The sequence below is a fragment of the Foetidibacter luteolus genome, assembly GCF_009650435.1.
Lineage (GTDB): Bacteria > Bacteroidota > Bacteroidia > Chitinophagales > Chitinophagaceae > Foetidibacter > Foetidibacter luteolus.
Window position 1 is genome coordinate 1 of sequence record NZ_VVIP01000054.1, and the last position, 50907, is coordinate 50907.

General features: G+C 46.7%; 34 protein-coding genes. 28 read left to right on the forward strand and 6 right to left on the reverse strand.

The window, feature by feature from the left end; genetic code table 11:
• Positions 1-235 (forward strand): hypothetical protein (locus tag F0364_RS16925; protein WP_207632731.1); only part of this gene is annotated, 235 nt, incomplete at its 5' end.
• 163 nt (positions 236-398) lie between these two features.
• Here F0364_RS16925 and F0364_RS16930 read toward each other — a convergent pair.
• Positions 399-656 carry a hypothetical protein gene (locus tag F0364_RS16930; protein WP_153798990.1) on the reverse strand — a complete coding sequence of 86 codons (258 nt, stop codon included), beginning with the start codon at positions 654-656 and terminating at the stop codon, positions 399-401.
• 192 nt (positions 657-848) lie between these two features.
• Between F0364_RS16930 and F0364_RS16935 the strand changes: the two genes are divergently transcribed.
• The 8 genes from F0364_RS16935 to F0364_RS16970 all read left to right on the forward strand — a co-directional run bounded on the left by F0364_RS16935 (position 849) and on the right by F0364_RS16970 (position 15520).
• Positions 849-1397, forward strand: a complete 549-nt coding sequence (locus tag F0364_RS16935) for an RNA polymerase sigma factor (protein ID WP_153798991.1) — start codon at positions 849-851, stop codon at positions 1395-1397.
• A 132-nt stretch (positions 1398-1529) separates the two neighbouring features.
• Complete coding sequence (locus F0364_RS16940) at positions 1530-2522, forward strand: FecR family protein (RefSeq protein ID WP_153798992.1); 993 nt, start codon at positions 1530-1532, stop codon at positions 2520-2522.
• A gap of 322 nt (positions 2523-2844) precedes the next feature.
• Positions 2845-6411, forward strand: a complete 3567-nt coding sequence (locus F0364_RS16945; RefSeq protein WP_153798993.1) for a SusC/RagA family TonB-linked outer membrane protein — start codon at positions 2845-2847, stop codon at positions 6409-6411.
• 27 nt (positions 6412-6438) lie between these two features.
• Positions 6439-7938: a RagB/SusD family nutrient uptake outer membrane protein gene (locus F0364_RS16950; protein WP_153798994.1), complete on the forward strand. Its 1500-nt coding sequence runs from the start codon at positions 6439-6441 to the stop codon at positions 7936-7938.
• Positions 7939-8207: 269 nt separating this feature from the next.
• Positions 8208-10463: a DUF7133 domain-containing protein gene (locus tag F0364_RS16955; RefSeq protein ID WP_153798995.1), complete on the forward strand. Its 2256-nt coding sequence runs from the start codon at positions 8208-8210 to the stop codon at positions 10461-10463.
• A gap of 24 nt (positions 10464-10487) precedes the next feature.
• Complete coding sequence (locus F0364_RS16960) at positions 10488-12878, forward strand: hypothetical protein (protein ID WP_153798996.1); 2391 nt, start codon at positions 10488-10490, stop codon at positions 12876-12878.
• 241 nt (positions 12879-13119) lie between these two features.
• The gene (locus tag F0364_RS16965; protein ID WP_153798997.1) at positions 13120-15063 is read left to right on the forward strand and encodes a primary-amine oxidase; all 1944 of its coding nucleotides are present in this window, start codon (positions 13120-13122) and stop codon (positions 15061-15063) included.
• 64 nt (positions 15064-15127) lie between these two features.
• Positions 15128-15520 carry a hypothetical protein gene (locus tag F0364_RS16970; protein ID WP_153798998.1) on the forward strand — a complete coding sequence of 131 codons (393 nt, stop codon included), beginning with the start codon at positions 15128-15130 and terminating at the stop codon, positions 15518-15520.
• A 2-nt stretch (positions 15521-15522) separates the two neighbouring features.
• On the opposite strand, the gene F0364_RS16975 is transcribed toward F0364_RS16970, so the two are convergent.
• Positions 15523-16431: an AraC family transcriptional regulator gene (locus F0364_RS16975; RefSeq protein ID WP_153798999.1), complete on the reverse strand. Its 909-nt coding sequence runs from the start codon at positions 16429-16431 to the stop codon at positions 15523-15525.
• A 167-nt stretch (positions 16432-16598) separates the two neighbouring features.
• Between F0364_RS16975 and F0364_RS16980 the strand changes: the two genes are divergently transcribed.
• The 6 genes from F0364_RS16980 (at position 16599) to F0364_RS17005 (ending at position 27501) form a co-directional block, all read left to right on the forward strand.
• Positions 16599-17897: a hypothetical protein gene (locus F0364_RS16980; RefSeq protein WP_153799000.1), complete on the forward strand. Its 1299-nt coding sequence runs from the start codon at positions 16599-16601 to the stop codon at positions 17895-17897.
• Positions 17898-18358: 461 nt separating this feature from the next.
• Positions 18359-21511: a SusC/RagA family TonB-linked outer membrane protein gene (locus F0364_RS16985; protein WP_153799001.1), complete on the forward strand. Its 3153-nt coding sequence runs from the start codon at positions 18359-18361 to the stop codon at positions 21509-21511.
• Between the two features lie 29 nt (positions 21512-21540).
• Entirely contained in the window at positions 21541-23379 is a 1839-nt protein-coding gene (locus F0364_RS16990; RefSeq protein ID WP_153799002.1) for a RagB/SusD family nutrient uptake outer membrane protein, read from the forward strand.
• Positions 23380-23513: 134 nt separating this feature from the next.
• Entirely contained in the window at positions 23514-25469 is a 1956-nt protein-coding gene (locus F0364_RS16995) for a glycoside hydrolase family 97 protein (RefSeq protein ID WP_153799003.1), read from the forward strand.
• Between the two features lie 38 nt (positions 25470-25507).
• Entirely contained in the window at positions 25508-26269 is a 762-nt protein-coding gene (locus F0364_RS17000) for an SDR family NAD(P)-dependent oxidoreductase (protein ID WP_207632732.1), read from the forward strand.
• Positions 26270-26286: 17 nt separating this feature from the next.
• On the forward strand, positions 26287-27501 hold the full coding sequence (locus tag F0364_RS17005) for an MFS transporter (RefSeq protein WP_153799004.1): 1215 nt from the start codon (positions 26287-26289) through the stop codon (positions 27499-27501).
• A gap of 385 nt (positions 27502-27886) precedes the next feature.
• Here F0364_RS17005 and F0364_RS17010 read toward each other — a convergent pair whose 3' ends face one another.
• The 4 genes from F0364_RS17010 to F0364_RS17025 form a co-directional block, all read right to left on the reverse strand.
• Positions 27887-29062: a mandelate racemase/muconate lactonizing enzyme family protein gene (locus tag F0364_RS17010; protein ID WP_153799005.1), complete on the reverse strand. Its 1176-nt coding sequence runs from the start codon at positions 29060-29062 to the stop codon at positions 27887-27889.
• A 12-nt stretch (positions 29063-29074) separates the two neighbouring features.
• Positions 29075-29827 (reverse strand): SDR family NAD(P)-dependent oxidoreductase, encoded by a 753-nt coding sequence (locus F0364_RS17015; protein ID WP_153799006.1) that lies wholly within the window; start codon positions 29825-29827, stop codon positions 29075-29077.
• Positions 29824-30738, reverse strand: coding sequence for a hypothetical protein (locus tag F0364_RS17020; RefSeq protein ID WP_153799007.1), 915 nt, complete (start codon positions 30736-30738; stop codon positions 29824-29826). Before F0364_RS17020 ends, F0364_RS17015 begins: the two co-directional genes overlap by 4 nt.
• Before the next feature lie 258 nt (positions 30739-30996).
• A complete protein-coding gene (locus tag F0364_RS17025) occupies positions 30997-31875 on the reverse strand; it encodes an AraC family transcriptional regulator (protein ID WP_153799008.1) in 879 nt (292 codons plus the stop codon).
• Positions 31876-32076: 201 nt separating this feature from the next.
• On the opposite strand from F0364_RS17025, the gene F0364_RS17030 reads away from it, so the two are divergent.
• From F0364_RS17030 to F0364_RS17090, 13 genes are all read left to right on the forward strand, one after another.
• Positions 32077-35166 (forward strand): SusC/RagA family TonB-linked outer membrane protein, encoded by a 3090-nt coding sequence (locus F0364_RS17030; protein ID WP_153799009.1) that lies wholly within the window; start codon positions 32077-32079, stop codon positions 35164-35166.
• A gap of 18 nt (positions 35167-35184) precedes the next feature.
• Complete coding sequence (locus F0364_RS17035; RefSeq protein WP_153799010.1) at positions 35185-36828, forward strand: RagB/SusD family nutrient uptake outer membrane protein; 1644 nt, start codon at positions 35185-35187, stop codon at positions 36826-36828.
• A gap of 67 nt (positions 36829-36895) precedes the next feature.
• Positions 36896-39616, forward strand: coding sequence for a hypothetical protein (locus F0364_RS17040; protein ID WP_153799011.1), 2721 nt, complete (start codon positions 36896-36898; stop codon positions 39614-39616).
• Between the two features lie 10 nt (positions 39617-39626).
• Positions 39627-41012 carry a GH39 family glycosyl hydrolase gene (locus tag F0364_RS17045; RefSeq protein ID WP_153799012.1) on the forward strand — a complete coding sequence of 462 codons (1386 nt, stop codon included), beginning with the start codon at positions 39627-39629 and terminating at the stop codon, positions 41010-41012.
• Positions 41013-41023: 11 nt separating this feature from the next.
• Positions 41024-41887, forward strand: coding sequence for an amidohydrolase family protein (locus F0364_RS17050; RefSeq protein WP_153799013.1), 864 nt, complete (start codon positions 41024-41026; stop codon positions 41885-41887).
• Positions 41884-42876, forward strand: a complete 993-nt coding sequence (locus F0364_RS17055; RefSeq protein WP_153799014.1) for a zinc-dependent alcohol dehydrogenase — start codon at positions 41884-41886, stop codon at positions 42874-42876. Before F0364_RS17050 ends, F0364_RS17055 begins: the two co-directional genes overlap by 4 nt.
• Before the next feature lie 22 nt (positions 42877-42898).
• Complete coding sequence (locus F0364_RS17060) at positions 42899-44050, forward strand: mandelate racemase/muconate lactonizing enzyme family protein (RefSeq protein ID WP_207632733.1); 1152 nt, start codon at positions 42899-42901, stop codon at positions 44048-44050.
• 2 nt (positions 44051-44052) lie between these two features.
• Positions 44053-44811: an MBL fold metallo-hydrolase gene (locus F0364_RS17065; RefSeq protein WP_153799016.1), complete on the forward strand. Its 759-nt coding sequence runs from the start codon at positions 44053-44055 to the stop codon at positions 44809-44811.
• Positions 44812-44837: 26 nt separating this feature from the next.
• Positions 44838-45539 (forward strand): RraA family protein, encoded by a 702-nt coding sequence (locus F0364_RS17070; protein ID WP_207632734.1) that lies wholly within the window; start codon positions 44838-44840, stop codon positions 45537-45539.
• Between the two features lie 460 nt (positions 45540-45999).
• Positions 46000-46707, forward strand: a complete 708-nt coding sequence (locus tag F0364_RS17075; protein WP_153799017.1) for a PIG-L deacetylase family protein — start codon at positions 46000-46002, stop codon at positions 46705-46707.
• Positions 46704-47456 (forward strand): hypothetical protein, encoded by a 753-nt coding sequence (locus F0364_RS17080; protein ID WP_153799018.1) that lies wholly within the window; start codon positions 46704-46706, stop codon positions 47454-47456. Before F0364_RS17075 ends, F0364_RS17080 begins: the two co-directional genes overlap by 4 nt.
• Positions 47457-47485: 29 nt before the next feature.
• A complete protein-coding gene (locus F0364_RS17085; RefSeq protein ID WP_207632735.1) occupies positions 47486-49090 on the forward strand; it encodes an SLC5 family protein in 1605 nt (534 codons plus the stop codon).
• Positions 49091-49372: 282 nt separating this feature from the next.
• Positions 49373-50907: DUF8202 domain-containing protein (locus tag F0364_RS17090; RefSeq protein ID WP_153799020.1), on the forward strand; the 1535-nt coding region annotated here is incomplete at its 3' end.

Genomic DNA, 50907 nt, shown 5'->3' on the forward strand with positions numbered 1-50907 from the left:
CTTCCCGCAGCAGGGGTTCTTTAAAAAGCTATGGATGTACCGGTTTTTGTGCATCGTCTTGATTGTAGCAGTGCTTGGTGTTTATTCCTTAAGCAAGGAGTGGATCAACCGGCACTATGACGAGGGCAGCTACAAAAAGGCATGGGATTACATGTATGACCATGCAGACAAAGTCAATATGAAAAAACTCAACAGGATGTACAGGGAGGCCAACGGGCCAGGCAATAAACAGTAAGAGCACCCGGGAGTTCGGTTGACGGGTAATGAATAAGGCAGGGTTAGACATCCGGACAGGGCATCAGCGGGTGCATGGATGGCTCCTTGATCCCTAACTTATTTCTTTCTTACTTGCTCATTCAAAAATTTTCATGTCTTTATTGAGTAACTCTTGAAGGATGTTAGCTATTGTTATTGATGGCGGCATTATAGAGTTTAAATGGATCATTGAAAGAAACATTATCTAAATGATTAATTTGGTAAGGAGTGGGTACTACATTACGGGTGGCCGTAAAGATGTAGCTGGTAACGGGGTGCCCTGAAGCGCTGCCGGATTGAAACGGAAACCCCGCTGAAGACTTTGTGCAATGGCCCCTGTGGCGGAGTTGCAGTAAAAAGCCGGAACTGCCGTTACGTTGAAAAACTATAACTGAAAGCACCACATATTTTTTCCGGATAATTTTACGGGATACCTGGTATGTAGTAATTACGCCGGGCCCATTAAAATAAAGCATGGAGAACGGCGCGTGAAACAGCTTTGCGGTTGCTGTACTAAATGGGGATGTGAAGAAAGCCCTGAACCATATTTCGATTGTTTCTTAATTTTAAAGCAAATACTTTACCTGGCAACCATGCTGAACGCTACCGATAATGAACTTTTTAATCATGTGAGCAATGATGACCAAGCTGCGTTTCGCATTTTATATGATAGGTACTGGCGTAAGCTACTGGTTCATGCGGTGGTAAAATTAGAATCGGAGGTGGAAGCGGAAGAGCTTGTACAGGAAATTTTCCTGCAGCTTTGGAAGAGGAGGAAGCAAATACAGCTAAAAAACAGTTTCCATACGTATATCGCATCCATGCTTAAGTATGAAATACTGGCAAGATTTAAAAAAAGGAGGCAGCAACAACTGCTGCAACAGGGAATGGTTAATGATGCCGGTAATACTGATACAAACGATGCTGCTTACGAACTGCTCCGCCGGGAAATAGAGATAACGATACAATCCCTGCCAGAAAAATGCCGGCTCGTGTTTCGCCTTAGCCGCGATGAGGGCCTCAGTGAAAAACAGATTGCAGAACAATTAAATATTGCACCCAAAACCGTTGAAGCCCATATCAGCAAGGCGCTCAAAAAGCTGAGGGCATCGCTCCAAACCCTCTTATGCCTTTATTTTTAAGACCATCAAAATTTATATCCGCCTGATGCCTGGCCCATATTTCACACCTGGATAATGGACTGCAAAATTTTTTTTAGGGTACACTAAGGGTAGTGGAACTTTTGGTACGCTATAATAGAAACAGGTTGTTTAATGCCAGCACTTACCCCGGAACAGATACAGGAGATTGCCAGCAAATACTTTGACGGCAGCATAACACCTGCAGAGAAAAAACTGCTGGATGAATGGTATAATACGCAGCCCACAGATACGGTGGAATGGAAGCGGGATGAAGCTGAGGCTGCACTGGAGCAGCGGCTGTTTACAAACATCCAGGAGCAGATAAGCAGTGTGCAGGAGCTCCCTGTTGTACTCATGCGCACAAAACGCCGTATACTCTGGCGTGTAGCTGCCGCGGTACTGGCAGGGATAACAGTAACTTATTTTTATTTACGTACCGCTACCGTGGAAAATGATACAGTTGCTGTGAAAAATACGCATGATACGGCTGTCACCTATACCCGTTACCTAACCCTGGAGGATGGCAGCACCGTTATCCTTCACGCCGACAGTAAACTAACCCGGTCCCCGGGTTTTAACAATGGCGCCCGTGTGGTTACGCTTACCGGCGAAGCTTACTTTGATATCACCCGCGACACCCTGAAGCCTTTTATTATACATACCGGCAAGGTAAAAACAACCGTGCTGGGCACTGCTTTCAACATTTCAGCATACCCGGGTAAAAACACAATTACCGTAGCTGTTACAAGGGGTAAGGTAAGGGTGGAAGACAGTGAAAAAATACTTGCGGAGCTTACCCCAGACCAGCAGGTGGTGTACAATATTCCTACGGCTAATGCCGAGCGTGAGAAAGTTAACGCCGTTGCATCCAGCGCAGGTTGGGTTAGGCAGGATATGAACTTCGATGGCGCTTCACTGGCGTCAGTAGTGCAGGTGCTCAATAAGCGCTACAACGTAAATATCAGCTTTAAAAACCACGCACTGGAAAACTGCAAGGTAAAAGTATCATTCAATGGTACAGAGCCTCTTGTTAAGGTGCTGGATTTGCTGTGCACCATCAGCAATGCGTCTTACACCAAACCCGATGATGCCAATATTGTGATTGACGGGGAAGGCTGCATGTAGTACTGCTTATCATTTTATCAACCAAAACAAAATTGATTGCCATGCCAAAATCTAAATCTCCTTAAGCATCCTTTATTTCGGCCGGTACAGCCAGCAATAACTGTTTTACATGGTATGTGTTTACCTGTGCTTAACCAGGTTGTTTTGCTTGTTGCAAAAACAGCATACACATAATCTTAAAATACAACAGGATTGCCAGTCTTTATCGCCGGCATCTTTTAATTAAAAAACCCCTTGCGCCGTGGAAAGCATGAAGGGGTTTCGCCTAAAAACTGTTTCGCCTGCTTGCAGGCATTGAATCACTTTTAAACTATTGCAAGTTATGCAAAAAACGATTGCCCGGGGCAATGCGGTTTGTCATGCGCTGTTGCCCGAGCTTCCCCGTCATATAAACCCCTCATTCATTATGAAGCTGAGCATTTGTGTAATGACGCTGGTGGTATTGTCAACGGAACTGCTGGTGGCCTCTCCCGGCCATGGCCAAAAGATGGAAGAAAAAGTTATCCGGCTTGAACTTAATAACGAAACCCTGCGTGGCGCCCTGTTCAGGATTGAACAATTGTCTGGCTTTAAGATAGCTTACCTGCTGGAACATGTGTCAAAATACAAGGGCATTTCCATAACAGGGGAAGAACGTACAGTAGAAGCAACGTTGCGGCTGGTGTTAAGGGATACAAAACTTGCCTTTCGCCAGGAAGATAATACCATACTTGTATTTCCAGGCGCAAGGATAAAAACTGAAGAAGAACCGCCACCGGTTTATGTGCCGGCAGATATAACTGTATCTGGCAAGGTTACCAACAGTGCAGGTGAACCCCTGCAGGGTGTAGCCATTACGGTTAAGGATGACAGGAACAGGGGCGCTGTAAGCGATGCAGCCGGCATTTATAAAATTACATTGGACAACAACAACGCTATACTGGTATTTTCTTACATAGGTATGGAAACACAGGAAGTGCCTCTAGCCGGAAAATCTGTAGTAAATGTATCGCTCCAGGAAACAGCGGCGCAACAAAAAGAAGTGATTGTAGTAGGTTACGGCACGCAGAAAAGGCGTGAATTAACAAGCTCTATTTCCACCATCAACAGTAAAGAGATTAATGAACTGCCTGTTACCGAACTGGGCCAGGCGTTGCAGGGCAGGGTGGCCGGCGTTACGGTAACCAATGTAAGTTCCCCTGGTACGGCGCCGGATATAAGGATACGTGGTGTAAGCTCGGTTAGTTTTGCTACAGACCCGTTGTATGTAATTGATGGTTTTCCCACCACCAATTTGTCCAGCTTTGATAACAAAGATGTGGAAAGCGTGGAAGTGCTGAAAGACGCCAGCGCTGCCGCCATTTACGGTTCCCGGGCAACCAACGGTGTTATACTTATCACCACAAAAAAGGGGGGCAGGAATGCAAGGTTGCGGGTAAACCTTGATTCTTATGTGGGTATAGAATCTGCCTGGCGCCTGTTACGGCCCATGACAACCAGTGAACGCAGCCGCTTTATGGATGGTATGTACGCCGGTGATAATATTGATGATGCGTCAAAACGGCCAAGCCGTTACACCACGGAAGAAATGAACAAATTTCCTTACCCCGGCGCCACTCAAACCTACGCACAAACAAATACAGACTGGCAGGGCCTTCATTTTAAAACCGGGTTGCTTACCAACCACAACCTGTCATTGAGTGGTGGTGGTGAATCCTCCCGTTTTTATAGTTCTGCCGGTTACATGAAGCAGGATGGTATACTCATCGGCGTTGGTTTTGAACGGTATAATTTCCGTATTAATTCAACACACGATATTGGCAGCCGTTTCACCTTCGGGCAAAACTTGCTGTTGTCTTACACAAAACAGCGCTACAGCAGTTCAGATGGGGAAACCGGCGACCAGGGTACTCCTTTGTCACTGCTCCAGTTTGCTTTACCGCACCTGCCTTTGCGTGATCCTAATACGGGTTACTGGATAAAGGCGGGCGGTGATGGCGTTGATGGTCACCCCTTCCCCAACCTGGTCGCGGATATTGAAAACTCCAGCAATTTCAAGAAAACAGTAAAGATCCTGGGTAGCGCTTACCTGGATGTTAAGCTTACCCCTTCCTTAAAATTCAGAACCACTTTTGGGATAGACTACGCTGATGGGCTAAACAATGCGATAAGGCAGAGCTATACCGTAAACGACGGCTTCAGCATCCTCAAAACAGATGATGGACTTACTTCCATATCCAATAACCGCCGCGTATTTACCTCGTTGCTTTTTAGTGAGCAGTTGACATTTGATAAAACATTTAACCACCATCATATAAACGCGGTACTGGTTTATGAAGGGCAGACAGCCGACATAAAATCAGAAATCATGTCCGGCAGGCAATCTTCTCCCGGTCTTACAACTTTAAACGGCGCTTCTGCAATAAGTGCGGTAAGCAACAGGGAAGAGAACCTGCTGCTTTCTTATGTTGCACGTATAGCTTATGGCTATAAAGGGAAATACATGTTAAATGCCAGCATCCGCCGGGATGGTTCATCTGTATGGGCGCCGGGTAATAAGTTTGCCAACTTTCCCGCGGTTTCCGCAGGCTGGAACATTGCCAGGGAATCATTCCTGGAAAAGAGTACTACCGTATCAGATTTAAAATTAAGGGCCAGCTATGGGATAACCGGTTTAAACCCCACTGCCCTGGGTAATTACCCCTGGCAGTCGCTGATATACAACTCTGCCTATCCGTTTAACAATGTAAACAATGTTAATACCGCTTTCTATAATAAACTATCCAACCAAAACCTTGAGTGGGAAAAAACATCGCAATTAAACATAGGCCTGGATGCCGGTTTTTTGAACGACAGGATTAGCCTTACAGTAGAATATTACGACAGGATAACTGACAACCTGATACTTAAAGCCCCAACCCCGCCTTCTTTTGGGTATATACAATCTACAGACGTAAACATTGGTAAAATGCAAAACAAGGGCTGGGAGTTCCAGGCAGGGTACCACGAAAGGAACAGGCCTTTTAAATGGGGGGTAACCGCTAACCTCGGCATTGTGTCAAACCAGGTGTTAAGGCTGGATGCGCCAAGCGGCGCCATATTCGGTGGCGAAGGCAATTACTTCTCCAGTTGGGGGGTGCCGGTTACACGTACGGTTGCCGGCGAATCCATTCAGCCTTTTTATGGCTGGGTTTTCGACCGTATTTATCAAAGCCAGGCCGAGGTGAATGCAGATAATGAAGCTGCCCGTGCCAAAACAGGCAATGCTGGTGCGTTCTACCAGGCATCAGCCACTGCAGCGGGCGATGTAAGGTTTAAAGACATAAACGGAGATGGCATTGTTGACGACCGGGACAGGGAGAAGATCGGCAGTTTCCTGCCCGACTTTACCTATGGTTTAAACCTTACTGCCGCATACAAAAATTTTGATATTTCTATTCTCTTCCAGGGCGTGCAGGGCGGAGAAATATTTAGCGCTATCGGCGTTTATTCCGGCGCTTTCCGCTGGCCCTTGGGTGGTAGCCTTAAGGCGTTTGAAGATGCCTGGACATCCGCCAACCCCAGCACTACCAATCCCCGCATCAGGTGGAGCGATCCAAACGATAACTCCCGTATCTCCAAACGCTGGCTGCAGGATGCTTCTTACCTCCGGCTGAAAAATATTAGCATTGGTTATGAAATACCTTTTAAACAACTTGATCAAAGATATAAAGGCGCCATTACAAAGTTTCGTGTATACGCAGCCTCGCAAAACCTGTTGACATTTACAGGTTACGATCTTGGTTATGACCCGGAGATAGGTATGAAGATAGGCAGCAACCGGGGCGCCGGTAACCTTACCAATGGTATAGACTATGGCCAATACCCCGCCGCCCGTTCCTTTATATTGGGCCTGCAGGTAGGCTTTTAACATGTTCAACAAAAAAATATTCAAAAAATGAAAACACATCTTTTTTTCATAGGTTGCCTTTCGCTCCTGCTCGTTTCCTGCGAGAAAGAGTTGAACAAAACCAACCCCAATTCCATAACAACGGAGGAATATTATACAACCAGTGCCCAGCTTGAAAAAGCAGTAAACGGCGCATATACCACACTAAACGGCAGTTATCTTGTCGGGTCGTCGTATATATGGCTGCAGGACCTTCGTTCAGACGATCTTGTAGGCACCACCCTTGCCGATGAACGGGGTGATATCCTCCGTGGTGTGGCCGGCGTTAATAATTCTTACGTGGAAAGGATATGGCGCGGCTGGTACATTGTTATCCACCGTGCGAATACTGTTATCAATAATACTATTCAGTCCGATCCGGACGACCCCACCAATAGCCTGCGTAACCGGGTAGTGGCCGAGGCCAAATTCCTGCGAGGCATGGCTTATTACGAGCTGGCCAGCCTTTGGGGCGGCGTGCCACTGATTACAAAACCGGTTTCCGGCTTTTCAGATTTTCAGCCGCGTACCTCGCAGCAGGCGGTGTATGAATTTGCTGTGCAGGATTTAAAAGACGCGGCTTCCGCGTTGCCGGCCACCTACGATGCGGCAGCTAATGGCCGTGCTACCAGCGGTGCGGCCAATGCGCTGCTGGGCAGGGTGCTTATGCAAATGGCTAATTATGCCGAGGCAAAAACCTACCTGCAAAAAGTAAAGGATACAAACCTTTATGGCCTGGTAGATAACAGCAACCAGAACTTCCAGGAAGAACACGAGTTTAATAAAGAATCCATATTTGAAGCGGCATTTGTGCCCTTGCAGGATGCCGCGGAAGATGAAGGCGATGACTACCAGAATGGCCAGTACCGCGAATCTACAAATGGTACCCGCCAGTATGATATGAACACTGGTAACGGTGTGGTATTGCCTGCTCCTTCCCTTATTGCCGAATTTGAAACAAACGACCCGCGCCGCAAAGCCATGATGTATGATATTGGCGATACCTGGGCCGGTGGTGTTATGACACAGGTTTCCTGGAAAAAATATACCCTTAGCTACAAAAACCCAACGCCCGGCAATGTGGCCAACGGCATTAACAGGCGTATGATACGCTATGCGGAAGTATTGCTGATGCTGGCAGAATGCGAAAATGAAACCGGTAACCTGAACGCAGCGGTAAACCTGCTGAACGAAGTACGCGGCAGGGCCGACGTTGTGGCCGCGGGTTTGCCAAAGTATCCCATTGCAGGCACCTATCCTTGCAACACAAAGGATGAAGTTACCCGGGCCGTTATGCACGAAAAGCGTGTAGAGCTTTGTGGTGAGCAGGTTCGCAACAGGGATTTGCTGCGCTGGCGTGCCGCCGGTAAACTGGTCCTTATGGGTGGCGATCCTATCGCTTATTTTAAAGCCGGTAAAGATGAACTGCTGCCGGTGCCACAATCAGAAATTGACCGCAACCTTGCCCTGGGCCAGGGTGGCGTAACTGCGCAAAACCCGGGGTATTAACTGCCGTAAACGGCAGTTTCAAAACCTTTTGTTTACCGGCTATGGAATTTCATGGCATCGCCTGTTGTGTCACTCACTGCACCGTTCAGAACATTTTTCAGCAAAGCGTAGGTGGGCAACCTCATCGCCGCCATCCGCCTTTTTGCTACACGGGCTTAAAAGCTGCACATTGAACAGAACGATAAAGTGATTGCGACGCAACGAAGTCGCCACAGGGCGTTGCCGCCGGTACCATGCTTTATTAACCCCTTTTAATTCTAATCTGCATAATGAAACTGGATACAATAAAAAAGAGTAGCCGTATTGCTTTGGGAAAATGCTTTGTGGTTGTATGCTGCCTGGCGGTGGGCTGCGGCCAGCCGCCGGCTGAGCAAGCTGCGGTAAGGCCTTCGCCAGTTAAAATGCAGCCTGTTCCAGATTATTTATCTCCGGAGCAAAGCATGCAAACCATGCACCTGCCGCCCGGTTACCACCTGCAATTGGTGGCATCGGAGCCTATGGTGCAGGAGCCCGTGGCCATTACATGGGATGGAAACGGACGCATGTATGTGGCCGAGATGAGAAGTTACATGCAGGATATTGAAGGTACAGGCGAACGCCTGCCCATAAGCCGCATAAGCAGGCTGGAAGATACCGACGGCGACGGCGTAATGGACAAGCATACCGTTTTTATAGACAGCCTTGTATTGCCCAGGATGCTGCTTGCCCTGGATGACAGGCTGGTAGTTAACGAAACCTATACGTACAACCTGCACAGCTACCGCGATACCAACGGAGACGGCGTAGCGGATGAAAAAAAACTTGTGTACCGTAACGATGCCCCGGACGAGCGTAACCTGGAGCACCAGAAAAGCGGGCTTGTGTGGAACCTCGACAACAATATTTATGTTACCAGCCCGGTACGCTACCGGTACCGCAATAACATGCTGGTGCCCGATTCGCTGGGTAATGCCCCGGCAGGCCAATGGGGCATAGCGAATGATAATTATGGCAGGCTGTTTTTTTCTTTTGCCGGTGGCGAAGTGCCGGCACTTGGGTTTCAGCAAAACCCGGCTTATGGCCCTATGGAAGCGGATGACCAGCTTGAGCCCGGTTTTGAGCAGGTTTGGCCGGTTATAGGCACGCCGGATGTGGAAGGCGGTTTGCAAAGGCTGCGGGAGGATAGTTCGCTCAATCATTTTTCCGCATCCTGCGGGCAAACCATTTTTCGTGGCAATAAACTGCCTGCCACTATGCAGGGTGATTTGCTGATATGCGAACCTGCGGGCCGCCTTATACGCCGGGCGAAAGTAATAAACAACAACGGCAGGGTCCTGCTGCGAAATGCCTATGATAAAGCAGAGTTTCTTGCTTCAACTGACATGAACTTCAGACCGGTAAACACAGCCACCGGCCCGGATGGCTGCCTGTACGTGGTAGATATGTACCACGGCATAATACAGGAAAGCCAGTGGACCGGGCCGGACACCCATATAAGGAAACAGATATTGCGCAAAGGCCTGGACAAGAACCATGGCCGTGGCCGCATATACAGGGTGGTATATGATGGCATGAAGCCTGCGCCGCAGCAAAAACTGCTGGATATGAGCAACACCCGGCTTGTTGGGTTGCTGCAGCACCCGAATGGCTGGTGCAGGGATAATGCCCAGAAATTGCTGGTTGTACGCAATGCCACGGGTATAGCCGGTTTACTGGAAGCCATGGCTACCGGCAGGCGCAGCTTTTGGCAGGCCCTGCAATTCTGGAAAAGTAAACCTTCCGCACTTGCCCGCATTCATGCGCTGTGGACGCTGGATGGCCTTGGGCTTACTAAAAAGGAAACAGTTAAAGACGCGTTGCGGGATGAAGATTCGCAGGTGAGGAAGGCTGCTATTTGCATAGCAGAAGTTTTTCTTAAACAGCAGGACAAAGAAATGCTGCACCTGCTGGAGTTATTAAAAGATGACAGCAGTATGGATGTACAGGTTCAATTGATATTATCGCTGCGTGATTACCGCGGGAATAATGCCGCCGCAACCATTAAATACATCGCCGCTAAACACCAGCAGAATGCCCTTCTTCAAAAAATGGCTGCACAAAGCCTGGTTAGCGATAATTACCTGGCGGAGCTTAGGGACATCATCAAAGGCCGCAATGAATTTCATCAAACACTGATACTGGATGGCGCCGGGCATTTTACACAGTTGTGCGCCAACTGCCATGGCGCCGATGGTAAAGGGCTGCCCTCTGCTGTTGCCCCGCCGCTGGCCGGCTCCGCAAGGGTGAAAGGAGATGCTGAAACGCTTATAAAAATACTCCTGCACGGCCTGCAGGGCCCCGTTGATGGCAAGGATTATCCGGCCATCATGCCTGGTATGGGCGACAATTCCAACGAGTATATCGCTTCTGTGCTCAGCTACATCCGCACCGCTATGGGTAATAACTCAACTGTAATAGAGCCTTCTGAAGTACGGGTGCTAAGACCAAAACTGCAAGGGCGCAAAACCAACTGGACGCTGGAAGAACTGCTAAAGGACAAAAAATAAAAGCCGCCACCGGCACAACACATTATGACTACCCGTGTTACAATTTGCCTGTTGTTTTTATGGTGCCAGGCGGCCTTATTGTCAGCCCAGCCCATTACTGCCGGAGCTGGGGAGAAAACACCATCGCTATCCATGTACTTCGACTGGATTAACCGCAACTGGCATGGCTCCACCGAGAAAAAAGCATTGGCAGGGATTGGTTTTTTTGAATGGATGAAAGATGAATACGGCATGCAGCTAGATATCTTTTTGCTAGATGCAGGCGTATTCGACAACGGGCCCAACTGCTCATCCGTGCCTGGCAGGCCAGCTTATGGTAATCTTTCTTCACCCTGGTTTAAGCAGGCTTACCCAAACGGGCTGCAGAAAATATACGAACGTGCTTCGCAAATGGGTACAAGGCTTGGTTTATGGATTGGCCCTGATGGATATGGAAACACCCGGGCTGAAGCGGCGGCACGCATCAACCTGCTTGCCGGCCTTTGCCGGGATTATAAGCTCCGCCTGTTTAAGATGGATGCCTGTTGCAGTGACTTAAGGCCGGAAAAAGAACCATTTTTTATCACAGCCATGCAGCAGGCCAGGAAATATTCCCCGGATCTTATTGTACTAAACCATCGCATCAGCCTTAGCGATAAAGCAAAAAAATATGCCACTACTTTTCTTTGGGAAGGCAGGGAAACTTACATAGATGTAAACAATTTTAATGATACCGTGGCGCCACACCACAGGCAGGGTAATATGAAGAGAGGGTTGCCACCCGGTTTGCAAAGGTTGACAGAAGACCACGGTATCTGCTTTTCCTCGGCCCTGGATTATTGGGAGGACGACCTGGTACTACAGGCCTTCAATCGTTCATTGGTGATAGCCCCGGAAATTTATGGCAACCCGTGGCTGTTGCGGGATGAAGAGTTTGCCAGGCTTGCACGTATCTTCAACCTGCACCGGCGCTACAATGGCATATTGGTAAACGCAAAAGAATTGCCCGGGGACAGGTATGGTTATAAAGCTGTTTCCCGCGGGGATACCATAACCCGGCTGCTTACATTATGCAATCTTTCCTGGCACACGCAATGGTACGGAGTTGCACCCGATAGCAGCATAGGCCTTGGGCATGCGGCATCGTACCATTTCCAGCAATACCACCCCGTTGAAAAATACCTTGGCCAAATTAAGGCAGGCAGCACACTGGCTGTTGAAGTGCCGCCCTTTCGCTCTGTATTGGTAAATGTTACGGCCCGCCAGGATAATTTTTTTGTGGAGGGTACCGCTTACCAGGTAACACGCGAAATGAAAGGAAAGCCGCTTGAAGTAACTCTGTTGGGTATGCCCGGCACCCGGGCAAAAGTTAAAGTGCATGCCGCTGAAAACAGTCGGCTGTCATCGGCTATGTTGGATGGGCAGCCCGCGGCAGGCTTGCTTGCGGATGGCATGGAGGTAAGCTTTGCCGGGGATACGCTTAAACTGCCCTGGCACAGGAAAATTGGCGTATTGCCATTGACGAATGATACAACGGGCGCCACACCTGTATATGAAACAATGTGCTTTAGCAACGATAACGATGCGCTGGAAACAAGAAGCCTTACCCGCGCCGGTAAAACCCGTTTTACACCTGTACAGGCGGCCAGGGATGCGTTTTTTAAAGACAGTCTTTTCCGTGCCACAGGTTCATGGCAGCAATTCGCTTTTGATGCGGACACATCCAGTTACTTTAAAACCTATGCAACGCAATATTCAAACGGGCTTATACCGGCAGGTGCACTTAGGGTTGCCTGGCCTGCCGGGCAACAGCCAGACAGCATCACACTTGAGGGGCTGCCCGGAAAGTATGATGCCGGCAAGGTTAGCCTGTCCCCGGACCTGGTATCCTGGCACAATGCGCAGGTAACTGCCGGCGATGGTAAGCTGCTGGTTCTTCCGCAAGAGGATGACAAATATTTGAAACTGGAAAAAGCGCCTGCCTTTATCGGCGAAATCAAGGGGTACCGTAAAACCCGTCTTCTACCGTCTGCGGGTTGGCATGCATCCAATCTTTTCGCAAACATGGTGGCAGACACGGTAAAGCTTGCCTGGCGGCTGCCCTTCATGCTAACGGAAGCGGCGCCTGGCGCCTACCTGGCCCTCACTGTTCCCGGTTACTACAATACAGAACAGGTATGGGCCGGCTTAAAAATTGGTGATAGCTTGATTGCCCCTTCGGACAGGAGCCCCTCTTTCCCCTACAACAACTGGGAGCATGTTGACAAAGGCACAGGAAATGTTACTTTTTACTTTGCTGTTAGCGACAGCATCCTTAATCAAAATGCCGAAATGTTACTGTTCAGCGCCAATGGCAGCCTGGCGCAATGCCTGCCGGAATTATGGATAACCGCTTATCCTTCGCCTTACGCAAAAAGGCAACTGGTATTAGAATGACAGTGCAGCTTAAGCAAAAGCCATCGTGTTTTATCTTATGGTTGATTGCACTATTGGGTAATCTTTTCTTAAGCGGAGCTTTGTAGGGAATAATATCTTTTTGCAAAGAAAACATACAAAACAGCCTGATTAATGGATTTCCTGGACGGGTAAAAAAAAGATTTTTGTTTAGCGTTCCATCCTAAGGAATGCTTCATTGACGGTTGTTTGCCAGCAATCATTCATTTTTAAAACTTCCGTCATGGTTCAAACAAAAGATACGGTTATTGTCCGGCATCCCCTGCAGCCGGTAACAGCAGATGAAATCACTAATACCATCGCCATTCTTCTGGGTCAAAAAGGTCTTGACAAAAACACGGTGCGGTTTATCTCGGTATCTCTGAAGGAGCCTCCCAAGCAAACAGTATATGCTTTTAAAGAAGGTGAGAAGTTTGAAAGGCAAACGTTTACGGTAGTATTGAATAGTTTAACCGGCGAAGTATTTGAAGCAGTGGTTAATCTTTCTACGACTGTGATTACTTCTTGGGAGCAAATTACAGGTGTGCAGCCAACAATGACCGCGGATGAACAGGTTGAATGCGAAGAAGTGGTGAAGAAAGATGCAGGCTTTCAGGCAGCGCTTAAAAGATATGGTATCACGAATCCCGACCTGGTTATGGTGGATATATGGACGGCTGGCAATTATGGTGCTGAAGAAGAAAGTAGTGTGAGGCTTGCCAGGCCGCTTTGTTTTGTTCGAGCCGATGAAACTGATAATGGCTATGCGCACCCGATAGAGGGGTTGAGGCCGGTTGTTGACCTGAATGCCATGAAAGTAATTCGTGTGGAAGAATTTGATATGACGCCTATACCACCAGACGCGGGCAACTACCGGGCTGATAAATTAACATCATTCCGGGGTGGCTTAAAGCCGCTTGAAATCATCCAGCCGGAAGGGCCAAGTTTTACGGTGAATGGCTATGAGGTTAACTGGCAGCAATGGAATTTTCATATTGGCTTCGGTTCCCGCGAAGGGTTAACACTCAACTATATTACTTACGATGATGCCGGCAATGTCAGGCCAGTATTGTACCGGGCTTCATTGTCCGAAATGGTGGTTCCGTACGGTGATCCCGGCCCTACCCAAAACAAAAAGAATGCTTTTGATACAGGTGAATACGGCATGGGGCAATGCGCCAACAGCTTAACCCTTGGTTGCGACTGCCTGGGGTATATAAAATATTTTGATGCAGTTCTCAACAACAGCCGGGGGGAGCCTTTTGTTATCAAAAATGCCATTTGCATGCATGAAGAAGATTATGGTATTTTATGGAAACATACGGACCGCCGCAGCGGGCACGCAGAAGTAAGGCGTTCAAGAAGGCTGGTGATCTCTTCCATATCAACTGTTGAAAACTACGAGTACGGCTTTTTCTGGTATCTGTACCAGGATGGCAATATCCAGTTTGAAATAAAGTTAACGGGTATACTTTCATTAGGCGCATTAGATGCTGGCATTAAGCCTAAATACGGCAATCTGGTTGCCCCCCAGCTATATGCGCCTAATCACCAGCATTTCTTCAACATGCGGCTGGATTTTGACCTTGACGGTGTAAACAATTCAGTATACGAATTGAATGTGGTTGCCGATGAACCAGGAGATTACAATCCTTACCAGAATGCTTTTTATGCCAGTACCACCCTGCTTGAAACAGAGCAAAAGGCCAGGAGGAATATGAACCTGGAAACCTCACGTACCTGGAAGATTGTAAACCCTTCACGTAAAAATGCCTATGGAGAACCGGTAGGGTATAAGTTTATGCCTGGCGATAACTGCGTGCCTTTTGCGGCTAAAACTTCAAGTTGGTATCAAAGGGCGGGGTTTGTGGAAAATCATTTCTGGGTAACACCATTCAACACCAAAGAATTTTATGGCGCAGGGGATTATCCCAACCAGCACAAAGGCGGCGACGGCCTCGTGAAATGGACAAGCGCAGACAGAAATGTCGCCGATACGGATATCGTAGTCTGGTATACCATGGGGCATACGCATATACCCAGGCCGGAAGACTATCCTGTAATGCCCGCAGCTTACATTGGCTTTTTACTAAAGCCCAACGGGTTTTTTAATGCCAATCCCGCTAACGACTTGCCCCCGGCAGAAAAAAAGAAGCAGCCTGGTGAAAATGGGTCATGCTGTTGCTAATCGTAAATGGCAGGCTGTAGCAGGTTTGGTAATAATGCCTCTTTACCGCTTATAACAGTTTGGTATGTATAGAAAACTTTCCCTTGTCGGCTCTTCTGTAGTTTGGATACTATTACCCAAATGCAGCGCATGCCTCATGGCGTATATGGGCTTATTTAGTGCATTGGGCCTGGGGCGGCTGGTACATAGTAGTTATACATTGCCAGTAGTAAAATTACTGTTGCTGGTAAACCTGGTTGTGTCGGTATGGCTTTCTGTAAAGGCAAAACAATATGGATATGCCGCATTAAGCATTGGCGCAGCGGTGGTGTTTGTAATCAATAAACTTTATTTTGAATCGGCCATTGTTAACCTGTGTACCTGTTTAATACTTATTATAGCGGCCTTGCGCATCCGGTTGCTGCGTATCCGGAAAAGAACATGTTTATTTCATCAAAAAGAAAAAGCTGCCTGTTAAATTCAGGCCATCGCAAAAGGAGTTGTGCCGGCCCCAAGGAAGCGCTTGCGGTATTCTTTGGGGTTCATGCCGGCTATCTTCCTGAAATGTTTGTAAAAGTTGGAAAGGTTTTCAAAACCGCTGTCAAAACTAATCTGGGAAATACTGAGGTCATCTGTCATCAGCAGTTTGCAGGCATGGCTGATGCGGATTTCAGTTACATAATCAGAAAAACGTTTCCTGGTGTGATGCCTGAAATACCTCGAAAAAGCGGCATTGCTCATGTGCACAAGGCCAGCTATTTCCTCAACATATATTTCACGGTTAAAATTGCTGCGTATGTATTCAAAAATAGTCTTAATGCGGCTGCGGTCTTTAATGTTAGAAGCTTCCCTGTGCCGGCCTACATTAAAGTCAGATGAAAGCAGGGGTACTACTTCATCGCTTTCCGAAAGTTTAATCAGAATATCCAACAGGCTAACCAGCCTGTGCGGTGCACTTTCTGAAGACATGTTGTGCAGTTTGTCAATAATATAACCGCGTACGTTGCCACGAATTTCCAGCGCAAGCCGGGAGTTGTCCAACAGGCGGTGCACCAGCTTCATTTCCGGTATTTCAAAAAAGTTGCGGCCTAAAAAATCTTCGGTAAAATGAATGAAAGTAGAGCAGGCTTCTCTTTTACCATTTTTGCGGTAGTATTCGGCATTATTCTTAAAAAAATGCGGAACACGCGGCCCAATAAGCATAAGCTCACCTTCATGAAACTCTCCAACCTTATCGCCGATAAATTTAGTGCCGCTGCTTTTGTCGATAGTTACCAGCTCGTACTCTTCATGAAAATGCCAGGGTTTATCAAAATAGGCGCAGTTCCAGTTGTTGTAAAGAAAAGATGTTTCACTTATCAGCGGTAGTTTATGCAGTTGTGGCCTCATATTCAACATTTTCGGGAGTTCAATGGTCAATTTAATTTTTTTTGATAACAATAAAAAAATCATATCAAAAAAGTATAAAAACATACATGAAAAAGACAAAAATGCCCTTGCATGCCGCTCTATATTTGCCTGGCGCTCTCAATCTCAGGACCTAAATATGTATTTATATGCGCAAAATCGTGGTTTACATTGTCTGTAGCATATTGTTGTGCCTGTCATCTGTTCCCGCAGTAACCGGTCAAACAAAATCCTTACCCGTAGCTAAGCTTGTGCCTTCAGAAAAATTTTTGTTCAACTCTTTTGTGGACTGTAATATGGCAACAGTCTGGATTAAAGACACGTTTCGCATATTTCCCGGAAAGTATGGCGAAGACCCTCTCTGGGGCGAAGCACATGAACTAAAATATGCGGATGGCTTAACTGTTGACGAGGTTTTCCTTAAACCTTCAGGTGCATTTACTGAACCTGTTATGCCTGCCAATGCCGACCGGGGTGAAGCGGGGCTTCATGGTGCCGTTTGGTTTGAAACCTTGTATAAAGATGCCCGGGATGCGTCCGGCAATACGCTGTATGCGCTGTATCATAATGAAAATTATCCGTCAACACTGCCTTACAACCCGGCTACCGGAAAAGGTTATATTGATGAAAAGTGGCCGGAGGGTTTAAAAGGCCCGGAAACAAAAACTGCGGTTTGCCGTATTGGTATAATGAAATCAACCGATGCCGGCAAAAGTTGGGAAGATAAAGGCATCGTTTTGGAAGATAACCAGCCCAGGCTTATTCTCAGGCCCCATAACACAGGTATTAATTTTGCTGGCGGCAATGGCGATCCTTCTGCGGTGGCAAATGGTGGCTATCTCTATATTTTTTATGGCGAATATGGCTACCCCGGTGTTTACGACTCTGCAAGCTATAACCCACAGCTTGAGTGGGCAGGTCAATGCATCAGTATTGCCCGCATAAAGTTGAGCGACCTTGATAAACCGCATGGCAAAGCCTTTAGATGGAACGGCTATAAATTTGAAGCACAGTACGACAGTACAGGCAAGCCGGTAAAAAGCCTGCAGATTCCTTTGGCAGAAGGCGGTGGCCCTGCATCATCGGCAACTGCAAAATATTACTGGGGGCCATCCGTTAGCTGGAACAGTTATCTTGAATGCTGGGTAATGCTTATGGCGCGGGCAGAAGGCCCGTCGTGGAAAGGGAACAGCATTTATATTTCCTTCAATAAAAATAAAAGCCTGGATGGTGTTAATGCCCAGCAGTGGTCTGCCCCGCAATTGCTTATCAGTAAGCCCGGACATACGGTGTGGTACCCTTCCCTGCAACCCGTAAATAACGAGGAGAGCAGGAAACAAAAATTCACATCGCTGCACCTTGGCCGCACAGCCCGTCTTTTTTATAAAGACATGCACGATGATAAAAGTGAATACATCTCAGAATACATCATCGAGTTTGAAAAGTAGTTGCTTCTTGCAGGTAGATTTAAAAAAACCATTCGAATTTTTTGGAGGTCAGCTTCAGTAGTCGTGGCAGCATCGTTGTGTCACTCACTTGTACGGTTGGATTCGCTGCGCAGCTTTTCCCACCGTGTAGATTGTTTAACCTGTGCATGAACCGCTGATGTATGTAAGTATCATTGGTGGATATAATGCACATACGCAATATCTTCTATGATGATTGGATTGGGTGTAGCCAATCTATAGCTGCTGCCAGTCGCCCAATGAACAGAACGATGAAAGGATTGCGACGCAACGATGATGCTATAATTGATGTAGCTGGTATCATTCCCTTTATCTACTACATAACAATCAGTACTGTGTTAAAAAAGAATAATTAATTGCCCGATAAGTAAACATTTTCCTTTGCTGCGCTGGGTAATTTTATCATGTAACAGACTATCGCTTTTTTAAACCAAACATTGCTTATGATAAAGAAAACACCATTGCCCGGTTGCCATATACGGGTGTACACAATTCTACTTTTTTGTTGCGTGCTTGTTGGGCAGGTAATTGCCCAAAGCGCTGCTCATGCGGTGCAGGGAAAAGTAACGGACGCCAGGGGCGCTTCCCTTGCAGGTGTTTCCATACAGGTAAAAGGTTCTAATAATGGAACTGTTTCAGACAAAGATGGCCTTTATAAAATTCAGGCTTCGGATGCTGATACACTGGTTTTTACTTTTATTGGATTTACCGTAAAAGAAGTTGCGGTAAAAGGGGTAAATGCCATTGACGTAGCAATGGAGGAAGAAAATAAAGCATTGAATGATGTGGTAGTGGTAGGGTATGGTACACAGAAAAAAGTAAATGTAATTGGGTCGGTGGTTACCGTTGGCTCCAAGGAAATAACATCGGCCCCGGTTTCCAATATCACCAATGCGTTGGCGGGCAGATTGCCTGGTGCTGTAATTCAGCAGTCAAATGGAGAACCAGGCAGGGATGGTGCTTCCATATTAATAAGAGGGCAGGGTACATTAGGCAACAGCGAACCGTTGGTGGTTATTGATGGTGTACTGGGAAGAGATATTAATTCTGTTAACGCAAACGATGTGGAAAGTATAAGTATCCTGAAAGATGCTTCTGCCGCCATTTACGGTGCAAGAGCTGCCAATGGCGTTATATTGGTCACCACAAAAAAAGGCAGGTCTGGCACACCGGTTACAGTTAACTACAGTTTTTTCCAGGGATTTCTTTCACCAACCAAGCTGCCTGAAATGGCCGATGCGGCCACTTATGCGGAGATGATACGTGAAGTGCAAACCTATGCAGGTGTTGATGAATCTAATATGAAATATTCAGCTGCGGATGTTGACAAATATCGCTCCGGCGCATTTCCGTGGACACACCCGAACACGAACTGGTTTGATGCTGCGCTGGCAGGCCACAGTCTTTCTTCCAACCACAATGTTTCTGTAAGCGGCGGATCTCAGGCTGTTAACTATTACGTGTCTTTTGGCGCCCAGCATGATGGAGGTATTTTTAAGAATTCGGCAACCAATTATAACCGCTACAATATTAAAGCAACGATGGATGCCAAAGTAAATGAATACCTGACGCTTGGGCTTGACCTGAATGGCATACAGGAAAACAGGGATTATCCATCCACCAGTGCAGAATTTACATTTGACGGTGCAGTAAAAAGCCTTCCTACATCACCAGCCTATTATCCCAATGGATTGCCCGGGCCTGATATCGCTTATGGACAAAACCCGGTAGTAACCGCAACCTCTGCCACTGGTTTTGATGAATCAAAACGTTATCGCTTAAATACCATCATCAGCGCCAGTTTGAAAATTCCTTATGTGAAAGGACTTACGGCACAAGGTTATTATGCCTACGACGTTAACCTGGGGCAAAGAAAACTTTTTCAAACGCCATGGACATTGTACCAACTGGATGATGCAGCTTACCTGGCTGCAGGCAATACCGGCGTAGAAGATGGTTCTGACTTTTTGGTAGGATCACTAAAAGGTGTGCCGGAACCGTGGCTTCGCAACTACTATGATGATTCCCGAAATAAAACGCTTAATCTGAAGCTGGACTATACAAAAAGCTTCGGCTCTCACAATGTAAACGCATTTGTAGCTTACGAAAGCATGGACTACCAGGAGAAAGGGACAAATGCATACAGGCGGTATTTCGTTAGCAACCAGTTGCCCTACCTGTTTGCCGGTGGTGATAATGAAAAAGACAACAGTGAATATGTTTCCTTAGATGCCCGGAAAAATTATTTTGGCAGGCTGAGTTATAACTATAACGAAACTTATCTTTTACAGTTCTCCTTCAGAAGAGATGGCTCAATCAGGTTTTCCCGGGAAAATGGCCGGTGGGGCAACTTTCCAAGCGTATTGGCAGGATGGAATATATCCAACGAAAAATTTTGGCAAAACCATGTAAGGTTTATTGATTTCTTTAAGCTAAAAGCATCCTGGGGTAAACTTGGTAACGACCTTGTAGATCCCTTTCAGTACCTGTCATCTTATGCAGTGAGCACTGGTGCTGTATTGGGCTCCGGGAGAACATATTATTCCGGGCTTTCGCTCGACGGCGCACCAAACCCTTACATCACCTGGGAAGTAGCTACCGTGTGGAACGTTGGTTTTGAGTCACAAATGTTCAACAAAAGGCTAAGCCTGAATGCTGATTTCTTTTACCAGCGCAGAAACAACATACTGGTACAACGCAATGCGTCGGTGCCAAATTATACCGGGCTGGTACTGCCGGACGAAAATTTCGGCATCGTGGAAAACCGCGGTGTTGAACTTGCCTTGGGGTATTCCGGCCGGGCAGGAGATTTTTCTTACAACCTTAATGGAAACTTTGCTTATGCCCGCAATAAAATAATTGATTTTGATGAACCTGCAAGACAAGTACCCTGGCAAAAACTAACGGGTTACCCCCAGGGAACAGAACTGGTGTATAAAGCCATTGGGATATTTAAAGATGAAGACCAGATTAGCAAAACACCACATGTGGCAGGGGCAAGGCCCGGGGATATAATTATCGAAGATTATGATGGCGATGGCGAAATAACTGCAGACGATCGTATTCTGAACAAAAAATCCGTTAATCCTGAAATTACCTATGGTTTTAACGTTAACCTGCGCTACAAAAACTGGAGCTTGTCTGGCCTGATACAGGGATCGGCAAATGCGACCCGTCGTATGTATTATGAGCTGCAGGGCTTCGCTGGTAACTATTTTGGCTATGATGCTGACGGCAGGTGGACGCCCGACAATACCGACGCAAGCAAGCCACGGGCTTTTGACCGCAACGATGCGTACTGGAGAAGTAATTATATTACTACTTATTCTTATCAAAGCGCTTCTTATGCAAGGCTGAAGAATGTACAGTTGAGTTATACATTCCCGGCCAGGATGCTGAAGGTTGTTCACTTACGGGAAGCACAGGTATACGTATCCGGCCAGAATCTTTTTCTGCTTTATTCCGGTAACAAATATGTTGATCCGGAGATGGGTGGCATTAAAACAGGAAACGCCTCAAAAGACTATAGCGGCAGCGGTTTTACACTGTATCCTGTTATGAAAACCTATGCGGTAGGTGTACGTATTGGCTTATAATCATTTCTATCTCCGTTTAAAACAACAATATGAAATCAGGTATAAAAATTATTTTTTTAACTACAGCGTCAGTTATCATCCTGGCAGCCTGTAATAAAACTTTGCTGGATAAAACAGCGCAGGACAAATACACAGAAACCCAGGTGTGGACGGACATTAGTCTTGCTGACCGGTATTTATTGGACAACTATAATAACAGTCTTACCGGCGGATTTGGATATCTTTCATTTGCTTCCATTACAGATGAGTCGCACGATACCCATGCTTTTGGTACTGAAAACTACCTCCAGGGTAACATCAACTCCAGCAACACAAGTCCTTTTGGTATCTGGGCGTTTAATTACACTACATGGGATGCGATGTACAATAACATTCAGAAGCTGAATATTTTTCTCGCCAATATTGACAATGTGCCGGCTGCGTACCCACCGGCAGAACAACCCGCAATTGTAGCGCAGGCATCAAGGATGAGAGGAGAAGCGCTTTTCCTGCGTGCATTTTGCTATTCTCAGCTAGCCCGTAATTATGGGGGTGTTATTTTAGCAACCACGCCATTTGCCATTGGCGACGATTATCTTTCTCAAACAAGGGCCGGGTTCAGGGAAACTATTGACTTTATCTCACAACAATGTGATGAGGCCGCAGCTTTGCTGGAAGACAAAGATGGCATGGAGATGGGCAGGGCTACCAAGGGGGCCGCCCTGGCACTTAAATCGAGGATATTGCTATTTGCGGCAAGTGACCTTACAGCAAGCGGAACCGCAGAAAATGAATATGTAGGATATACTGCACCTGACCGTGCGGCACTGTGGACTGCCGCTAAAAACGCGGCCAAAGCAGTAATGGACCTGGGGGCCTATCAACTTGCAGACTTTGGTGCTCCCAATGCCGCGTCCGTGGCGGAAAATTTCTACAATTTTTTCAAAGCAAAAGATCTTTCCAGTCCGGAAGTAATATGGGGAAAGTTGTTTCTTAAAAATGTTGGCGCCCGAAACCAGATGAACCTGATAAATGGCAGTAACGGTTTTGTGATGTATGGCTGCAACGCACCCACTGCCAACCTGGTGGATGCTTTTGAAATGGCGGATGGGTCTAAATTTTCCTCTCACTACTCCATTGACGGAAATGGTTACTACCGCAATACCTCGACCAAATATACTTCTGCGAACATTTACTATAACCGGGAACCGCGCTTTTATGCAACGATACTGTACGATAGTGCTATATGGATGAAACGCTATGCCGACCTTGCGCCACGGGATCCTTTGGGTATCTATGACCGCCGCACCCGCATAACTGTGCAGAATGGGCAGGAAACAAGCCGCATTTACGGCATTGATACACGCCAGGGACCTGTTGATGGCGACGATGGTACCTATACCGGTTACACGTTCAAAAAATACCAGGATAATGAAGTGTATGGCACGGAAACCAACAACAATGAAAATGTTTGGATTGAATTCAGGTATGCGGAAGTATTGATGAACTATGCAGAAGCCTGTCTTGGCCTGGGACAACAGGCGGAAGCTGCAACATACATCAACATGATCAGGAACAGGGCTGGCTTGCCGGATTATTCCGGCGATGCAAAAACCGCCCTGCAGCATGAAAGGCAGGTTGAGTTTGTGCATGAGGATATACGCTGGTACGATATGCGCCGGTGGAAAATACTGGATCAGACCATGGTTGATGCGAAAGGCGTTGATATCATTGAAACAAATAACAGGGACAACAATACGGTCACCACAACCTGGAGGCAGATATTTGTTCAGCAAAGAGGGCCGGTGCAAAATAAAATGTACTGGGTTCCCATACCAATTGATGAAATGAACCGGGCGCCACAATTGGTTCAGAACCCGGGGTATTGATAGATATGCTTTAATCACCCGGATTGTTAAGCCATAAAATTACACGGATGTTACATCGTCACAATCAGAATATTTTGCCAGGGCATACAGGATCAGGAATTTTACCGTTATCCAGATTTCTTCAGTGCTGTTGTATGGTGCTCATAATGTATTCCGGCGCAGTTGCGCAAAAAACAGACACACTGAAAATCTGTTCGCCATCGGGGAATATTTGTGTAAAGTCCTGGGTTGATAACGGCTTGCAGTACCAGGTTTTGGCAGGAGGCATCTTATTGATGGATTCTTCTGTAATTGACCTGGAAGTCATCAATCAACGGGCATTGTCTTCCGATCGTAAAGTGCGGTTCTCGCCAATAAAAGAAGTAAAGGAACAAATTATAGCCCCGGTGCCGGAAAAAAGAAAGACTGTAAAAGATCATTATAACCAGGTTGTAGTAAGTTTTAAACAGCCCTATAAGGTTGAATTCAGGGTGTACGACGATGGCATAGCTTACAGGATACATACATTGTTTAAAGATTCCGCGTTGGTAAAATCAGAATTGGCCCGGTTTAAATTTGCCGCAACGCCTTCCGTTTATTACCCCGCAGTAAAAAAACGCGATGATGCCGATATTTTTCATACCAGTTTTGAAGAAGAATATCCTTTGCGTAGGATGGATAGCATACCGCAGGGCACAATTGCCTATTCTCCTGTTTTGGTTACCTCAATCGAAGGGTACAAAATAGGTATTACAGAATCTGATCTTGAGTCTTATCCCGGAATGTTCCTTGGTGGTACCGGAACTACTGCACTTACAGGCATTTTTGCAGGCTATCCTCTTGAAGAACAATCTACCGGTGGCCTTTATTCGCAGATGAAAGTCACCCGCAGGGCTGATTACATAGCACGGATACAAGGTACAAGAACATTGCCCTGGAGGGCTTTGCTTATTTCCCGTGAAGACAAAGAGTTGCCGGGAAATGATCTTGTTTACCGCCTGGGTTCTCCATCCCGCATCAGTGATCCTTCGTGGATAAAACCAGGCAATCTTACTGATGAATGGATTATAGATATAAACCTGTTTAATGTTCCGTTCAAGGCCGGTATCAATACTGCTTCCTACAAATATTATATTGATTTTGCAAAGCGGTTTGGGTTCGACCGGATTATGATGGATGCAGGCTGGAGCGATAACAATGACCTGTTTAAGATAGTGCCTTCTATCAGCATGGATACCATACTCGCCTACGCAAATGAAAAAGGGGTAAAGCTGAGTATGTGGACATTGGGTATGACACTTGACAGGCAACTTGACAGTGCCCTTGATCAATTCAGTAAATGGGGTGTTGATTTTATCATGACAGATTTCATGGACAGGGACGACCAGAAAATGGTGGAATTTTATCACCGCGTCGCTAAAGCCTGCGCGGAACATAAAATCATGATCATGTACCACGGCGCATTTCCTCCAAAAGGGTTTAACCGTACCTGGCCGAACGCCGTCGGAAGAGAAGGTGTACTGGGCTCGGAATTCAATAACTGGAGCAACAGGGTAACACCGGCCCACGACCTTACTTTGCCCTTTACACGAATGCTGGCGGGTGGATTTGATTATGAGCCAGGACTGCTGAACAATGCAACGGAAAAGGGTACCAGGCCTGTTGCCGGCGTTGTTACAAGCCCTGGTACAAGAGCACACCAGTTGGCCATGTTCGTAGTATACGACAGCCCGGTACAGATATTTTCGGGTAACCCTTCGGAAGGTGTGCTTGAACCCGCCTTCATGGAGTTGCTCGGTAACCTGCCGACAGCCTGGGACGAAACAATTATCCAGGACGCAAAAGTTGCTGAATACATAGTGACTGTAAGAAAAAAAGGGGATAGTTGGTTTGTTGCCGGAATGAATGACTGGAAGCAAAGAGATGTTGTTGTAAAGTTCGATTTCCTGGATGATGCGGCATACAAAGCCGTCATTTGCAAGGATGGCATCAATGCCGACCGCTACGCGGCTGATTATGCAATTGAGAATAAAGAAGCTGTTAGAAAAAGCGATACACTAAAAATTCACCTGGCGCCGGGTGGCGGCTTTTTGATTCGCCTGGATAAATAACCCTGGCAGGCCGTACTGCCTGCTGACAAAAAAATACTATGAATATATCTGAACGGTTTCTGGGCAAAACAGCCCTTGTAACAGGCAGTGCTGACGGAATTGGAAAGAGTGTGGCCTGGCGTCTGGGGAGGGAGGGCGCAAGGCTCGCCCTGCTGGACATTAATCCAAACCTGCTGCAAAAAACACTTGCTGAAATGAAAGATGCCGGTCTTGAAGCCAAAGCTTATACCACGGATATAGCCAGCGAAGAGCAGGTTAAACATGCGGTTAGCCAGGCTGAACAGGACTTCGGAGGAATTGATGTGGCAATAAACGCTGCAGGCATAGTTGGGCCTACCAGTACTAACATCACCGAGTTTAGTTCAGAAGATTTTGACAATATTTACCGCGTTAACCTGCGTGGCAGTTTCCTGGTAGCCAAATACAGCCTGACGGTAATGAAGAAAAAGGGAAAAGGAAGACTTCTCCTTATATCGTCCATAGCGGGTAAGGAAGGCAACCCGGGTATGGTTGGCTATTCTTCCACCAAGGCTGGTGTAATAGGCCTGGTAAAAGCGTTAGGAAAGGAGTTTGCCGAAAGCCAGATTACCGTAAACGGCCTGGCGCCAGCAGTCATAAAAACCACGATGAATGAAAATACTTCGCCGGAACAACTGAGTTATATGACAGCAAAAATTCCGATGAAGCGGTTAGGTACGGTGGAAGAAGTGGCCGCAGTATGTTGTTATGTTGTTTCTGATGAAAACAGTTTTTCCACGGGTTTTATTTACGATATTTCCGGCGGAAGGGCCACTTACTAAGAAGATAAAAAAGTTAGATGAAACACCAATGGAAGCCGCTGCTGCTGGTTTGTTATGTATTTCTTTTTACCGGAGCCATCATTTGCATGAATGATATACTGCTGCCTTCCCTAAAAGCTTTCTTCAACCTGTCTTATTATAGGGCCACCCTTGTACAGCAATCATTTTACCTTGTCTACCTCGTGTTCCCTGTTCCCATTGCTTTCTACATAGCCCGGTATGGTTATAAGAATGCGCTGGTTACAGCCCTGTTCATCTGTGGTGCAGGCGGCTTATTGTTTCTGCCTGCTTATACAATGTCATCTTTTGTTTTTGCTTTGGCCGCGGTATTTATTATTTCAATTGGCGTAACGCTTGTTAATGTGGCGGCCAACCCGTTAGCTGCCCTGTTGGGCCATCCGAAAGGCTCTCACATCCGGGTTAACATTGTTCAGTTGTTTAGCCGTATAGGTTATTCCTTTACGCCGGTACTGGCAACCCGGTTGATACATGGCGAAGCCGGTACAATTAAATTTGATCTTCCTTACCTTGTTATTGGTGCAGGCGCTGTTTTGTTGGCTGTAGGTATTGGTTTTTCAGCCATGCCTTCTATGAAACCGGAGGTGGAAAAGGGTTTTACTTTGCCTGCTATTGTAAAAGGGGCGGCAGTGCGGCCGCAGTTGCTTTGGGGAGCGGTCATCATGTTCTTTTATGTAGGGGCCGAAGCTTCAACGGCAGGTTTCTTTACCAGTTATCTCAGCGATCCGGCTATTGCCGGTTTTTCCAATGAGCAAACAGCTGGTTTCCTTACGGCTTACTATGTTATAGCTGCCATTGTTTCTCTGCTGGGTATCTATTTGTTGCGATTCATTTCACCAGGCAAACTTGTGGCGGTATTTGGTGTTGGTATGGTTGTTTTATTCTTGCTCATATCACTTACACATTCTGTGCTTAACCCGTACCTGCTTACGGGTTTGGGCGTCTTTATTTCCATCATGTTCCCTTCGCTTTTCAGCCTGGGTATTGAAGGTCTTGGCGATTTTACCGAAAAAGGTTCAGCGCTGATTAATACTGCCGTAGTAGGCGGTGCCGTGTTTCCGCCCTTGCAGGGGTTGGTGGCCGATGCTTATGGCATACAGGTATCTTACCTCATTCCTTGTGCCTGCTTTCTGCTCATCATATTTTATGGAGTTTATTGCGACAGGAGGGCCCGGAAATTACAAAGCGAAACTTCTTCTTTCTCATCTCAGTAATATCAACAAACAGCAGGTGGTGGCGGGCTGCAGTATTTCAATGAGGCATCGTTGCGTCGCACTACGTTCATCGTCCGGTAAGCATGGCAGCTTTTATCTACTGGTAGATGGGTGGCTGCCGGGTAATGTTATTAAGTTAAGGTTGTCAGCCTGGGCCCGCAACAAGCGGGGCAAACATTGTCGATGGCAGGTTGGTGAAACAGCAGTTTGCATAACCTGGTTTCGACAAGCTCAACCTGACATTCGCAGCTTAACTTAGTGACAAGTGTCGCGGGATGTTGGTTTTGTTGCTCAGCAAAGATGTACAGTACAAGTGAGTGACACAACGAAGCATAATAGTAGTGCAAACGATGGTCACAAAAAAAACTAACACTTCAGGTACGCGTTATAATTCCGGTGTTTGGTAGTACACCTGGCCATTTACTTTTATCTCCGCATCAACCAGGTATTTTTTTATAGCTGTGGTATCTACTGTAATACCCAAACCCGGGGCATTCGGAACGTGTATAAACCCATTTTCATCAGGCAATATTTTCTCTGTCGCTATTTCGGCGGCAAGCGGTTTAAGTTCTACAGGATATTCGCTGATAACATCGTGTTCCATACCTGCGTAAGCCTGTAGCGAAGCGCTGAGCGCAAGATGCGATGTGAATGTGTGGTTAACGTAAGTAATCTTTCTTGCTGCCGCGGCTTCGGCGATTCTTTGGGCAATAGTTATTCCTCCTGCCCTGCCCGCATCAATCTGTATAAATCCTAAACCTGCATAATCCAGCATGGCCTTTGCCTGCACAAAATTGTTGCAGCCTTCCCCGCCGGCAAGCGGCACTTGCGGAAAAGCTTCCGAAAGCTTTTTATAAGGCTCAAGCGCTCCATTGATAAACGGCTCTTCAAACCAGTAAACATTTGCATCTTTTAAAGCCTGCAGGCGCTCTTTAGCAACGTTCCAGTCTTCCACGAAAACCGTTCCTGCATCAATCATAAGATAAGCGTCTTTACCCATGCCTTCACGGGCCGCATTAATGTGTGCGATATCATTATCCAGGCCCAGTTTGCCAAAAGGCCCCCAGCCAAATTTTACAGCCTTAAAACCGGCCAGCCTTGTATGAGTGGCTTTGGCAAATGTTTGTTCGGGTGTATCGCCAAAAAGCTGCGAGGCATAGGGAAGCTTTGGGTAAACCATACTGGTACCAAGCAGGCTGAAAACCGGTTCGCCTTTGTATTTGCCCAGCAGATCCCACAATGCTATGTCTATGCCGGAAAGCGTATGGTCTGTTTGCAGCAAATCCGGGGAATTGGTGTGTACAAGTTTTGATATTTTTTCTATATCTGCGGGTTCATTTACCGGTTTACCTTCTACCGAGTAACGCAGTGGTTTGCATGCGCTGTGCGACATGGGGCATACATAGCTGGCAATGCTGGTTAGTGGCGAAGCTTCACACTCTCCCCAGCCTTCATATCCCCCGGCCCGTATACGCACCAATAACGCATCCTGGCTGCCATCGCCAATATCGAGCACTTCCGGCATACTGAGATAAAAGAAATCAACTGATTCTATCTTCATAAAAACAATAAATTAAAAGGTTATGGTAAGGCCGCCATCAACGGTAATAACCTGGCCGGTAATATAAGTGGCATCTTTACCAGCAAGAAAGAATGCCACTCCTGCAATTTCTTCGGGCCTTGCTGCCCTGCGCAACGGTAAATGATGCCCTTGAACGTAGTTGTTTTTAAACCAGGCAGATTCAAGTTCATTTTGACCATCCACTACGGACATAGCGGTATTGACAAAACCCGGCGCAATGGCATTTACCAGTATATTTTTATCAGCAAATTCAAGTGCAGCAGCCCGGCAATATTGGTTAATGGCCGCTTTGGCCATTGCATAAGCGGCAGCACCTGTCTCGGCACGTTCGCCGTGTATGGATGTTATGTGTATTATCCTGCCACCATTGGTCATGTGTGCGGCTGCTGTTGCGGAGGTGAGATAGCAACCGTCTGTCATGATGTTGAAAATATCCCTGAACCGGGGCAGCTCCATGCGCATGGGATCGGATTTAATAAAAGCTCCGGCGCAGTTAACCAGTACATCCAAACATCCCCAGTGCTGCTTTATCTGTAATCCAGTCTTTTCCATTACAGCTTCGCTTGCGTAACTGCCAACAACTGCGAGATGGTTACCGGCAGGGAGCTCATTCAATAATTGGCCGAGCTTATCTTCCTTTATATCCAAAAGCAAAACATCGTAGCCTTCTGCAGCAAACCGTTGCGCTGCAGCCCTGCCAATGCCCGAGGCCGCACCTGTAATTAAGGCTTTCTTTGCATTCATAGTATTGAAATGGGGTCGTTTACTCTGCCAGCGAAAATACGAACGGAGGTTTCAAGTTGTTCGCCCGGTTGTAATACGGTACACTGGTTTAATTTAGCGGCATCGTTAACGCTTATCGGCATACTGGTACACGGTTCAAGGATGGCAGTATAGTGATCAAGAAAACCGCCGTAGGAAGCAAAATACCATTGGTAAGGGAAAATCTGCGGGTCATATTCATAGGAGAACAAAGCAGTGTTATCAGCAGACTGTAATTGCATTTTACCCGTTTCTTCATCAAACAGATAAAAGAAATCCATCGTTCCGTTTTTTGCAGGTATAATAGCAGCGTTTGTGTTTTCTATATTGGGCCAGCTAAATTTTTCAGTATGGCTAAACCGGGAATATGCAGTATCAACTACCTGCCCATGCCGGGCTTTGCTAACAACCTTTGCCCCCTCGCTAATGGTTAATGCAGCATGCAACTTCCAGAGAAAATGCCTTGGCTCTCCGCTATAGTTTTTTATTTTGTATCGCAGGTGCACTATCGGGCTTTGTTCATCCAGGTAAACAGTTTTACTGTAAAATAACCCGCTTAAACGGAGCTGGCCAGATACCGTTACCTGCTCACCTGAAATTTCGTGGTTAAGTGCTGTTGTCCACAATTCGCCATGATCAGGGTATGCAATTCCGTCAATGGTTTCCGGCAGGTCGTTTGGAATAAGTTCATCAATGCCGCCAAAAAAATTAGGATCGTATTCATCACCTTCCTGGTTGATAGCTAATGGCAAGGTAGGATTCGTCCATAAAAATTCCCGCTGCATTCTTTTATTATAAAGGCTTGTAACCCTGCCCCCATTAGCGGGTGAAATACTTATCTGTAAATGCCGGTTAGCAATATTGATAAGTTGAATATCATTTGTTTTTGACAAAAATATCATTGTTTAAAAGTAGAACATGTAAACAGCACAAAATTGTATTTTCCGTCAAATTTTGTATGATTTTATTGCCTGATGCCGGTAAAGGCGAAATGGATTATTTTCTTTCAGAAGCTATCTGAATTTAGCCTTGAAGATTTTGTATAATACTGAAGTCGCCATTGTAACTGAAAGACGAAGTGATTGCGACGCAACGAAGTCGCCATGAAAAACCGTTGCTGGTATCCAAATGAATTGTTTTTAGAGAACTTCTTAAACTTCCTGTTGGCTGAAAATAGAAATACGCTGAAAGTTGGCCCTGTAATTTTTAGGCTGGCAACCTTTGAATTTCTTGAACTGCCGGTAAAAAAAAGGGATGCTTTCAAAGCCCGAAGCGTAGCATACTTCACTGATTTGTTTATCCGTCTCAATGAGTAGTTTACATGCCCGGTTGATTTTAAATTCGTTTAAAAATTCGAAAAAAGGTTTCTTCATGGTCTTGCTGAAAAAGCGGGAAAAATATTCTTCGCTCATGTTAACGCGGGAAGCGATATCTGTAAGCGTTATCTGTTTCATGTAGTGCTGCTGCACATAGTCATATACCGAATTGATGCGGGTTTTATCAGACTCATTTAACTGGTTGCCGAATCCCTGTTCGCAGAGGAAACGGAACTGTGTATTCCTTGCCAGCGTTTGCAGTATCTGCAGCAGTATAAGCAGTTTGTCAAACGCGGATGCGTTCAGCAGTTCAAAAAAAAATGGCCTTAGTTTCTCCACTACCGGCTGGTCAACCTTGATGCCCTTTTTCATGAGCGTAGCCAGGTGGCGTATATCTTCAAATTCGTTGCTTGCCATCCAACTGTTGTCAAAAAAAAGTTCTTTCAAATAAATCACAATGGCTGTAACAGGCTGGCTTTCCGATCCGCTGCTAAACCAGGAATGCGGCAGGTTGGTGCCGAGCAATACCAGCTCTTCTCCATAGAACTGCTCAATAGAATTACCTACATAGCGTTCCCCCTCGCCACTCAGTATAAAAGTCAGCTCCAGTTCCGCATGATAATGCCAGGGATAATAGAATTCCTTGGAGGTTCTCTGGAACTCTACTTTAAACAGGCTTGATTCTGAAGTGATGGGCTTGTAATGCGGCTTCATGTAAATAAAAGTAAACGATTTGAACGAGCGGATAACATTTTGGGGCGGCCAGAACAAAATAGTATAAGAATATGGCAAAATAAGACAGTATTGTTTTGTATTGTTTTGACTGTCAACAAAATAGGATAGTTATTGAACAAGATGGTATAATTGGTCTGAGCGATATGCGAATAACTTTGGAAGCATTCAAAATTGACGCTTATGACTTCCAAACAATGCATGAGAGCTTGTATTAGCCTCTTAATCTTACTGATGATTTGCTGTTTGGGCGCAACAAAAATGTATGCCCAAAAGTTCCTGCTTACCGGTAAAATTACCGATGGTGAACAGCCTGTAGCCGGCGCTACGATCCGTATACGGGAAACGGGTGTTACCGTTATTTCCGGTGAACAGGGAGAGTATAGTATTGACGCCGCGCCATCCCAGACACTGGTAGTTTCTTTTACCGGGTTTGAAGAACAGACATTCCGGGTTGGTAGCCAGCAAAAACTGGATATTGTTTTAAAACCCGATGCAGGCAACGTGCTGAACGATGTGGTAGTGATTGGTTATGGGACCAAAAGAAAGACATCAGTAACAGCGGCAGTTTCTACCCTGAAAGGGAAAGACATTGCCTCTACCCCTATTGCCAACCTGAGTAATGGTCTTGGAGGAAGGGTTTCAGGTGTTATCGTAAAGCAAGGGTCGGGGGAACCCGGCAGAGATGGGTCCAACATCTATATCCGGGGCATTTCTTCAACCGGCGCAACACAGCCGCTAATTATAGTTGATGGCATACCGCGCAGCTTCCAGGAATTAGATCCAAATAGCGTAGAAACGTTCACTGTACTGAAAGATGCCGCGGCGGTAGCGCCTTATGGCGTTGCGGGCGCCAATGGTGTAATACTGGTAACAACAAAACGCGGCAGAAGCGGCGCACCTACTTTGTCTTACAATGGTTATATCGGTTTTCAGAACCCGGTACGCTTACCCGATTTTGTAAATTCTTTTCAATATGCAACCTTGCGTAATGCCGCGGCAGTAAATGAAGGGTTACCTGAGCCTTATTCGGCGGAAGAGCTTCAGAAATTCCAGGACGGTTCAGACCCGGATGCATACCCCACTTTCAAAGACATCTGGGGTGATATTACTAACCGTAATGCCACCCTTACCAACCACAATATTGAAGTTTCGGGTGGCGCGGAACGAATTAAATACTATGCGGCGCTGGGCTATCAATTCCAGGAAGGGATGTGGCCGGCCACTAATACAAGGCGTTTTAACCTTACACTCAACCTGGATGCGCAGGTAACCAAAACAACGCTGGTTTCTTTCAACATCAATGGCCGTAACCAGCGTGATATGTATCCTGCTGTATCAACAGGAAGAATTTTTGAGCTGATCGGGTATCTTCACCCGCTATATGGGCCACTGCGTTTTTCTAACGGCATGAATGGCACATTTCTTACCGGCAGCCTTTTTAACAGCGGCTACCAGCGCATCAATACGACAGCATTGTATTCCCAAATATCTATTGAGCAAAAACTTCCTTTTATCACAGGCCTGAAAGCGAAAGGCACGATTGCCTATGATCCATCCAGCGCCATGAACAAACTCTGGACGCTGCCGGTACAAAAAGCCAGCCTGGATAAAACACAAACCCCCTACGTTATCCGTGATGGTATATGGGGACAGACAAAGCCATCCCTCAATCAAAACTATACCAACGCCTGGCAAATAACTTACCAGGCAGGGTTGAATTATGACAATAAATTCGGTAAGCACAGCATCAGTGCGCTGGGCTTATTTGAAGCCAAGGCAAATGACCAGCAAAGTATGGGCGCTGAACGCCGTAATTTTAATTTAACCATTGATGAAATAAACCTCGGAAGTTCCTCCCAGGCGGATATGAGTACAAGGGGAACTTCTTCACGGGCAAGACAGGTAGGCCTGGTATATCGTGTTGCTTATGAATACGACCAGAAGTACCTGCTTGAAGCAAGTGGCCGCTATGATGGTAGTTATTATTTCGCACCGGAAAACAGGTTTGGGTTTTTCCCGGCTTTTTCAGTAGGATGGCGTTTGTCTGAAGAATCCTTTTTGAAGGGCAAAACAAGCTGGATAAACAACCTGAAAATCAGGGCTTCCTATGGAGAAGTGGGTGCACTTGCAGGCAGCCCCTTCCAGTATATGAGCACTTATGATGTGCTGGGCACCAATTATGTGCTGGGTAACAATGCCGTACAGGGTATCCGGGAGAGGGCAGAATCCAATCCCAACATAACCTGGGAACGGGCTAAGAAAACCGATATCGGCATTGAGCTGAACGCATGGAAAGGTTTATTGAACCTGGAGTTTGATTTCTTCCATGAGAAACGTTCGAATATGCTCGTAAACCCCGATGTGACCGTTCCTTCAGAGTATGGTATAGGTCTTAGCCAGGTAAATGCTGGAATTATGGAAAACAGGGGCTTTGACATGACCGTCGGTTCTTTTTACCAGGTAAACAAAACCCTGCAGTTGTCCCTTAACGCCAACCTTACCTACGCAAAAAATAAAGTGCTCCAGATTTTTGAAAGTGCCACTACCTATAACAATCCTAACCGCAGGATAACCGGAAGACCGCTTGGAACACAGTTCGGCTTTAAGTCGCTTGGCTATTTCCAGGAAAGTGATTTTGAGCAGGACGGCTCACTAAAACCTGGTATTGCTGTTCAGCCCTGGGGCGCAGTTCAACCTGGTGATATTCGATACGAAGACCAGAATAAAGATGGCAAAATAAACGATGATGATTTAACTGTTATTGGCGACCCCACGGCAGCGCCCAGGATATTATATGGTTTTGCCCCGGCTATTCGTTATAAGGGAATTGGTTTGGAACTGCTTTTCCAGGGGGCCGCTAAAAGTAACTGGTATTATCATGGTTCATCCATCATGCCATTCTGGGAAACCATGTTGCCGTACACACATAATTTTGACTACTGGACACCGGAAAATCCCAATGCGGCAAACCCAAGGCTGACTTCATCTCCAACGGTTAATAATTCGCAGACATCTTCTTTTTGGATGGCCAATTCAGCTTACTTAAGATTAAAGAGCGCTACGCTTTCGTATAACTTACCTGCATCTGTACTGTCAAGAATTCACTTGCAGTCAGTACGCATCTTTGTATCAGGGCAAAACATTCTTACCTGGACCAAGCTCAAGAATTACGACCCGGAGATAGGCCCGAACAATTCCTGGATTCCAAACGGAAGCTGGGGATATCCCAATCAGAAAGCTTTTTCGGTTGGCGCAAATGTTACTTTCTAAATCAAAACCAGCACTATCATGAAAAAGATTACCACCAACATAAAGTTTTCCCTTTTTGTACTGTTGGCAGCCATTGTGCTCTTTGTCACCTCATGCAGCAAGTTCCTGGAAGTATCACCGGTAGAACAGGTGTCGGATGAAACATTATGGTCCAGTACAGCCAATGCCGACCTTTTTCTCAATAATATCTATGGTTCTGTTCCTTCCATAGAAACAGGGGACCCCTGGGAAAATTACTCAGACAATTCTTTAAACGGGCAGGCGGGAAGAGTGAGTACCAACATTTATGGCCCCGGTATCTATACTCCCAGCAACAGCCCAAGCACCTGGGGGCAATATACCAATATCCGTAAGTGTAATGTCTTTATTAAAAAGCTGGAAGGTTCGGCCTTGCCGGACGATTTCAAAAAGCTGAAACTGGCGGAGGCCCGTTTTCTCCGGGCATACTTTTATTCTTTGCTGTGGACCTATCATGGAGGGGTTCCTGTGATTACAGATGTACTAAATCTGAATGAGCAGGGGGAAGCTGTTTTCCGTTCCAGGAACACTTCTGACGAGACCTTCAGCTTTATCGTTTCCGAGGCTGCAGCCGCGGCGGCTGATCTTCCGGTCAATGCCGAGTCTGGCCGTGCCACCAAAGGCGCCGCCCTGATGCTGAAAGCGGCAGTGGAACTGTTTAATGCCGGTCCTTTAAAGAATACAGGTAATGATGCTGCGCGCTGGGCACAGGCTGCGGCGAGTTTTAAATCTGTGATGGAGCTGAATAAATACACATTATTCCCAGACTATAATACTCTTTTCTTCGAAGAGAACAACAACAATGTAGAAGTGATCTTCAGCAGGCAACACCTGGGCGGCACTTCGCTGGCCAATTACCGCGACGGGCAGATAGGCCCACGTTTTGTAAGGGGAGCGCTTACTGGTTGGGGACATGTTGATCCGACACAGGACATTGTGGATGAGTATGCCATGGCCAATGGTTTGCCGATTACGGACCCGAACTCTGGCTACGACCCACAGCAGCCCTATGTAAACAGGGAGAAAAGGTTTTATGAATCCATTGTGTATGATGGTTCAGAATGGCTGGGGGATGTGATGATTATGAAACAGGGTGTTGGCAGCCTGAATGCAACAGACCTGAACAACAGCAGCATCTCCACCAGGACAGGCTACTATATCCGCAAAGGCATCAATCCCAAATACGCCGGTGCGCAAAACAACGGCAATAGTGCCAACTGGATTATTTTCCGGTATGCGGAAACTTTACTTGGTTATGCGGAAGCGCAGAATGAAGCGGCAGGCCCTGACCAGTCAGTTTATGATGCTGTTAATGCGGTGCGGGACAGATCGGATTTGCCTGCTTTGCCTGCAGGCATGAGTAAGGAAGCCATGCGCACGGCTATATGGAGGGAAAGAAGAGTGGAACTGGCTTTTGAAGACAAACGGTTGCCGGACCTGTTACGGCTTAAACTTGCAGAAGTTAAACTGAATGGTACTGTACATGCAATGAAGATAGATATTGTGGGAGGAAAAACGGTGTACACTATCGTTTCAGCCGGAGGTGGAAACAAGGCCTTCGACCCTGCAAAAAATTATGTGTTGCCCGTTCCTCAGTCAGCAATGGATAAAAATCCGAACTTGGAGCAAAACCCCAATTACTAACTCCCGTTGATGGCACATGTATAATAAACTAATATTCGGCATTTGTTTTTTTGTTTGCTGCACGTGCATGCATGCACAACAAAGAGAACAGGCTTCGCTGAAAATTGTCTTTGGAGTTAAAAGCAGCAAAGCTATTCAATACGAGGTGGGCTTTGTTTGTTCTCCGGCTATGAATATAGGAACAGTTACCGGCTCCGGCCTGGAACAGGATGATGTTGCGGGTACTGTTTCCATGCTGCATTTTAGCGGCGAAGACCAGGATGTATTAACCGTAGATGTTCAATGGCCACAGCCAGTTGCACCCTTACGAAAGCTGGCTTCACATAAAGACGGCTATGCGGTGAATAATGATGCTATGTGGGGCTACCTGATGCAGCATGGGTCAAAAGGTCAGCCGCAGCGTTTAAAGGATGATCCCTGGGCAATGCCTGATGCTTCCTTACTTACCGTTCAATTAAATAAAAGCGCAACGAAAGGTTTTACAATCGGGTTGCAACAATTGCTGAAGGCCGGTTTCATGTGGCTGCCGCAGCATGATATTTATGTGAGTCTTACCGGCCATGATTTACCAGGCAACCTGGCAAATCTTACTACTGGTTCAACCACGCTGCAAACAGTATTGGGTGGCCCGGAAGCAACACTCCAGGAGTTTATCACAAAATGGGAAGATATTGGTAATCCGCTTCAATGGAAGGCTTCCTGGCAAACAAAATACATGGGCACACAAGGGCTGTTAACCGTATTGGCGCCAAGGCATGGTTCAATATATAAATGCGCTATTGACCGGTGGGGAAATGTTCGCCCCGATTTTGCTTCGCCGCATCGTTTCAGTGTCAATTTTTCATGGGAAGGAAGCCAGTGGCAAGGCCAGCATTTGCTTAATGGATGGCCGGTGTTGCAAACAAAATTGAAAAACGGGGCAACAACGGCAGAACTGGAGCAGTGTATGCCTTCACGAAAAGATAAAGCCGGTTACAGGGAAGGGGCTGGGTTAATTTTAAGCACTGTCAGATTCAAAGGCAATGTCAATTCATCAATGTTTCATATTTCACTTGAAGATATTGCCAGGTCTGGGTTTGTTATTGAACAGGAAAAAAGTAATTGGATACTGTATGATTCGGCCCGGCATAAAACACTGTGCCGCTTACAGGTACAGGGAAAACTAAAAGTAGTGGCCAATGTAAGCGACAGCTCCGGAAAATCATATGTTCATATTTCCATCCGGCGGATAGATGCCCAACCTGCATCAATTACAGTTGTGCTTGCATCGCCTGCGATAGATTCATCGTTACCTGCTTCGATGGGGCAAGTGAATGAAGTTACAGCCAGGCGGGAAGTAATACGTTACTGGCAACAATGGGAAAACAAAGGCGCATTGTTCCAGGTGCCGGAAAAAAATGTTAACACGCTTTGGCGGGCAAACCTCTGGCATGCTTTGGCGCTTCCACGTCATGAACCTTTACCAGACAGCGTGGCGCACATGGACCTGCCCTATGCAAATACCGCTTACGGCCAACGCGATGCGGATTGGCCCATCAACCAAGCGGTGTATGTTGATTATCTTCTGTATGGTCTGCGAGGTTACGACAGTACAGCACAGCAGGAATACAAGGCGATGTTTGCTTCTCAACAGCAACCTGACGGACGAATTGGCGGCTTTGCCAATTGGGGTGTATACTCACCCGGCCAATTGTTTGCGATTGCCAATCATTACCTGCTAAACCATAACGACAGCCTTTTTAAAGAATTGTTGCCCGCTTCGTTAAAAGCGCTTGACTGGTGCCTGCTGCAGGTTCGGGGTACAGGAAACAAACCGGTAGAACTGGTTGCCGGACCGCTGAATGATTTGACAAAGAGACCGGGTATGTGGGCATTTACACAGGCTTACTATGTTGCCGGTTTAGCCAGTTTTGCAAAAGCGCTTGCACAATACGGGCATCCACGGGCAGCAGAAATAAAACAGGTTGCAGATGAGCTGAGAGCCGCGGTGTTGGAAGCGTTTGAGAAAGGCAGTGTCAAAGCTCCTGTGGTACAATGGGCGGATGGTAGCTGGGGCAATTTTGTTCCCACAGATGCGGCTGTTCCGAGAAGAATGATGGAAGAATGGTATCCGACAGACGTAGATTGCGGCCCGTTACATTTATCCAGGCTAGGTGTTATTGAACCTTTTCACTGGATGACTACCGCTATGCTGAATGACCATGAAGACAACCTTTTTTATAAAAACCTGGGAGCGGCTAACGAACCGGTTTATGTGCAGCAGGCCAATACTTATTTGCAGCGGGATGAAGTGCCGGCAATTATAAGGTCTTTTTACAGCCTGATGGCCTGTGGGTTTGCTCACGAGCAGTTTACTTCCCTGGAACACCGGTGGGCATGGGGACAATATTATGGCCCACCAAGTACTGATGGCGCCTGGTTTGAGATTTATCGCAACATGTTATTGTCAGAGCGTGGAGATGATACGCTTTTCATTTGCCAGGCAATTCCCCGGCCCTGGTTACAAAAAGGGAAACAGGTATTGGTAAAAGATGCGCCGAGCCGTTTCGGCAAGATTTCAGTAAAAGTGGATGGGGTTAATGTAGCCGGTGAGATTAAAGCTAATGTAAAGCTTTCAGATTCCCGGCGGCCTCAGGAGCTTATTATCAGGCTACGGCACCCGGAAGGAAAACAAATCAAAACTGTTTCTGTAAACGGTGTTGCCTGGAAAGCATACGATAACAACAAGGAAATAATAAAGATTAGCCAACCCGCAGTAAATAATTATGAAGTTATTGCCAGCTATTAAATTAATCAACATGAGAACGAAAACAGGAACAGGATTATTATTCGTTTTGTTATGGTTGACAAGTACTGTATATGGACAGTCCACGAGTGTTACTGTTTCATTTGACAATGAGCTGGGCCCTATGAAAATGGAGCAAATGGCACTGGGACAGGGTGGTTTATCTGAAGAGCCGATGCTTGCCTCGCGGCTAACGGAAATAAGGGCGTTGCGCCCGGCCATCATCAGGCTGTTTGTAAGTGAATACTATGATGTTGTTCCCCAAAAGAAAACCTATCATTTTGGTTCGCTTGACAGTATGGTAAAAGATATCCTGAAGACAGGTGCCAAACCGTTGATGAGCTTTTGCTTAAAGCCAAAAGTTTTCTTTCCTGTTATAGACCAGGATGTCGTAGAGCCCAATGATTATGAAGCCTGGGGGGAGTTTGTTGCAGATGTAGTAAAACATTATATAGATATGGGGGCAGGTATCAAATACTGGGAGGTTGGCAATGAAGTGGATATTGGCGAAGATGGTGGCACACCTTATCGTTTCAAACCAGATTCTTATGCACGGTATTACAAACATACTGCCGCAGCCATTTTAAGTGCAGACCCGGCAGCAAAGGTTGGCGGTCCTGCACTTGCCTGGTATAAATCGCCGATATTGCCGGAACTGTTGCGTGTATGTGCAGCCGAGAAAATTCAACTTGATTTTGTGTCCTTCCATCATTATAATAACAGCCCCTATGTTATCAGGGAACAGATAGACTACGTTAAGAACCTGGTTGCGGGATATCCTTCGCTTCATCCGGAAACAATCATGGATGAATGGAATGTTGACTTGTTTAATCCTATTCTCGATCCACGTTACCAACCTTGTTATATCGCGGAAACCATCTGGCAGATGAAGGAAGCCGGATTGGACTGGTCATGCTACTATCAGGTATGCGATTGGTATGTGTCTTATGAAACTTTTGAGAAAGTATTCTCACCCGGTGGAGCGGCATTTATGACACGCTGGTGGAACCGGCAGGCACAATTCAGCGGGCTTATTGATTATCAGGACCAGGTACGGCCTGCGTACTTTAGTTTTAAATTGCTTTCCAGGATGGCAGGGAATGCGTTGGAAATAAAGACAACGAACAATAAGGTACATGGCTTTGCAACACACGATGCGAAGCTGAATATGCACAACCTCATGCTGTGGAATTTTTCTGACACAGCCAGGAACATCGAACTTAATCTTTCAAACTTACCTGCTGATAAGCGGGTACGGCATATAATACTTGATGCCTTGGGTGGCCTGGATGAAAACCAGCGCTTAAGACCGGAACCTTTTATCAAACTTAAAAAGGGCACGCAAAAATTATCGCTGAAACTGGAGCCCTGGGCTGTACACTATTGGTCTTTTGAATAAAACCGGCAATTATGATTGTTGATATACATACACATGTGTTTGATGCCGCGCAGGATTTTGGGCCGCCCCTGTTAGCTGATATGCAGCGCTGCGGGGTGCAGCCTGCTGTTTGGGGCGATGTAGCTGCCAGGCACCTGGAAACGACCAAAGCAGCGGATGTTGCTGTGGTGTTTGGCATCAGGGCTATGCGTACGGGCTGGCATATACCAAATGAAGCCGTGGCAAAACATGTTGCTTTGGCGCCGGAGCGGTTGGTGTTTTTTGCTTCAATAGATCCGGCAGAAAATGGATTTATGGAGGAGCTGGAAAAATGTCACCAGCAATGGGGGGCATCGGGTGTTAAACTGGCGCCGCTATACCAGGATGTTCACCCGCAGGATAAACGATATTATGAGATTTACAATTACTGCGAAAAGCATGGCTTGCCCATCCTGTTTCATGCGGGTACCTCGTTTGTAGGTGGCACCAGGCTGGATTATTCGCGGCCCGTACATTTTGATGCAGTAGCTGTTGATTTTCCTGAATTGCGCATGATATTAGCACATCTTGGCCATCCGTGGGAAGGTGAAACGATAGCGGTCATACGCCGACATGCGCATGTTTATGCGGATATATCGGCCCTGTATTACCGGCCCTGGCAGTTCTATAATTCGATGAGACTGTTAACCGAATACAAGGCTGCGGGCAAAGTATTGTTTGGCTCTGATTTTCCTTTTACAACAACGGGAGATTCCTTAGCCAATGTGCGTAACCTTAACCATGCAACCGGCAACAGCGGGCTGCCGCAGGTGCCTGCCGAACTGATTGAGGAAATTATTAACCGCGACGCGTTAAAGCTACTTGGTATACCACATCCAAAAACAACAATAGCATGACAGGTATACCAAACACGATGCTGGCTTTACGGTTGGTGGCGCCCGGCAACCTGGCGCTATGCGAAATACCGGTTCCCGCGCCAGGCCCGGGTGAAGTATTGATACAGACAAAAGCTGCCTGCATCTGCACTTCTGACCTGCATGATATCAAAAGCAATCCATTCGGTATCACTTATCCCAGAACGCTTGGACATGAAGGCGCTGGTATTATTGTTGGCATGGGAGCAAATGTGAAGGGATGGCAACTGGGTACAGCCGTAGCCGCACATCCTGTGGTGCCATGCGGTTCCTGCGAAAGTTGTAAAAAAGGATTAGGGCATCTGTGTACTTGCATGGGGCATCTTGGTGTTGACAGGGATGGTTGTTTTGCAACCTTTTTTACACATCGTGCCGGCAGGGTAATGGCGTTGCCTGCCGACATGAGTTTTTCAAAGGGTGCTTTGCTGGAGCCCGTTGCCGTTTGCTTACAGGCTATAGCAAGGGCTGGTGATATCGCAAACAAAACAGTTTTGATTACTGGCGACGGGCCTTTTGCCAATATTATCGCCAGGTTACTGCGCAGGCAGCAGCATGTGCGTTTGCTGGTAAGTGGGCGTGAACCATTCCGCCTTCAGCAAATGGAACCGGCAGAAATATTAGCGTCAGTGGAAGGGGGGATTGCAGACGTTGCCATCCTTGCTGTGAGCGCTGCTGAAGCGGTACAAGACTGTATCCGTTCGCTTAAACCGAGGGGAAGGCTTGTTGTATTCAGCAGCCTGGATAAACCTGTTAACGTAGACCTGTTTACGTTACACCTGCGGGAGCTTGAAATAATGGGCGCCTGCAATGATGAAGACAGGATGGCTGAAGCCATGGAATGTTTAAAAGATAGCAGCCTGAACCTGGCGCAGGTGATTACCCATCATATTCCTTTTGCTGACTATGAAACGGCATTTCAACTGGCAGCAGAGCGGCATGACTGTGCCCTTAAAGTGGCCATTACATTTTAAAACACCAAGAATAACACGATACATGAAAATTACAGATGTAGAAGCTTTTGTATTGCAATCTCCATTTGAAATTGCTGACCCGGAAGGCAGCGAGGAAGCCAGGGGGGTGAAACATTGCATGCTGTTAAAAGTAAGTACGGATGAAGGTATTACCGGTTGGTCTGATATTGAAACTGCGCCGCATGTGGGCAAGGCAGTTGTGGACGCCCCCAGGAGCGGCGCAGGTGTTTTTGAAGGGCTTCGTGAACTGGTGATTGGTGAAGACCCTTTTGCAACGGAAAAATTGTGGGATAAGATATTTCGCGGCTCTATTTATTATGGGCGCAGGGGTGTTGCTATACAAGTGCTTTCCGGTTTTGATATTGCCTGCCACGACATCATGGGCAAGGCAACAGGCAGGCCGGTCCACAGCCTTTTAGGTGGAGCAAGAAGAGAAAAGGTGAGGGCCTATGCTTCAACGCTTTTTCGTCCCACAACAGGTGCAATTGAAAATGCGTGTGAGTTCTATTTATCTAAAGGGTTTACGGCGGTGAAATTTGGTTGGGGTGTATTTGGGCAGGATTTTAAACAGGACATACAACTTGTTGAAGCGGCACGTAAAACCCTTGGCCCCGATGTAGACCTTATGGTAGACCCTGGCTGGATGGTAAAACGAAGTGCCTACGATGCCATTGAGTTATGCCGTGCACTTGAACCCTTTAATATTTTCTGGCTGGAGGATTTTTTGCATCCTGAAAATTATGAGGGATATGCAAAAGTGAAAGAAGCTGGGGTGCGTACCCGCATAGCGGCCGGCGAGCAGGAGGCAACAGCCTGGGGATTTCGTGACCTGATTCAAAAAGGAAAAGTAGATGTAGTTCAACCAGACTTAACCCGGTGCGGTGGGTTTACCCATGCAAGGAAAATAGCCTGGGAAGCTGAATATGCAGGTATAGACCTGTGCCCGCATGCATGGCTTACAGATCTGTTGACTGCGGCCAGCCTGCACTTTAATGCTGTTTTGCCACGGTCGCTGTTTTTGGAATACAATGTAAGCGATAACCCCATGCTGCGGGAAATCATCGAAAACCCGGTTGAGCTGGATAAGGACGGATTTATGCCTTTACCGCAATTGCCCGGTTTGGGTATCAACATCAATGAAAAAGCCGTGAAGCGTTTTTCAGTAAACCTGTAAGTATGAAAGATTTTTATGCCGATACAATGAAAGAGGACGCTGCTTGTTTATGGTGGTTGGGGCAGGCTGGTTATATCATCAGCTCTGCCGGGATAATGGTTGTTATTGACCCTTATCTTTCCGACAGCGCAGCCAAAGACGGGGCTGGTTTTTCCCGCAACTATCCGCCGCCGGTATTGCCGGCAGAACTCAGGGCTGATGTATATATCATCACCCACGACCACCTTGACCACCTTGACCCGGAAACCATCTCGGGGTATCAACACAAAAATGAAACATGGTTCGTGCTGCCCCGCCTGGCAGCAAAAAAATTAAGTACGCTGGGTGTACCGGAAGAAAGAATAATCAGCGTGGATGCAGGTGAAGAGCACCGTATTGGCCCGCTGAATATTGCCGGTATATTCGCCCTTCCTACCGGGCCTGATGTAATTGATACAACGGGCTATTTACTGCAATTCGATAACGGAAGAACAGTGTATCACACCAGCGATACAGCCTATCATTCACTTGTATTGCAGGCTGCTCCGCATAAGCCTGAGGTAATGCTTATCCCCATCAACGGTAAATGGGGCAATACCGGGCCGGAACAGGCAGCACAGGTTACAGCCCATGTAAAACCGAGCTATGTTTTTCCTAACCATTACGACCTGATGCCACTGAACTCGGAGAACCCGCAAAGCTTTAAATGGTTTTGCGAAAAGCTGGCCCCGGAAAGCAAATGTGTTATCACGAATCCACTAGAACCTTTTGTGTGGAGTTAAAATCAAATTCTATAAAACCACAATTGATGGCTCTTAAATTAAAGTATATGGAAGTAAATGTTTTGTTCAAAACCGATGCGGAGAAATTTGCCTGGATAAAGGAGCATTTGTATGTGCCACTTCTCTGCGATACACTTGACAGCCTTGGATATCGTAACCAGGCCATGCATCAGCGGTTAAGGCCTTTGGATACCGAAAATTGCACGATAGTGGGAAGGGCCAGAACGTTGCGCTGGATGGAAACAGATTTTGTGGAAAGCGATTCTTACGATATGGAAATCGCGGCGGTGGATTCATTACGGGATGGAGATGTGGTAGTGCATTCAACCGACTTTGCCGGAACCAATGCGCCCTGGGGCGAATTAATGAGCACTATTGCCAAACGCAATGGCTCTGTGGGTTGCATTTGCGACAGCATGGTGCGTGACTGCAAGAAAATTATGCAGATGGAATATCCTGTTTTTTGTGGTGGTATAAGGCCCCTGGATAGCCTGGGCCGGGGCAAGGTGATTTCTTATGATGTGCCCGTTCGCTGTGGCGATGTGGTGGTGCATCCTGGCGAACTCATCTTTACCGATTTCGACGGTATTGTGGTGGTGCCACGCCAGGTAGAAGACCAGGTTTTGGAAATGGCTTATGATAAGCTTATCAAAGAAAACAACTCGAGAAAGGATCTGCTGAACGGTGATTCGTTGAGAACGGTGTATGACAGGTATGGGGTACTTTAAAATGGTTTGAACAAAATGTTCTTCTTGAAGCTGCCATTATAGGCGGACGATAAAGTGATTGCGACGCAACTATGATCCCATGAAAGGCCGCAGTTGGTATCTTAAAAAATAGTCATCTTAAAAATGCATACATGGCATCCCGTAAAATTATCCGAAAAAATATGGGGCTTTCAGTTATAGTATTTCAATGTAACTGTAGTCCCGGCTTTTCACTGCAAGTCCTCACCACTCGTTCCTCGTGGTTGCGGGCTTTCCGTTTCAATCCGGCAGCCAGTCAGGCTTTACCGCGTTACCCGGCTTATGCTTTACGTTCAACCCCTTATGTAGCGCTCCCCGACTGATTAACCGGTTAGGTACGGATTTTTACGATGAACCTAAAAATGTATAAAACAAACGCTAATTACAAATGCGAGATTCCGATTAATGTACTCGACATGTTTTTAAACTGTGTATTAAACTTATGAATGTTATAGCGATAGCAGCACACCCTGATGATATTGAAATTCTTTGTGCCGGCACACTTGCGCTGTACGCACAAAACGGGCATCATGTAACGATGGCGGTATTTACGGATGGGAGCATGGGCGATGCTGCTATAAAGCCGGATGAATTAAGAGAAATAAGGCGGAAAGAAACCGAAGCATCCGCGGCTGTAATTGGCGCCTCACTTATATGGGGCGGTGTTTTGGATGAGCATGTTTTTCCTGATGCAGCACAGCGTAAAAGAATGATTGATATACTGCGGGAAGCAGACCCGGATATAATCATCACCCATTCACCCGGCGACTATCACCCGGATCATCGTTATGTAGGGCAACTGGTATTTGACGCCTATTTTCAAAAGGGTTTGCCCTTTATTCCCAACCAGGATTTGCCTGCCTGCCGCTTCGCCAAAGCGCAGGTTTACCTGATGGATAATCTCGGGGGCATCGGGTTTAACCCAACAGAATATGTTGATATCAGCGGCGTGTTCGATACCAAGAAAAAAATGCTGAGCTGCCATAAAAGCCAGGTTGAAGCTATGAGGGATCTCGCCAATACTGATGTCATGAACATGATAGAATTGCAGTCGGGTTTTCGTGGGCTGGCAGCAGGATGTAAATATGCAGAAGCTTTTTGCCGGCTGGATGCCTATCAACGTGGATTAACCAGCAGGATATTACCATGAATTTCAAGGTAAAAAAATGGAATAGCTGGCAGGTAGTAGAATGCCTTAATGGCGATATGGAATTGATTGTTGGTGTATCTGCCGGTCCGCGAATTCTTTCTCTGGCTTACCGGGACAGTAAGAATTTATTGTATGAAGATAATACCGGCTTTTCGGTAGGGGAGTGGAAGTTGTATGGGGGCCACCGGTTTACCGTAGCCCCGGAGTGTGATGCCAGCTATCTTCCCGACAATGGGCCTTGCAGGTATAGCATTGATAACGGTGCATTAACGGTTAGTAACCTTCGCCCCGATAAACTATTGTTGTCGATGAATATTTCGGCGCATGCCGGTGGGGTCTATATAAATCATCAACTGGAGAATAAAAATGATAAGCCATGGTCGGGTAGTTTATGGGCGATAACCTGTGTACCGAGAACTGCATTAGTTGAAGGTTATTTTGACGGAACTATACACTATTTGCCGGGAACACAAACGGGAGATTGGGTGATGGATAAATGGAAGGCAGTACCAGCCAATCATAACTTCAGGGGGAAGATAAGTTGCAACACCACAAAGCCCGTTTTAACTGCGGCGCAATTAAATGGAAATCTTCAGATTGATGGCGAGGAACATATATCAGGGGATAGTAAAATGGAAATTTTTGCCTGCAACAATTTTATAGAATTGGAAACTGTTAGCCCGGAATACCGGGTAAAACCAGGCGAAACGAAGCAGCATCGCCAATGCTGGATGGTAACCGGGAACTAACCTATTTATTACACTTGTATTTTTTTAAAATGCCAACTTTTCATTTATCGGTCATTGACGTTATCATCATTGTTGCTGAAACTTTACTGGTTCTGGCTATTGGCCTTGTTGCCGCCCGCCGCATCAAGCGAACCACCGAAGGTTATTTTCTTGCTTCCGGTAAAATGCCCTGGTACCTTATAGGTGCGGCTTTTGTATCCACCTCTGTTTCCAGCGAACAGATTGTGGGCACTATTGGTGCGGCATATAAAACCGGGCTTGCGATAGCCAACTGGGAGTGGTGGACATTGCCCACCTACCTGCTGATGATGATATTCTTTATCCCGCTTTATCTAAGGAATAAAATCATGACGGTGCCCGAGTTGCTGAACCGTCGTTTTGGCCCTGCCTGTGGCGCTATCTACAGCATCGTGGTTTTGGTAGGCTATATTTTTGTGTTTCTTCCGCCCGTTATTTATGGTGGCAGTATCACCATCAGTTCTTTAACAGGCTGGCCCCAGTCTTATGTAATGGCCGGTATTTTAATCATGACAGCGAGCTACACGCTTTTAGGAGGGTTAAGTTCCGTGATGTGGACGGATGCCATACAGTGCGTGATGCTTGTGGGTGGTGGCGTTATCTTTTATTTCCTGGCGCTAAACCATATACCCGGTGGCTGGCAGGCGATGGTACAGGCAGCGCCGGAAAGATTTCATTTGTATCATCCGGCATCCAGCCCGGAAGCGCCGTTTGCAGGATTAGTCCTTGCTTCACTTGGTGTGTTCTTGTTTTATCAATCATCTAACCAGGTAATGATACAACGCATACTATCCGCAAGAACAACCTGGGATGGTATGATGGGGCTCGTATTTTCAGGTTTTATCAATATCATACGCCCGTTGGTTACCTGTTTGCTTGGCCTTGTTATGTTTCACTGGCTGGATATTATGAAGCAGGGGCCATCCTTACTGCCAGACCAGCAGGATAAAGCTTTTCCACTGGCCTTGCAATTGTTTGCACCATCAGGGCTGAAAGGTGTTATTCTTGCCGGCTTCCTTGCAGCGGTAATGTGCTCAGTAAGCGCATTAACCAATTCCATCGCTACTATTTTTTCACTGGATGTATACCGGAAATATTTTCGCAAAAAAGCCGCCGACCGGGAGATGATTGTCACCGGGCAAATATCCGGGGCAGTGGCCTTGTTGATTGCGGCATTGATATCGCCGCTGGTGGGCAGCGTTGGGTTGTTTAAGTACTTTCAAACAGGCGTAACTTATATGGCCACGCCATTTATATCCGTTTTATTGCTTGGGTTATTTTGGCGGAGAACTACATACACGGCGGCTGTCAGCGGGCTTATTGGCGGGGTTATCATTCAAATTGCACTGGCTGCTATCCTTCGCTGGAATGAAGTAACCTTACATTGGCTTTACGAAGGCGCAATAGCACAAATCTTAACTATGCTGCTAGTCGTATTAGTATCGCTGTTTACAGTTGCTCATGATAATGCTGTAATTGATCGTTACGTCTGGCGGGCGTCATGGGTAACCGATTTCGATCCGGCCCGGCGGAAGCGTCCTTGGTGGCAGGCAGTACCACTGTGGTTTGCACTTTATGCACTGGCATGGTGTTACATTTATTGGCGTTTTTGGTGATATCAGTACATATTCCTGACTGTCTGTTAACTTGAACCAGATAGCACAGCACTACGGACGCACCGTCGAAACAGAGGGAACCTTGATGATTTTCGCCGATTTCTTTCAAGACATAAAAACCCAAGCTCCTGGCTATAAGCATCTCAAATGGAAAATAAATGCCCCGTTTATTCGGTATTTTATCTTTTTGGCAACGTAGTAACCAACTATCAGCGTCTTAGTATGAACTAACGACAGCAAGGGGTTCATGCCCCTCATTGAGCAGCAGGGCTTAACCTGTGGTTGAAAGCTGACAAAGATGTTTCTTTTAGCTCGGGTAATATCTCTTCCAGGGCAAACCAGGGTTTACTTTCCTCAATACCTTCTGTAGTTCCCAACAGTACGACCATAACAAGAGATAATACAGGCTTTAACTATAACCCGGTGATGCGCTGGACTACAGCGACAGCGGACATCTATTTCGGCCCGTCCTCCAACAGCTTTGCCAATAATGCGTTGCCGGTGAGTGCCGGTGCCGGGAGCATATTTGGTACAGGAACAATCAGTGACCAACAAACCGTCATGCCAGCCACGTCAACCACATCTCCGTGCGGCGCCGACCGTTGCTGCTCCGGTTTCCGTCCTTCCTATGCCCAGCTATACGGGTACAATATCTACTACCCTGCATCCGCCTACTTTCCGGCGCAGAATACAACACGTCCAAATATCTATTCCATCCAGGGTACCGCCGGATCAGGTACAGCCTATGCCGCCGCCAATGGCAGCAGGGCAACGGTTGCAGGAACCACTATTTCATCCCTCTCTTCTGGTTTTACTTACCAGGTACGCATCGGCAGTTTTATGGGATACAGCTATGGATTGAACCACAAATTATCTGAATCCATCGCTTACAACAGGCAACTCAGCCTGGCAGAGACCAGGAGAGTGGAGAGTTACCTGGCCATCAAAAATGCTGTTACCCTGGATCCGTCCGGGCTAGACGCAACGGCGGGCTATGTAAGCTCCCAGTCAGTATCCGTCTTTAGCCAGGGGGTAACAGGAACAACTTACTGGAACAATATCATTGGGCTGGCAAGAGACAGTGCCTTTTTGTACGGTTCGGGACTGTATCAGAAGCAGTCAAAATTGCTTAGTGATTCGGTCAGGATCTATACGTCCACCCTGCAAACTACTAATGCTGCCAATACTTCTTCCTACACAGACCAAACCTTCCTGATGTTGGGCAGCAATTCAGGGCCCCTTTGCGGAACAGCAACCACCGAATCCGAACTCCCTGCTGTTCTCTTACCGCCTAATACGCCGGGTAGCCGTATTGACCGGGAATTTAAAATACAAAATACAGGGTTTACGATGGCATTTACCATTGAACTGGTCATGAACTGCAGTGTGGGGGACGATGATAACCTGCGCCTGCTGGTGGACCGCAACAGCGGAGGAAGTTATGATAATGCGGACGGCGATTTCACCAACGCTACCGTGGTTTCGCCGGGTTCAAATGGGTTTGCCGGTTATAGTTACAACAGAACCGGCAGGATACTTACCCTGCAGTTAGACCCTTTGGCCACTGCTTCTCTTTTTGCGCCCAATACAACCCGCCTTTTTACAGTGGCCGCCACTACATTTCCCGTACTGGCAACTGGGGTACCGCTGATAAAGGCAACCTGGTCCGGCAACGCAGTCATAATCACCTGGCAGGCGGCTGGCCTGCGCAGCGGCGCCCAATTTGTAGTGCAACGTTCTGCTGATGGGGCTACCTGGCGGCCTGTTGCTTCACTTCCTGCGTCACCGGTATCCAGCCTGCGTACTTACAGCGCCGC

Bases quoted from the DNA above. Each gene is read 5' to 3' on its own strand.
- F0364_RS16940 (WP_153798992.1), top strand. From the start codon at position 1,530: ATGCCAGCACTTACCCCGGAACAGATACAGGAGATTGCCAGCAAATAC.
- F0364_RS17035 (WP_153799010.1), top strand. From the start codon at position 35,185: ATGAAAAAGATTACCACCAACATAAAGTTTTCCCTTTTTGTACTGTTG.
- F0364_RS16965 (WP_153798997.1), top strand. From the start codon at position 13,120: ATGGTTCAAACAAAAGATACGGTTATTGTCCGGCATCCCCTGCAGCCG.
- F0364_RS17015 (WP_153799006.1), bottom strand. From the start codon at position 29,827: ATGAATGCAAAGAAAGCCTTAATTACAGGTGCGGCCTCGGGCATTGGC.
- F0364_RS16960 (WP_153798996.1), top strand. From the start codon at position 10,488: ATGACTACCCGTGTTACAATTTGCCTGTTGTTTTTATGGTGCCAGGCG.
- F0364_RS16950 (WP_153798994.1), top strand. From the start codon at position 6,439: ATGAAAACACATCTTTTTTTCATAGGTTGCCTTTCGCTCCTGCTCGTT.
- F0364_RS17060 (WP_207632733.1), top strand. From the start codon at position 42,899: ATGAAAATTACAGATGTAGAAGCTTTTGTATTGCAATCTCCATTTGAA.
- F0364_RS17010 (WP_153799005.1), bottom strand. From the start codon at position 29,062: ATGAAGATAGAATCAGTTGATTTCTTTTATCTCAGTATGCCGGAAGTG.
- F0364_RS17075 (WP_153799017.1), top strand. From the start codon at position 46,000: ATGAATGTTATAGCGATAGCAGCACACCCTGATGATATTGAAATTCTT.
- F0364_RS17050 (WP_153799013.1), top strand. From the start codon at position 41,024: ATGATTGTTGATATACATACACATGTGTTTGATGCCGCGCAGGATTTT.
- F0364_RS16945 (WP_153798993.1), top strand. From the start codon at position 2,845: ATGCAAAAAACGATTGCCCGGGGCAATGCGGTTTGTCATGCGCTGTTG.
- F0364_RS17070 (WP_207632734.1), top strand. From the start codon at position 44,838: ATGGCTCTTAAATTAAAGTATATGGAAGTAAATGTTTTGTTCAAAACC.
- F0364_RS16970 (WP_153798998.1), top strand. From the start codon at position 15,128: ATGTATAGAAAACTTTCCCTTGTCGGCTCTTCTGTAGTTTGGATACTA.
- F0364_RS16995 (WP_153799003.1), top strand. From the start codon at position 23,514: ATGGTGCTCATAATGTATTCCGGCGCAGTTGCGCAAAAAACAGACACA.
- F0364_RS17045 (WP_153799012.1), top strand. From the start codon at position 39,627: ATGAGAACGAAAACAGGAACAGGATTATTATTCGTTTTGTTATGGTTG.
- F0364_RS17085 (WP_207632735.1), top strand. From the start codon at position 47,486: ATGCCAACTTTTCATTTATCGGTCATTGACGTTATCATCATTGTTGCT.
- F0364_RS17005 (WP_153799004.1), top strand. From the start codon at position 26,287: ATGAAACACCAATGGAAGCCGCTGCTGCTGGTTTGTTATGTATTTCTT.
- F0364_RS17040 (WP_153799011.1), top strand. From the start codon at position 36,896: ATGCATGCACAACAAAGAGAACAGGCTTCGCTGAAAATTGTCTTTGGA.
- F0364_RS16975 (WP_153798999.1), bottom strand. From the start codon at position 16,431: ATGAGGCCACAACTGCATAAACTACCGCTGATAAGTGAAACATCTTTT.
- F0364_RS16955 (WP_153798995.1), top strand. From the start codon at position 8,208: ATGAAACTGGATACAATAAAAAAGAGTAGCCGTATTGCTTTGGGAAAA.
- F0364_RS16985 (WP_153799001.1), top strand. From the start codon at position 18,359: ATGATAAAGAAAACACCATTGCCCGGTTGCCATATACGGGTGTACACA.
- F0364_RS16990 (WP_153799002.1), top strand. From the start codon at position 21,541: ATGAAATCAGGTATAAAAATTATTTTTTTAACTACAGCGTCAGTTATC.
- F0364_RS17065 (WP_153799016.1), top strand. From the start codon at position 44,053: ATGAAAGATTTTTATGCCGATACAATGAAAGAGGACGCTGCTTGTTTA.
- F0364_RS16980 (WP_153799000.1), top strand. From the start codon at position 16,599: ATGCGCAAAATCGTGGTTTACATTGTCTGTAGCATATTGTTGTGCCTG.
- F0364_RS16935 (WP_153798991.1), top strand. From the start codon at position 849: ATGCTGAACGCTACCGATAATGAACTTTTTAATCATGTGAGCAATGAT.
- F0364_RS17025 (WP_153799008.1), bottom strand. From the start codon at position 31,875: ATGAAGCCGCATTACAAGCCCATCACTTCAGAATCAAGCCTGTTTAAA.
- F0364_RS17030 (WP_153799009.1), top strand. From the start codon at position 32,077: ATGACTTCCAAACAATGCATGAGAGCTTGTATTAGCCTCTTAATCTTA.
- F0364_RS17080 (WP_153799018.1), top strand. From the start codon at position 46,704: ATGAATTTCAAGGTAAAAAAATGGAATAGCTGGCAGGTAGTAGAATGC.
- F0364_RS17000 (WP_207632732.1), top strand. From the start codon at position 25,508: ATGAATATATCTGAACGGTTTCTGGGCAAAACAGCCCTTGTAACAGGC.
- F0364_RS17055 (WP_153799014.1), top strand. From the start codon at position 41,884: ATGACAGGTATACCAAACACGATGCTGGCTTTACGGTTGGTGGCGCCC.